The 57,671-nt window shown below is 69.9% G+C and carries 44 protein-coding genes (1 of these 44 running past the window's edge); 20 read left to right on the forward strand and 24 right to left on the reverse strand.

The genetic code is table 11. The features are described from left to right. Nucleotides 1-341: 341 nt before the first annotated feature. On the reverse strand, nucleotides 342-2,888 hold the full coding sequence (locus ON34_RS13660; RefSeq protein WP_040779395.1) for a helix-turn-helix transcriptional regulator: 2,547 nt from the start codon (nucleotides 2,886-2,888) through the stop codon (nucleotides 342-344). Between the two features lie 118 nt (nucleotides 2,889-3,006). On the opposite strand from ON34_RS13660, the gene ON34_RS13665 reads away from it, so the two are divergent. Then, nucleotides 3,007-4,209: a styrene monooxygenase/indole monooxygenase family protein gene (locus tag ON34_RS13665; protein ID WP_157172296.1), complete on the forward strand. Its 1,203-nt coding sequence runs from the start codon at nucleotides 3,007-3,009 to the stop codon at nucleotides 4,207-4,209. An 18-nt stretch (nucleotides 4,210-4,227) separates the two neighbouring features. Here the strand turns inward: ON34_RS13665 and ON34_RS13670 are convergent, their stop codons facing one another. Continuing rightward, nucleotides 4,228-5,346 carry a cytochrome P450 family protein gene (locus ON34_RS13670; protein WP_373291918.1) on the reverse strand — a complete coding sequence of 373 codons (1,119 nt, stop codon included), beginning with the start codon at nucleotides 5,344-5,346 and terminating at the stop codon, nucleotides 4,228-4,230. A gap of 677 nt (nucleotides 5,347-6,023) precedes the next feature. On the opposite strand from ON34_RS13670, the gene ON34_RS13675 reads away from it, so the two are divergent. From ON34_RS13675 to ON34_RS33545, 3 genes are all read left to right on the forward strand, one after another. Continuing rightward, entirely contained in the window at nucleotides 6,024-6,419 is a 396-nt protein-coding gene (locus ON34_RS13675) for a hypothetical protein (protein WP_040779400.1), read from the forward strand. 183 nt (nucleotides 6,420-6,602) lie between these two features. Beyond that, entirely contained in the window at nucleotides 6,603-7,409 is an 807-nt protein-coding gene (locus ON34_RS13680; RefSeq protein WP_040779402.1) for a DUF72 domain-containing protein, read from the forward strand. Between the two features lie 30 nt (nucleotides 7,410-7,439). After that, the gene (locus ON34_RS33545) at nucleotides 7,440-7,943 is read left to right on the forward strand and encodes an SLOG cluster 4 domain-containing protein (protein ID WP_051022553.1); all 504 of its coding nucleotides are present in this window, start codon (nucleotides 7,440-7,442) and stop codon (nucleotides 7,941-7,943) included. A gap of 65 nt (nucleotides 7,944-8,008) precedes the next feature. On the opposite strand, the gene ON34_RS13690 is transcribed toward ON34_RS33545, so the two are convergent. The 6 genes from ON34_RS13690 to ON34_RS13715 form a co-directional block, all read right to left on the reverse strand. Further along, nucleotides 8,009-8,332, reverse strand: a complete 324-nt coding sequence (locus ON34_RS13690; protein WP_051022516.1) for a ribbon-helix-helix domain-containing protein — start codon at nucleotides 8,330-8,332, stop codon at nucleotides 8,009-8,011. Then, nucleotides 8,325-8,603 (reverse strand): hypothetical protein, encoded by a 279-nt coding sequence (locus tag ON34_RS13695; protein ID WP_040779403.1) that lies wholly within the window; start codon nucleotides 8,601-8,603, stop codon nucleotides 8,325-8,327. Before ON34_RS13695 ends, ON34_RS13690 begins: the two co-directional genes overlap by 8 nt. Nucleotides 8,604-8,637: 34 nt before the next feature. Continuing rightward, nucleotides 8,638-10,272, reverse strand: coding sequence for a DUF4153 domain-containing protein (locus ON34_RS13700; protein ID WP_083889403.1), 1,635 nt, complete (start codon nucleotides 10,270-10,272; stop codon nucleotides 8,638-8,640). A 72-nt stretch (nucleotides 10,273-10,344) separates the two neighbouring features. Next, nucleotides 10,345-11,385, reverse strand: coding sequence for a HAMP domain-containing sensor histidine kinase (locus tag ON34_RS13705; RefSeq protein ID WP_051022519.1), 1,041 nt, complete (start codon nucleotides 11,383-11,385; stop codon nucleotides 10,345-10,347). Between the two features lie 59 nt (nucleotides 11,386-11,444). Continuing rightward, the gene (locus ON34_RS13710; RefSeq protein ID WP_083889405.1) at nucleotides 11,445-12,149 is read right to left on the reverse strand and encodes a response regulator; all 705 of its coding nucleotides are present in this window, start codon (nucleotides 12,147-12,149) and stop codon (nucleotides 11,445-11,447) included. 84 nt (nucleotides 12,150-12,233) lie between these two features. Beyond that, entirely contained in the window at nucleotides 12,234-12,683 is a 450-nt protein-coding gene (locus ON34_RS13715; protein WP_040779405.1) for a MarR family winged helix-turn-helix transcriptional regulator, read from the reverse strand. Nucleotides 12,684-12,836: 153 nt separating this feature from the next. Here ON34_RS13715 and ON34_RS13720 point away from each other — a divergent pair, with 153 nt between their 5' ends. Beyond that, on the forward strand, nucleotides 12,837-14,276 hold the full coding sequence (locus ON34_RS13720) for an MFS transporter (protein WP_040779407.1): 1,440 nt from the start codon (nucleotides 12,837-12,839) through the stop codon (nucleotides 14,274-14,276). Between the two features lie 30 nt (nucleotides 14,277-14,306). Here ON34_RS13720 and ON34_RS13725 read toward each other — a convergent pair whose 3' ends face one another. After that, nucleotides 14,307-15,443, reverse strand: a complete 1,137-nt coding sequence (locus tag ON34_RS13725) for a lipase family protein (protein WP_040779409.1) — start codon at nucleotides 15,441-15,443, stop codon at nucleotides 14,307-14,309. A gap of 114 nt (nucleotides 15,444-15,557) precedes the next feature. Here ON34_RS13725 and ON34_RS13730 point away from each other — a divergent pair, with 114 nt between their 5' ends. From ON34_RS13730 to ON34_RS13760, 6 genes are all read left to right on the forward strand, one after another. Then, nucleotides 15,558-16,187 carry a TetR/AcrR family transcriptional regulator gene (locus tag ON34_RS13730; protein ID WP_051022521.1) on the forward strand — a complete coding sequence of 210 codons (630 nt, stop codon included), beginning with the start codon at nucleotides 15,558-15,560 and terminating at the stop codon, nucleotides 16,185-16,187. A gap of 68 nt (nucleotides 16,188-16,255) precedes the next feature. Continuing rightward, a complete protein-coding gene (locus ON34_RS13735; RefSeq protein ID WP_040779411.1) occupies nucleotides 16,256-16,969 on the forward strand; it encodes an endonuclease/exonuclease/phosphatase family protein in 714 nt (237 codons plus the stop codon). A gap of 64 nt (nucleotides 16,970-17,033) precedes the next feature. Further along, nucleotides 17,034-17,753 carry a formylglycine-generating enzyme family protein gene (locus ON34_RS13740; RefSeq protein WP_051022524.1) on the forward strand — a complete coding sequence of 240 codons (720 nt, stop codon included), beginning with the start codon at nucleotides 17,034-17,036 and terminating at the stop codon, nucleotides 17,751-17,753. Between the two features lie 293 nt (nucleotides 17,754-18,046). Beyond that, the gene (locus ON34_RS13745) at nucleotides 18,047-18,568 is read left to right on the forward strand and encodes a hypothetical protein (RefSeq protein ID WP_040779413.1); all 522 of its coding nucleotides are present in this window, start codon (nucleotides 18,047-18,049) and stop codon (nucleotides 18,566-18,568) included. A 436-nt stretch (nucleotides 18,569-19,004) separates the two neighbouring features. Further along, nucleotides 19,005-19,589, forward strand: coding sequence for a copper chaperone PCu(A)C (locus tag ON34_RS13755; RefSeq protein ID WP_083889406.1), 585 nt, complete (start codon nucleotides 19,005-19,007; stop codon nucleotides 19,587-19,589). Beyond that, nucleotides 19,582-20,793 carry a Dyp-type peroxidase gene (locus ON34_RS13760; RefSeq protein WP_040779418.1) on the forward strand — a complete coding sequence of 404 codons (1,212 nt, stop codon included), beginning with the start codon at nucleotides 19,582-19,584 and terminating at the stop codon, nucleotides 20,791-20,793. The genes ON34_RS13755 and ON34_RS13760 overlap by 8 nt, the downstream gene beginning before the upstream one ends. A gap of 100 nt (nucleotides 20,794-20,893) precedes the next feature. Here the strand turns inward: ON34_RS13760 and ON34_RS13765 are convergent, their stop codons facing one another. Next, the gene (locus tag ON34_RS13765) at nucleotides 20,894-21,481 is read right to left on the reverse strand and encodes a TetR/AcrR family transcriptional regulator (RefSeq protein ID WP_040779420.1); all 588 of its coding nucleotides are present in this window, start codon (nucleotides 21,479-21,481) and stop codon (nucleotides 20,894-20,896) included. A gap of 124 nt (nucleotides 21,482-21,605) precedes the next feature. Between ON34_RS13765 and ON34_RS13770 the strand changes: the two genes are divergently transcribed. After that, the gene (locus ON34_RS13770) at nucleotides 21,606-22,925 is read left to right on the forward strand and encodes a lipase family protein (RefSeq protein WP_157172297.1); all 1,320 of its coding nucleotides are present in this window, start codon (nucleotides 21,606-21,608) and stop codon (nucleotides 22,923-22,925) included. Nucleotides 22,926-23,447: 522 nt separating this feature from the next. Further along, nucleotides 23,448-24,686 (forward strand): alkane 1-monooxygenase, encoded by a 1,239-nt coding sequence (locus ON34_RS13775; protein ID WP_051022529.1) that lies wholly within the window; start codon nucleotides 23,448-23,450, stop codon nucleotides 24,684-24,686. A gap of 9 nt (nucleotides 24,687-24,695) precedes the next feature. Here ON34_RS13775 and ON34_RS13780 read toward each other — a convergent pair whose 3' ends face one another. Both ON34_RS13780 and ON34_RS13785 read right to left on the reverse strand, forming a co-directional pair. Then, entirely contained in the window at nucleotides 24,696-25,001 is a 306-nt protein-coding gene (locus ON34_RS13780; protein WP_040779425.1) for a hypothetical protein, read from the reverse strand. A gap of 162 nt (nucleotides 25,002-25,163) precedes the next feature. Further along, entirely contained in the window at nucleotides 25,164-25,748 is a 585-nt protein-coding gene (locus tag ON34_RS13785) for an HdeD family acid-resistance protein (protein WP_040779426.1), read from the reverse strand. Nucleotides 25,749-25,960: 212 nt separating this feature from the next. Between ON34_RS13785 and ON34_RS13790 the strand changes: the two genes are divergently transcribed. Further along, a complete protein-coding gene (locus ON34_RS13790; protein ID WP_040779427.1) occupies nucleotides 25,961-26,947 on the forward strand; it encodes a glycosyltransferase family 9 protein in 987 nt (328 codons plus the stop codon). 41 nt (nucleotides 26,948-26,988) lie between these two features. Here the strand turns inward: ON34_RS13790 and ON34_RS13795 are convergent, their stop codons facing one another. Next, on the reverse strand, nucleotides 26,989-27,306 hold the full coding sequence (locus ON34_RS13795; protein WP_040779428.1) for an ArsR/SmtB family transcription factor: 318 nt from the start codon (nucleotides 27,304-27,306) through the stop codon (nucleotides 26,989-26,991). A 183-nt stretch (nucleotides 27,307-27,489) separates the two neighbouring features. Between ON34_RS13795 and ON34_RS13800 the strand changes: the two genes are divergently transcribed. Together ON34_RS13800 and ON34_RS13805 are read left to right on the forward strand one after the other, a co-directional pair. Continuing rightward, nucleotides 27,490-28,203: a M23 family metallopeptidase gene (locus tag ON34_RS13800; RefSeq protein WP_083889408.1), complete on the forward strand. Its 714-nt coding sequence runs from the start codon at nucleotides 27,490-27,492 to the stop codon at nucleotides 28,201-28,203. 233 nt (nucleotides 28,204-28,436) lie between these two features. Next, entirely contained in the window at nucleotides 28,437-29,492 is a 1,056-nt protein-coding gene (locus ON34_RS13805; RefSeq protein WP_051022531.1) for a hypothetical protein, read from the forward strand. Here the strand turns inward: ON34_RS13805 and ON34_RS13810 are convergent. Then, complete coding sequence (locus ON34_RS13810; protein WP_083889409.1) at nucleotides 29,464-29,790, reverse strand: hypothetical protein; 327 nt, start codon at nucleotides 29,788-29,790, stop codon at nucleotides 29,464-29,466. The two genes, ON34_RS13805 and ON34_RS13810, sit on opposite strands and share 29 nt — an antisense overlap. 241 nt (nucleotides 29,791-30,031) lie before the next feature. Between ON34_RS13810 and ON34_RS13815 the strand changes: the two genes are divergently transcribed. Beyond that, on the forward strand, nucleotides 30,032-30,367 hold the full coding sequence (locus tag ON34_RS13815; RefSeq protein WP_040779429.1) for an RNA polymerase-binding protein RbpA: 336 nt from the start codon (nucleotides 30,032-30,034) through the stop codon (nucleotides 30,365-30,367). Between the two features lie 75 nt (nucleotides 30,368-30,442). Here ON34_RS13815 and ON34_RS13820 read toward each other — a convergent pair whose 3' ends face one another. From ON34_RS13820 to ON34_RS13860, 9 genes are all read right to left on the reverse strand, one after another. Next, nucleotides 30,443-31,225 carry an ABC transporter permease gene (locus tag ON34_RS13820; RefSeq protein WP_040779512.1) on the reverse strand — a complete coding sequence of 261 codons (783 nt, stop codon included), beginning with the start codon at nucleotides 31,223-31,225 and terminating at the stop codon, nucleotides 30,443-30,445. Nucleotides 31,226-31,314: 89 nt separating this feature from the next. Beyond that, nucleotides 31,315-32,307, reverse strand: coding sequence for a daunorubicin resistance protein DrrA family ABC transporter ATP-binding protein (locus ON34_RS13825; RefSeq protein WP_040779430.1), 993 nt, complete (start codon nucleotides 32,305-32,307; stop codon nucleotides 31,315-31,317). Next, the gene (locus ON34_RS13830) at nucleotides 32,304-45,848 is read right to left on the reverse strand and encodes a non-ribosomal peptide synthetase (RefSeq protein ID WP_051022534.1); all 13,545 of its coding nucleotides are present in this window, start codon (nucleotides 45,846-45,848) and stop codon (nucleotides 32,304-32,306) included. The genes ON34_RS13825 and ON34_RS13830 overlap by 4 nt, the downstream gene beginning before the upstream one ends. Before the next feature lie 474 nt (nucleotides 45,849-46,322). Continuing rightward, nucleotides 46,323-48,005, reverse strand: coding sequence for an apolipoprotein N-acyltransferase (gene lnt, locus ON34_RS13835; RefSeq protein WP_051022556.1), 1,683 nt, complete (start codon nucleotides 48,003-48,005; stop codon nucleotides 46,323-46,325). 231 nt (nucleotides 48,006-48,236) lie between these two features. Then, complete coding sequence (locus ON34_RS13840; RefSeq protein ID WP_040779431.1) at nucleotides 48,237-49,835, reverse strand: amidohydrolase; 1,599 nt, start codon at nucleotides 49,833-49,835, stop codon at nucleotides 48,237-48,239. A gap of 40 nt (nucleotides 49,836-49,875) precedes the next feature. Continuing rightward, the gene (locus tag ON34_RS13845; protein WP_040779433.1) at nucleotides 49,876-50,130 is read right to left on the reverse strand and encodes a ribbon-helix-helix protein, CopG family; all 255 of its coding nucleotides are present in this window, start codon (nucleotides 50,128-50,130) and stop codon (nucleotides 49,876-49,878) included. A gap of 57 nt (nucleotides 50,131-50,187) precedes the next feature. Beyond that, nucleotides 50,188-50,670 (reverse strand): FxsA family protein, encoded by a 483-nt coding sequence (locus ON34_RS13850; RefSeq protein ID WP_040779435.1) that lies wholly within the window; start codon nucleotides 50,668-50,670, stop codon nucleotides 50,188-50,190. Between the two features lie 91 nt (nucleotides 50,671-50,761). Then, complete coding sequence (locus ON34_RS13855) at nucleotides 50,762-51,421, reverse strand: response regulator (RefSeq protein ID WP_040779436.1); 660 nt, start codon at nucleotides 51,419-51,421, stop codon at nucleotides 50,762-50,764. Nucleotides 51,422-51,567: 146 nt separating this feature from the next. Next, on the reverse strand, nucleotides 51,568-52,740 hold the full coding sequence (locus ON34_RS13860) for a sensor histidine kinase (protein ID WP_040779437.1): 1,173 nt from the start codon (nucleotides 52,738-52,740) through the stop codon (nucleotides 51,568-51,570). A 345-nt stretch (nucleotides 52,741-53,085) separates the two neighbouring features. Between ON34_RS13860 and ON34_RS13865 the strand changes: the two genes are divergently transcribed. Beyond that, the gene (locus tag ON34_RS13865; RefSeq protein ID WP_040779439.1) at nucleotides 53,086-53,853 is read left to right on the forward strand and encodes a TSUP family transporter; all 768 of its coding nucleotides are present in this window, start codon (nucleotides 53,086-53,088) and stop codon (nucleotides 53,851-53,853) included. Here ON34_RS13865 and ON34_RS13870 read toward each other — a convergent pair whose 3' ends face one another. Further along, nucleotides 53,854-54,501 (reverse strand): TetR/AcrR family transcriptional regulator, encoded by a 648-nt coding sequence (locus ON34_RS13870; RefSeq protein ID WP_245548022.1) that lies wholly within the window; start codon nucleotides 54,499-54,501, stop codon nucleotides 53,854-53,856. Nucleotides 54,502-54,916: 415 nt separating this feature from the next. On the opposite strand from ON34_RS13870, the gene ON34_RS13875 reads away from it, so the two are divergent. Next, nucleotides 54,917-56,446, forward strand: a complete 1,530-nt coding sequence (locus tag ON34_RS13875) for a TldD/PmbA family protein (RefSeq protein ID WP_040779440.1) — start codon at nucleotides 54,917-54,919, stop codon at nucleotides 56,444-56,446. Between the two features lie 68 nt (nucleotides 56,447-56,514). Beyond that, nucleotides 56,515-57,671, forward strand: the 5' portion of a protein-coding gene (locus ON34_RS13880) for a metallopeptidase TldD-related protein (protein ID WP_051022558.1). The gene runs 160 nt beyond the window's last position; only the first 1,157 of its 1,317 coding nucleotides appear in the window; it begins with the start codon at nucleotides 56,515-56,517; its stop codon lies beyond the right edge, outside the window.

Consider the following 57,671-nt stretch of genomic DNA (forward strand, 5'->3'; position numbering starts at 1 on the left):
GTGGTCCGCGTCTCGGACGGATGTACCGCACGGGAGACAGCGGAGTCCTCCTGGCCGGCCCGTTGGCCTCGACCCTGGCTCACCCCGATAAGCGAAGCGAACCTCCAATAACATAAGGTACACAATGCCGAGAAAACCGGCGGTTGGTTACGAAAACTCGCGATAACTTAGCGTCCGCGCGACAACTTTGTATCCAGGGTACCGGCCTCCGCGGCGATACGCCGTGAGTCAACCTCGACCGGCTCCACCAGTGATGACACGTGGGCGTAGCCCCTTGGCGCACATCGCATCACCCGGAGCTGCCCCAGCAAATGGCTTCTAGCCCAATCCGCTTCGCGGTCTCACGAGCGCCGGGTGCGCTGCGGTTTGCGCGCGGCTTCCTCGGCCACCTCGGCGCGCCGGTCGGCAGGCACCAGAGCGCGGATGTCCTCCCGCGATGCGATCATCAGTTTCTGCAGGACCGCGGCCATCTGGGCGTCCACCGTCTTGAACGAGCTGCCGCGCCGCGCGGCGATCGCGGTGTTGGTCCAGCCCGCCGCGGCCAGGACGGCGACCTCCTGTTCGGCCGTCGACAGCTCTTGCCAGCGCGAGGGCCGCTCGCGCCGGACCGGGTGGTCGACGGGCAGGCGGTCCAGCGCGAGGGTGCCCAGCGCCAGCTGTGCCACCTCGCCGAGTTCGGGCCGCAGCAGCGCGCCCTCTCGCTCGGCCGCCGCGAAGGCCGCCGCGCCGAGGACTTCGCCAGCAGTCGTTGCGGCGGCGTCGGTTTCGGCGGCGAACGGTCCCAGATTGGCGATGTCCACGCCGAGTTTGTGCCGCAGTGTCGCGGCGCCTCCGGCGAGACGGGCGATGTCACGCGCCCATTCCGTCACGACGTCCGAGCGCTCGCCGGCCGCGTCGGTGATCAGGCGCGCCAGTGACCACGCGCGGAGGTGGATGGCCCACACGGCGCCCCACTGATCGCGCATGGCCAGCTGGTTGGTCAGCGTCGTATGCCCCACGGCCAGCGCATCGTTCGGGTCGCCGTGTTTGGTCAGCGCGATCGCCCAGGCCAGCTCGGCCCACGACTTGGCCCAGCGCGCCCCGGACCGCTCCGCGTTGACCAGGTGCCGCCGGGCGATCTCCAGCGCCTGCGACGCCGTGCCGAGGAACGCGGCGGCCAACGCCTCGAACAACTCGCTCATCGCGGCGCCACCACGGTCGCCCCCCGCGGCGAATTTCGTTCGGGCGCGGGCGAGAACGGGAATCGCGCGCACGTCGCGGCGCACCAGCAGCAGTTCGCTGCCCCTGGTGAACTCGACCACGGCGGGCAGATCGAGATCACGTTCGGGGTGTTCGCGCCACCCGGAACGCGTGGCGGGGTCCGGCACGCAGGTGACCACGCACTCCTCCAGCATGCGCTCGGCGTCGCCGTGCACGCCCTGGCACATGCTGATCCACCCGATCAGTGCCAGCGCCGCGATCTGCAATTCCACCGGCTGCGGGTCGAGGCTGCGGCTGGCGGCGAGCGTGCGTTCGGCCCATCGGCGCGGTTCGCGCAACGAACCGGTGAAGAACGGGCTGCGCAAAGCGATCAGCCCGACCGCGATCTCCAAACCGGTCGCGGCCTCCCCCGGCGTATCGAGGCTCCCCTCGATGGCGCACAGCAGGTTGTCCCAGGCCGCGCGTGCCCAGTCCAGCAGATCCTGCTCGGCCGGGCCGAACCACTCGGCCTGCGCCGCGACGACCTTGTCGCGGTAGTAGCGACGGTGCCTGCGCGACAACCGCTCGAATTCGGCGCCGCGTTCGCGCAGGCGCTGCTGGGCGAACACCCGGACGCTCTCCAGCAGCGAGTAGCGCACCGTGGTCGCCGTCAGGTGGACCGAGACCAGGGACTGGTCCGCCAGCCGCTCGAGCAGCTCCTCGATCTCGACGCGGGCAAGGCCGCCGGGGTGGTCGTCGGCGCAGACGGCTTCGATCGCCTCCAGCTCGGCGCCGACGTCGAGTGCGGGCAGGTCCGGATCCTCGTGGTCGACGTCGTGACCGGCGGCGAAGACCGACAACCGCTCGAGCAGCAGGCGCTCCTTGTCCCGGCACAGGTCGTAGGACCAGCCGATGACATCGCGGATGCCCTGGTGCCGTGCGTCGGCGCCGACCCGGGGTCCGTGCGACCAGCGCAGCCGCCGATCGCTCGCCTCCCCGTTGAGATCCCGCAGGATCATCGCCAGCGGCTGACGCAGCAGGCGCGCGGCGGCCAGCCGGATATACAGCGGGTGATTGTGCACATGCCTGCAAATCGCCTCGGCCAGCTCGATATCGCCGTCGGCGATGGTGTGCCCGGTCAGTTCCGCGCGGCCGCGGAACAAGGTCAGCGCCTGTTGTCTGGACAGTGCGGGCACGGGCACCAGTTGCTCGTCGACCCAGCCGATCGCCTCGCGGCTGGTGGCCAGCACGGTGAGCCCGGGCGCCGCGTCGAGCAAGTCGGCGATCACCTGGCCCGCGCCGTCCAAGACGTGCTCGCAGTTGTCCATCACCAGGATCGTCTGCAAGGCGCGCCCGACCGCGTCGCGGCGCCGCAGCGTGTCCAGAACCGCCTCCCAGGCCGACCGTCCGGAGAAGTCGGCGTCGATCAGCGACCGCGCCACCTGTTCCTCCACCGCGGCCGCGTCGGCGCCGCGCGACAGCAGGGCCAGGCGCACCCAGTGCACCGGCACCCGCCGCGCCCGGTGGAACCGGTGCACGGCCTCCGCCGCCAGCCTGGTCTTGCCGATGCCGCCCGCGCCGATCAGGGTGACCAGGCGGGTCGCGCCGAGCAGCGACATCCCGATCTTCTCCAGCTCGCGTTCGCGGCCGACGAAATCGCTGGGGGCCGCGGGCGGGAGACCCGGACCCGACGCACGTCTTACCGACACAGCAGTGCAGCGTAGTCGGCCGGCGATCCGCCAGGACTCTACCGATGTGCCGCACCCACCTATTCTTCGACGATTTCGCTATCGCCGCCGTCGATCTAACGACCGAAGGGACACCATGATGGGACGGATACAGGTACTCGGAGCGGGTGAATGCGGGCTACCCCTGGCCCATTGCCTCCTGCGTGGCGGTAGCTCGGTCACGCTGGTGACCGACCGCGACGCCGAGGCGATCCTCGCGGGGACGGTGACCAGCACCCAGGTCAAGTTCCCTTCGACGCTCGACCTCGAATCGGATGCCGGACTGGGCTTCTGGCGGACGAGCGCGCCGAACATCGAGGGTATCCGGTTCACCATGGCGGTCGACCGGGCGGTCGTGGCCACCTGGGCCGGACGCTTGCCTCGGCCGGCGCAGAGCGTGGACCAGCGGACCGTCTTCGCACGCTGGCTGAGCGAATTCCTGGCCGCGGGCGGCGACCTGCGCGTCGCCGACCTGTCGGTGCCAGAAGTCGACCGCGCCGCCGCCGACTACGACCTGACCGTGGTGACCCGCGCCTCCCGCGACCTCGCCGCCTGTTTCGAGGACGATCCCGCGTGGACCGCGCCGGCCGCGCCGCAGCGGCGGCTGGCGGTGCTGTACCTCGACGGCGTCCAGCCCGATCCGCACCACCTCGGCACCTACACCGCGCTACCCGAGCACGGTGAGGTGATCTCCTACCCCGGACTGACCGGTCGGCCGGGCCAGGAACGCCGTTGCGAGATGATGCTTTTCGAGGCGCGGCCAGGCGGCGCTCTCGACGTCTTCGACCAGCACGGCACGCCGGCGCAACGATTGCGGCAGGCCAAGCAGCTCATCGATGAGCACCTGCCCGCCGAACTCGCCGAACGGTATCGCGACGCCGAGCTGACCGACGCCGGAGCGACGCTGGTCGGGGCCGTGACACCGGCCATGCGCAGACCGGTCGGCACCCTGCCCTCGGGCAGGCCGGTGCTCGGCGGCGGCGACGTCGTCTGCCGGATGGACCCGGGCGGTGCGCAGGGGGCCAACAATGCCGTGCACTGCGCCATCCGCTATGCCGAGGCGATCCGGCACACGTCCGACGGGCCGTACGACAGGGACTGGATGGAGTGGGCGGCGGCGCCGTGGCTCACCGCCGTCGCCCACCCCGCGGCGCGATGGACCGCGACCGTGCTCGACCCGCCTCCGGCGTTGCGGGAGATGATGCTGGCCGCGCAGCACGATTCGACGCTGGGCGACGCGTTCGCCGCCACCTTCGCGCGGCCGTCGAATCTGGCGCGGTTCGCGGCGGACGCCTCATCCTGATACGTCGCGGCGCGGGTGTCACAGTTGCCAGAGGGGGGTCGCGGGGAAGGCGACCGGAAGCGCGGCCAGGGCTCGATGGAAAGGCCCTGGCCGCCAGGCCAATTCGTGCACCGGGACGGCGGGCCTCAGTTCCGGCAGCGCGTCCAATAGCTGGTCGATCGCGTCCTGCGCGATCAGGTAGGCCGGGCTGCGGGCGGGACAGGCGTGTGGTCCGGCACCCCACGCCAGATGCGATCGGTTGCCGCTGTGGTTGTCGACGCTGATCGCCGGATCGTTGTTGCACGCCGCGAAGCTGATGACGACCGGTTGATGGGCCGGCAGCCAGACATCGTCGATCAGGATCGGCTGACGCGGGTAGGTGACGGAGAAGTTGGCCATCGGCGGGTCGGTGAACAGCACCTCGTCCAAGGCGTCGCGGGTCGACAGGCTGCCGCCCAGCACATTGCCGCCGAAACGGTCGTCGGTCAGGATCAGCACGAGGCTGTTGACGATCAGGTTCTGCAGCGGCTCGATGCCCGCACCGTAGAGCACGACGAGTTGGTGGATCACCTCCGCGTCGTCGAGGCGGGCCGGGTGCTCGAGCAGGCGGGTGGTGACGTCGTCGCCCGGTTCGGCGCGTTTGAGTTCGAGCAGCCGCAGCAGCGCGGCGCTGAGCAGGCGATTGCCCGCTTCGGCGTCGACGCCGTCGAACACCGCGGCGGTCGCGGCGGCGACCTCCTTCCCGATCTCCGGTGGGCACCCCAGCAGCGCGTTGATCGCTTCGAAGACGAGCGGTAACGCGTACTGGGAGACCAGATCGGCGCTGCCGGTCGTGCAGAAGGTGTTGATCAGCGGGACGGCGATGCGCTCCACCGTGGCGTGCAGGGCGTGCAGGTCCACGGCATTGATGGCCGCGGTGTTGGCCTCGCGGTAGCGGGCATGCTCGGCGCCCGCGCTGCGCATCGCGTTCGGCCGCCATTCCAGCACCGGCAGCACCGGGCAGTCGGTGGGCACGTTCGCCTGCCAGGTGCGCGGGTCGGCGGGAAAACGGTCGGGGTCGTGCAGGATTCGCACAGCGGTGCGATAACTGAGCACCAGCGTCGCGGGCACGCCGGGCGCCAACTCCACCGGCGCCAGCGAACCGTAGCCGGCCCGCATGTCCCGGTATGCTCGATGCGGATCGGCCGCGAACTCCCTGGAGTGCAGCGGTATCCGCTCGACGTCGGCACCGATCGGCGAACCATGATGTGCGCCAAAAGCGTTCCCGGCGGGGACGGAATCTCGGGGCGTGGTCAATGCGCGACTCCCACGGTAGAAGCGAATTCGTCGATCGGGCGAACTCGGTACGGAGCGTCCGACGCCGCTGTCGTCCGGTCCTGCGGTGCGTCAGGGCGACATGGGGCCCCGATCGCGGTGCCGATCGACACACAGAATGGCCACGTAGGTATGCCATCGACATCGGTAGCCCCGAACCACCTGCGGTTATGTACGTGTCAGGATGCGTCCCAGAGGGTTTCGCAGTTTCCCGCTTCCAGCGCCCACGCCGTGAGATGGACTGTGTGACGGTTCGCCATCACCTGTACTACAGCTGGCGCTCCCTACGGTCACCGATGCCAACGGAGCACTCCTCGCCCACAGCCCAATTCGTCGGCGATGCTGTCGATTCGCTGTCCGAAGCACCGTTGGACCCACCGGTCCGGTGCGCTCCGACGCCGCGCGTGAAGCGCGAGGGAACAGCTCGTATCGAAGGGAACACAAGCACTTCCACGCGTAGGGCCTGGTGTATAACTTCCATCGGCCCGGTCGACTCCACCGACAAGCGATAGCGAGACACGATGCATGGTTACCTGAACCAGGTCTCCCACGGCACCACCCCCTCCGGCTATCCGACGCGCGAACCCGAAGTCCGCGCGGTCGAGCCGCCGCGCAAGGCGGATCTGGTCGTCAGCGCGCTGCTGTGGTTCCTGCCCGCGACGCTGGCCACAATGTCGGTGGTGCTCGCGCCGTGGTTCCTGATGGCGGGCGGCATCTGCGCGTCCAAGCCCGAGTGCCGGGTCGACACGAGCGCGGGCGTGTGGATCATGGTGGGCGGCGGGGCTTTCGGCTTCGCCATCGGCGCGGCACTGTCCGTCATGGCGGCCAGGCACGGTCGTGCGCTGTTCCCTGGCGCGCTGGTCGGCGCCGTGCTGGTCCTGCTTGCGTGGGTCGCCGCCTCCTTCGTGATGGGCTGACCATCCCGGCTATCGCCTTCGCGCGTCGGCCGGTCACCACCCTGGAAGCTGCGCCGGACCGTGCGCCCGCCGATCATCCACGCCTCGGTCGCCCCAGCCCCGTGCGGTGTCTCATTCGCCGGAATCAACACGCTCGACCGCCAACCTGGGCTGTCGGCGCGGTTCGTTTGTCACCATAGAGGGGTGGGCCAGATCCGGATCGGCACGTCAGGATGGGTATATCCGCCCTGGCGGGGGACGTTCTATCCCGCGGGCGTCCGGCACAAGCGCGAGCTGGCCTATCTGGCGGAGCGACTCGACAGCGTCGAGATCAACGGCTCGTTCTATTCGCTGCAACGCCCGTCCAGCTATCGCGACTGGGCGGAGCAGACCCCCGATGAGTTCGTGTTCGCGGTGAAAGGCAGCCGCTTCATCACGCATATGAAAAGGCTGCGGGACGGAGACGAGCCGCTGGCGAACTTCCTCGCGTCCGGCCCCTTGGCGCTGGGACCCAAGCTGGGTCCGATGCTGTGGCAACTGCCACCCACCTTCCCCTTCGACGCGGACGTGCTCGACGCCTTCCTCTCCCGGCTGCCCCGCAGCACCGAGGAGGCCGCCGAGATCGCGCGACGGCACGATCACCGCGTCGATCCCGCACACACCAGCACCGACGCCGACCGGCCGATGCGGCACGCGCTGGAGATCCGGCACGCCAGCTTCCTGACCCCGGCGTTCCCGGACCTGCTCACCCGCCACGGCGTCGCGCTCGTCGTCGCCGACGCGGCGGGCAAGTATCCACTGCTCGAGGAGGTCACCGCGGATTTCGTCTATGTCCGGTTGCACGGGCACGACGAGCTCTACGTCAGCGGCTACACCGATGACGGCCTGGACATGTGGGCGGAGAAGATCCGCTCGTGGGCTCGATCCGGCGATGTGTACACGTATTTCGACAACGACGCGAAGGTGATGGCGCCCCGCGATGCCATCGCGTTGCGGGCGCGTCTGACGTAAACGGCGTGTCCGAGGAGAGGGGTGGCGCCGGTGCGGCAGGTTGCGGTGTGCGGGCCGAGAGAATGCTCGGCGCGGGAAGCGGAGTGGGCGCGTGCGGTGGGCGAGCTCTTGGCGCGGGCGGGTGTGACCGTCCTGTGCGGCGGCGGATCCGGAGTGATGGCCGCAGTGGCCGACGGGGCGGCGCGCGAGGGTGGCTTGGTGATCGGGGTGCGGGGAGACACCGATCGCGACGCGATCTGCCCCGGTTTGTCGGCGGTGCTGTTCACCAACATGGGCGAGGCGCGCAACGCGATCCTGGTCGAGTCGGCGGACGCGATGATCGTCGTCGGCGGATCGTGGGGCACGCTGTCGGAGGTCGCGTTGGCGCGGCGACGCGGCGGGATACCGGTTGTCTCCCTGGGTGGTTGGGAGATTCGCGACGCGAACGGGCAATCCGTGGCCGCGACCACGTTGGCGGTCGACCCGGCCGATGCGGTCCGTCAGGCACTCGGCGGGATCGGCAAGGACGCCGAGCGCCCGGAACCGAAGATCTGATCCGGCTGGCCGGGGTCGCGTGAGCGCCGAAGAGGCCCGCCTGGCAGGACCGGCACGCGCCGTGACTACGCCGACTGACGCAGCGGATGCAGGGCGGCGAGCGCGCGCAGGGCGTCGGCGCGTGAAATGGGCTGGTCGTTTTCCAGGGCGGCCAGTTCCAGCTCGATCCAGTCGCGGATGAGCGCGGACATGGTCACGTTGCGTTGCTCGGCCGCCTTCTTGACCCGCTGGTGCAGATCGAGCGGGATGCGCAGCGAGGTGGTGACGGTGACCGTGTCCTCGGCGCGCAACGGCGGCGGCAGCTCGGCCGGATCCACCGGCGCGTCGGTGTATTGGAGGCCGGATAGGAAGTCCTGGACGTCCTTCGGATTCGTCGGGTAGTCAGTCATCGGCGTGCTCCCAGCGCTCGAGTTCGGCCACCTGGGACTCGGTCATCTCGACTGCGCCCAGGATGTCCCACTGCCAGCCTTCGGTGCGGCGGACAGCGACGATGAGTGGCCGGCCCGCCTCGGTGCGGCCCCACACGGTGAGCACCGACAGCTCGTTCCGGCCACGCGCCTGCCGAGGCCATCGGCGGGCACCCATGAGCACCTGCAGCACTTCGCGAGGGTCGATCCCCACCAGTGACAACAGTGCCCACTCCGGCCAGTTATAACCCACGATCAGCGATAATACAAGTGTATTGCATGCGCGCTCACCGTGCTCGCGCGCGGGAGAGGTTCCAGCTCCGCCACGTGTCGGGATCGAGATCGGCGCGCAGCCGGGCGCGCAGGTCGGTCCGCAGCGGCTCGGGAAGCCGATCGGTGGCGGGCAGGATGTCGGGCGAAAGGGTGCCCAGATAGTCCGTGTCCAGCGACTTGCCGCGCTGCCAGCGGTCGATGTTCTGTTCGGCGATCAACCGTTCCGGGTCGAGCACGGCGAGCGCGAGCAGCGTCGCCATGGCCGTGCCCAGCACGGCGCGCGGCAGCCAGGCGCGCCGCAGCCGCACGACGGCGACCACCACCAGGACATAGACCAGGCCGAGCCACAGCTCACAGACCTCGACCAGTAGACGCAGCACCGTGAAGCCGTAGGCCCGCTGGTAGGTCCACATCCGGCCGAGCGCCGAGGCGACGATGATCAACGCGAGCCCGCTCACCACAGTGAGCAGAGCACGCAGCCACAGGCGGTCGGCGGCGGTGTCCTGCGCCGCCCAGTGCAGCACGATCATGAGCACCGCGAGGGTGAGGACGGTGACGGCGGACAGTTGCCAGAAGCCGGTGCGCGCGTACTCGGCGTAGGTCAGCCCCGCGGTGCGCTGAACGTAGCCGTCGCCGCCGAAGAGCACGACGAACTGGGTGCTGACGAACGCCGCAAACAGAATCGCGAGCGCGCCCACGGGCAGCGCCCACTCGGTCCGGCGCAGACCACGTCGCCGGGCGGTCGCGGTGGCGGGCAGCGGTGGACCGGCGAGCACGAACATCGCGCCGAGCGCGCCCGAGGCGGCCGAGACGAACAACACCATCCACCGCACCACCGCGGGCGCATCGAGGTCCGGCGTCACGCTGTGGATCAGGTTGGCGAAGATCGCGTCCGCGCTGCCGAGCAGCGGCACGAACACCGCGAGCAGCGCCACGGTGACCGCCGCCGACAGTACGAGCCGCCACCTGCGGGGCGCGTCGGCGCCGCGGACCCGCGCCGTTCCCGCATACACCCAGGGCAGGGCCGCCACTGCCTCGAGCGGTACGGCGAGGGTGTCGTAGAGGATGCCGTTCGCCGATCGGCGTCCGACGACAGCCAGCGAACCGGCGAGACCCGCCGCCACGACGCACAACGCGAACAGCCAACCCGCGGCGCGGAATGCCCCGACCGCGAGCAGGGCGAGAGTGAGGCTTGCCCACCACGACCGTGCCAGATTTTGCCTGCGGCGAAGGAGGCGCACTTTTTCCTCGTCCGGGACACCGGATGTCGCACTCCGCACGCCCCGGCGCGCCCTGCTGTCGACCAGAAAGACCGCCGCCGCGGCGATGACGGCAGCGACCACCCAGCCGATCCCGGGCCGGTCCCACCGGATCAGGATCGCGGCGGCCGATCCGGAGATCCCCGCGGCGGGCGCCACACCGGGTGGGCACACGACACGTCGCCACTTGGGAACGCGGGTATGTGGCGCCTGCTGGCCCTCGGCATCCGGCGCTGTTGGAGCGCTCGACCCTGACGCATGCCCACCTGGCGCGTCTCGCCCGAGTTCCACGGTGGAATCCGCGGACTCACCGGCCTCACCGGATTTTCCGGCCGTCGACGCCAGCGGCGGCGGTTCGGTCGACGACGTGGATTCGGTTCCTTCGGGCATGGCGGTTCCCTTCTGTAGGCGTGCGGAATCGACCCGGGTCCCGATGAGGTCCGGGGTGTCGGGCGTGGCAGATCAGCGCTCGGGCAGAACCACTCGGATGCGTGAGCCGGGATCGGCGACGGCGATGGTGCCGCCGTGCAGGTCGACGACCCAGCGCGAGATGGCTAGGCCGAGCCCGGTGCCGCCGCCGACGGTGCGGCCTCCCCTGGTGAACCGGTCGAAGACGCGGGCGCGTTCGGCGGGCGGGATACCCGGTCCGTCGTCCTCGACATCGATGACGACCTCACCCTGCGAAACCCGAGCGACGATGCGGACTTCACCACCGGCGGGTCCGTGCCGCGCGGCGTTGTCCAGCAGGTTGAGCAGCACCTGATGCAATCGGGCACGGTCGGCGCAGACGCGGGCGGTGCCGGGCAGGACGTCGGTGCGGAAGCGCACGCCGCGCCCGAGCGCGGCCGTCATGACTTCGGCCTCGGCGACGACGTCCGCCAGCAGCGGAGCGACGGGCAGCTCTTCGCGGTCGAGCGGAAAGGCGCCCGCTTCGATGCTGGAGAGATCGAGCAGTTCGGAGACCAGCAGCGTCAGCCGCTCGGTCTGGGCCAGTGCGGTGCGCAAGGTCGCCGGGTCGGGTTGCGAGACGCCATCGACCAGGTTCTCCAGCACCGCGTGCAAAGCGGTGATGGGCGTGCGCAATTCGTGCGAGACGTTCGCGATGAGGTCGCGGCGTTGCCGGTCGGCCGCGGCCAGGTCGGCGGCCATCTGGTTGAACGCCTCGGCCAGTTGCCCGACTTCGTCACGGGAGCTGGCCCGGACCCGGTGGGTGTAGTCACCGTGCGCCATCCGTTTGGCCGCCGCGGTCATCTCCCGTAGCGGCCTGGTGATGCCATGCGCGAGAACCTGTGAGGTCGCCAGCGCGATCACCACCGCGGTGAGCGTGGTGCGCGGCGGCAGCCAGCCGATATTGAACCGGAAGAACCCGAACGCGACCCCGCCGGAACACAGCATGAGGATGGCCAGTTTCAGCTTGATCGACTTGACCGGGTCCAGCGGCCGCGGCACCAACTCGGCGACACGGTCGCTCGTCCGGCGAACCCATCGTCGCGCGGCGGGCATCGCCGGGCCGGTCCGGTCCTCCCTTCGGGGAGCCGTCGGCTCCTGCCCGGCGGCTGCGCTCATCGGGCCTCCAGCGCGTACCCGACACCGCGCACGGTGCGGATGAGGTCGGCGCCGAGTTTGCGCCGCAACGCCTTGATGTGACTGTCGACCGCGCGGGTACCCGCCGCGTCGGCCCAGTCCCAGACGTCTTCGAGCAGGCGTTCGCGCGCCAGCACGGTGCGCGGGCGACGAGCGAGGCGGGCGAGCAGCTCGAATTCGAGCGGCGTCAGTCGCGCCTCGACGTCGGCGCGCCACACCCGGCGCTGGTCGACGTCTATGCGCAGGTCACCGACCAGGATCGGGGCGCCGTCACGGTCGGCGGCACGTTCCATCCGACGCAGCAGCGCGTGCACTCGCGCGGCGAGCACGCGCAGCGAGAACGGTTTGGTGAGGTAGTCGTCCGCACCGACCCCCAGACCAACCAGCTGGTCTGTTTCATCCGCGCGCGCGGTGAGCATGAGCACGGGAATCGCGCGGCGCGCCTGAATACGCCGGCACACTTCCAGGCCGTCGAACCCGGGCAGCATGACATCGAGCACCACCAGGTCGGGTTCGGCGGCCGCGACGGCGGCGACGGCGGAAGGGCCGTCGTGCGCCAGGTCGACGGTGAATCCTTCCGCCCGCAGTCGCGCCGCGACCGACTGCGCGATGGTGATTTCGTCGTCCACCACCAGAATCCGCCGCGCGGTCGGCTGCGGAGCGGTCGCCGTGCTCTGTTCCATGGACCGAACCCTAACCACCAGCCGTGGAGGAACCCGTCGGTAATTGTGGAGATTCGGTGTGGACTCCTCCGGCGGCGGACGCGCTCACGGCCGGGGCCACGGCCGTTTGTCGATGCGTTCGATGTCGGTGTTGAACCGTTTCAAGAACTCCGCGAACGCGGCGACGTCCGCCGCCGACCAGTCCTTCAGGACGGTCTCGAGTCCGCGGATCTTGTAGGCGCGCTCGGCCTCCAGCAGGCGCTCGCCCTCCGCGGTGAGGCGGAACTTGCGGGCCATCCCGCCGTCCGGGTCCGGAATGCGTTCGATCAGACCGGCTCCCCGCATGGCGGTCGTCTGGCGATGCAGCGTGGAGGTGTCCAAGCCGAAGGCATCGCTGAGCTCCCCCACCGACATCGGTCCCTGGACTCGCAGCCTGCTCAATATGGTGTAGGCGCTGCGGTCGAGGTGGCCGCTGCCCCGGCGAGCCACGGCACTGAGACCGTGCCGTCCCAGCAGCATGGTCTCGAACTCCACCGAAGAGACGGGCTTGTCCACACAACACTCCTGCCGCTACTCGCCAGCCATGGGCTCGTCACCCGCACCTATACCACACCAACGCCTCTGTGCAGCACATTTGCATTATGCACTTCTTGTGCATAATGCAATTGATATGTACCGTGCACATGAATCCGACAGAGGGAGATCCGCGTGGCAGCACCATCCGCAGTTCGATCCGAGGGCATCGTCGGCGTGCTCGCGGCGGCAGGCATCGTCGCCGCCCTGATGCAAACGCTGGTGGTGCCGCTGATCGGCGAACTCCCCCGGCTGCTGGATACCACCGCGTCCAACGCTTCCTGGGTGATCACCGCGACGCTGCTGGCCGGTGCGGTGGCCACCCCGATCACCGGCAGGCTCGGCGACCTGTACGGCAAGCGCCGGATGTTGCTGGCGTGCACGGTGCCGCTGATCGCCGGTTCGCTGGTGTGCGCGCTGGCGAGTTCGGTCGTGCCGATGATCGCCGGTCGCGGCCTGCAAGGGATCGGGATGGGCATCGTCCCGCTCGGCATCAGCGCATTGCGCGACGTGCTGCCCGCCGAACGGCTCGGCACGTCCATCGCGGTGATGAGCGCATCGATGGGAATCGGTGGCGCACTGGGGCTTCCGCTCGCCGCGGCGGTCGCCGAGAACACCAGTTGGCGGGTGCTGTTCTGGGGTTCGGCCGCGCTCAGCGCGGGCGTCGCCACGCTGATCTGGCTGCTGGTGCCCGCCACGCCGCCACGCGCGGGCGGCGGCTTCGACGTGCTCGGCGCGCTCGGACTCGGCACCGGGTTGGTGTGCCTGCTGCTCGCGGTGTCCAAGGGCGCCGACTGGGGCTGGGCCAGCGGCACCACGATCGCGCTGTTCGCGGGCGCGGTCCTCGTCCTGGCGATCTGGGGCTGGTGGGAGCTGCGCGCCGCCGACCCCTTGGTCGACCTGCGGGTGACCGTCCGGAAGCAGGTGTTGCTGACCAACGCCGCCTCGGTCGTGGTCGGGTTCGCCATGTACGCGCAGTCGTTGATCGTGCCGCAGTTGCTGCAGCTGCCGGTGTCCACCGGATACGGGCTCGGCCGATCCATGCTGGCGATGGGTCTGTGGATGGCGCCCGCCGGACTGGTCATGATGGCGGTCTCCCCGCTGGGCGCCCGGCTGTCGGCGGCGCGTGGGCCGAAGGTGACGCTGGTCGTGGGCAGCGCGGTGATCGCGCTCGGCTACGGCTCGTCGGTCCTGCTGCTCGGTTCGACCTGGGGCCTGCTGATCGTGACCTGTGTGTGCAGCGGCGGCGTCGGCCTCGCCTACGGCGCGATGCCCGCGCTCATCATGGGGGCGGTCCCGCTGTCGGAAACCGCGTCCGCCAACAGCTTCAACACGCTGATGCGCTCCATCGGGACCTCGGTCTCGGCCGCGGTCGTCGGCGTCGTCCTGGCGCAGATGAGCACCCGCCTCGGCAGCCACACCATTCCCACCGAGGCCGGATTCCGCACCGGTCTGCTGATCGGCTGCGGCGTCGCGGCACTAGCGGCGCTCGTCGCGCTGGCCATCCCGGTCCGCAAGTCCGCCACTCCGGTTCCGGACTCCGGCGCTCCTGAGCCGGCGATGGCGCACAGCTGAGCCGGGTTCGCGGGCACCGGGCCGACGGCGTCAGGCGAACAGGCGCGCGACGAACGGCGTGCTGTCGGGCAAGGACGTGGCCATCGTCGCGCTGTGGTCCTTGCCCGGATACACGTGCACCTCGGGCCGGACGCCGTGCAGTTCCAGATCGGCGACCAGTTTCGCGGTCAGCGGCGCGGGGACGTCGGTGTCGTTGGTTCCCTGACCGATGAACAGCGGCCGGTCGTACCCCGTGAGGGGGACATCCATGACCGGGCGGGCGGTGGCGACGAAGTCTCCGTCGGACAGCGGACGGGAGAACACCCGGGCGACCGAAACACCCTGTGCGCGCTCGGCCAGCGGCTGGAAGCACAGCGTCTCCGCGGCGGTCGTCAGCTGCTTGCCGAGCGGGCTGAGGTAGCCGTCGAGGTCGAAGTCCGGCCGAGCCGCCTTCAGTCCATTCATCACATACGCGATATAGGCTGTCAGGTGCGCGTTCTCCGGCGCGGGCGCGCCCGGGCCGAGCAGCGCGGCGGCGTCGACGACATTGGAGGCGGGACCGGTGGCGACCGCGCCGCGGTAGTCCAGTTCCGGCGCGTACGTCGTGGCCAGCGACGCGGTGAACACCGCTGCGCCACCGCCTTGCGACTGGCCGATGGCCACCCACTTCGACGACAGTGAATCCGCCACGGCGCGCGCGGCGCGGACCATATCGATCGCCGCGTGCGCCTCGGCGCGTCCGTCCAGGTACGCGTGCGGACCCGGACTGCCGAGACCGATGTAGTCGGTGGCGACCACGGCGTAACCCTGCCGCATCCAGTGCGCCAGGTAGTCCAGGTCGCGTTTGCTGCGTCCGGCGGCGGACGGCGCGCATTCATCGCCCAGGCCGACCGTCCCGTGCTCCCAGGACAACACCGGCCAGCCACCGCTGGGCGCGGTACCGGCGGGAATGAAGACGGCACCGGTGGACAGCGCGGGCCGATCGTCGGAGGCGCGGGTCCAGTACGTCACACGCCGGGCCGTGCCGGTACCGGCGATCCACAGCTGTTCCGGCAGCGCCACGTCGTGCACTACCGTGCCCGGCGCTTCGCTCCGCGCGACGGGATCGGCCGCGGCAAGCCCTGTCGAGGGTGCCAGGGCGAGCAGTACCGCCGCGGCCATGGTGATTCCTGTGCGTCGCATCGACATGAGCGCCCGCCTCTCGGTCTTGGTGTCTCAACGAGACACACTGTAGCGGCATCGTCCCGTAAAGTGTCACTTTGAGACATCGATAGCCGGTCACTTGCGGAGAAAGACTGCGGCATGACGAGCGTGAACGGTCCACGCGATCGCGAGAAAGCGCGAGTGCGGGGTGAATTGATCGACGCGGCACTGCGCCTGTTCGAGCGACAGGGATTCGAGCAGACCACCGTGCAGCAGATCGCGGACGCGGCACAGGTGTCCCGGCGCACCTTCCACCGGCACTTCCCGTCGAAAATGGCGGTGGTCTTCAGCCATGAGGAAGATCTGATGGCGCAGCTGCTCGCCGCCGTCGACCGTCGACCGGCCAGTGAGTCGGTGCTCACCGCCCTGCGAGGGGCCTTGCGCGAGTTCCTGTTCGACGAGCGGGACGCGCCGTCGCGACGACGCCAGGCCGACACCGCACGGCGGGCCAGGCACCTGCTGGTGGGCAATCCGGAGCTACGCAGGGAGAACTTCATCGGAGCACTCGGCCGTCAGCGCGCGATGGCACGAAATTTCGCCGCGCGCGCCGGACTGTCCGCCGACGACCTGGGACCGCAGCTCACAGCCGCCGCCTGTTTCGCCGCATTCGGCGTCGGGCTGGATCACTGGATGCTGGGCGACGACCATTCGATCGCGGCTTTGCACCGCGTTCTCGATCGCACGGTGGCATCGCTACAGCAGGGCATCGACCTCGCCGGCGGCGGCTGATCCCACCTGCCCTGCTCACACCGCCCACGCCGCAACCGGTTCCACCCCGGTCACCTACCATCGCCAAGGTGATCACGGTGGCCAGTTGGAACGTTCTGCATCGCGTCCATGCCGAGAACTGGTATGAGGACGTGACGACGCGATGGCCGGACGAGGGCGCGCGGATCGCCGCGATCACCGCGCGCGTCGCCGAACGCACCGAGCGGATCATCGCGCTGCAGGAAGTCAGCGGAGACCAGTTGGCCAGCCTGCGCATGGCCTTACCGGACAGAACGATGCACGCCATGCGGTACCAGCGTCTGCCGACGCCGCGGCGCGTGCCCAGTTCGCTGCTCGACGGTGGCGAGTACCTGGTGGTACTCACCGCGGAGCCGAGCAGGGAACTCGCCGCCGAATCGTTCGCGCAGGATCAGGGCAAGGGCGCGCTCGTCGTCGACGCGGGCGGACTGGTGGTGATCGCCACGCATGTGACCGGCGACCGGCGGCGCGCGCAGCAGCTGACCCGGCTGGCCGAACTCGCGACCGCGGCACCGGGACACGCCACCGTGCTGCTCGGCGATTTCAACACCGATCGTGCGACGGTCGCCGACGGGTTGGGCGACGGTTTCGTGGTCGCCGAGTGCGTCGCCGATGCGCTGCCGACTCGTCCGCGTGCGTCGGGGGCGAAGTCCCAGCACATCGATCACGTGGTCGTGCACGGCGCGACCGTCACGGCGGCGTCGGTCGACGACGTGGGTGGGGTGTCCGATCACAACCTCGTCCGCGCGGCCGTCATGATCTGAGCCGTTCGGGGCACAGGCACGTCACCGGCCGCGCCCCACCGGACATCGGTAGGCTGGCCGCGAGATGACTGTTCCCTCCCCGCGCGCCGACGCGATCCCTCTCCACATGATCAGCCTCCCCGCAGGGCACATCGAACTGCGCGACGAGAGCAAGAAGACCAGCAGGGCGGTCGAGGTGGCCGCTTTCGACCTGGCGCCGCACCCGGTCACCACCGGGCTCTTCGCCGCGCTGCTCGGCATCGCGCCGCCGGACGAGGCCACGGCGCGCCTGCCGGTCACCGAGATCTCCTGGACGAAGGCCGTCCGGTTCTGCAACCTGCTCTCCGAGGCCAGCGGGGTCACGCCCTGCTATGCGATCAGCGACGATCCCGACGCGCTCGACGTGACCTGTGATCCGGCGGCCGATGGCTACCGACTGCCCACCGAGGCCGAATGGGAATACGCCTGCCGCGCAGGCTCCGTCGCCGTGCGTTATGGCGATCTGGACGAGATCGCCTGGTATCGCGAGAATTCCGGCGGCGCTGTGCATCGGGTGGCGACCAAGGCGCCGAACGCGTGGGGCCTCTACGACATGATCGGCAATGTCTGGGAATGGTGCTGGGATGTCTACGATCCCGAGGTCTACGGCCCATACCGGGTGTTCCGCGGCGGCGGGGCCTTCGACCTGCCGCGCAGTTGCCGTGCGGCGTGCCGCCGCAAGAGTCACCCGACCTTCCACATCGACGACCTCGGGTTCCGCGTAGCTCGCAACCGCACCGGCGGACAGTCGGATTTGTCGGCGTGATGAGCGAAAAGCATTGCGTTCCACATGCAGCCTGGTCTTGTTACAGCGCGAGTCGCGGGCGGATCGCCCACTCGGACGCGTGAGCCCGGAACGGGCCAACCCTTCGATCGCGACAGCTCGACATATGCGACCGGATGCGCGATCGAGCGGCATCTGAATCCGTAATGGCCGACACTGCATCGCTATTCACGGCATCGATGATCTGAGCCAGCCGAAGCGTGCCACGACAGGCGCCGCGGGCGCGGCCTGGATCCGATGCGGACATTCGCTACGACAGGAAGTAGTATGGGCCGGTGCGAAATCCGGCGGATGTGGCGACGCGGCTGCGCGGCGCGTTCGTCGGATCCGCGGCCGGGGCGGTGAGCATCGCGGCGCATGCCCTCGGCGGTGGAGCGATGTCCCCCGGGGCTGCGCCGATCGCGGTGTTGATCCTCGCGTGCGCGGCGGTGGGCGTCCTGGTCGGCGCGCGACCGCACCGGCGCGGGCTCGGCGAGATCACGGCAATGCTGGCGATCGGGCAGACCGTCGCACATCTGGCGCTGACTCTGTCCGCCGCACATCAGCACGACGCTTCCTCGGTAATGCTCGGCGCGCATCTCGCGGCCATCCCGATCGGCGCGCTGCTCATCCACGCCGCCGAACGGGCGGTGTTGCAAGCGGCATCCGACATCCGGCACACGGTGCGCATCCTGGCCGTCGGTCCCACCGCACCTGCCGGATTCCGCTCGCCCGTGATCGACCGCGCTCTGCCCTGGCCGCGGCGCCTACTGCTCGGTTCGGGCTCCGGCCTGCGCGGCCCCCCACTCTTCCGCTGACTTCCTGCGCTGCCGGTGCACGTCAGGTCTTGCCGCCCAAGGCTTTTCGTGGTCGGCCGGACACGGCTGAGCTCGAGCCCCAGCACGTTTGCCGCCCGAGACATCGCTACCTCCGTTCGGCATCGCGCAACCCACCGATCGGACTGCGCGCGCTATGCCACAGCACGAAGAGCGGTGTGTCGCAAGGTCACCTGACCGGGCCGCGGTCGACGGTCAGCGTTCGTATTCACCGAACGGCGCTACGGCCAGCGAAATCGGACGCACGTGGACGTTCGGTGCCATATCGGCACGCGACTCACCGCGCGGACAGGCACTGACCGATCTTGTGAACCCGCCGCCATCGAGCGGTCCGGGCTGGGCCGAACACGGCACGAGACGACAGCGGACCTCGGTCATCGGCGCAACCACCACCACATCTCATATCTTCGGAGTTTCCATGCCCACCAACACTTTCGACCCACCGCACGTCGTATCGCGCACCGCTCGCCTCCTGCGCGGCGTGGCAGCCGCCGCGGCGGTGCCGTTCCTCCTGGTCGCCTGCTCGTCGAACGACAAGACGCAGGCCGCGTCCTCCACCGACGCCGTGACCATCGCCGATCAATGGGTCAAGGCGGCCGAGGGCGGGATGTCGGCCGCGTTCGGCGACCTGACCAACACCGGCGACACGCCGCGCACCGTGGTGTCGGCGACCAGCCCCGCCTCCAGCCGGATCGAGTTGCACGAAGTGGTCACCGACGCGAACGGAACGAAGACCATGCGACCCAAACAGGGCGGCTTCGTGATTCCGGCGCACGGCCAGAAACAGCTGCAGCCCGGCGGTGACCACATCATGTTCATGGATCTGCACGGACCGCTGCGCACCGGCTCGGCGACGTCGGTCACCCTGACCTTCGACGACGGCTCCACCACGACCTTCACCGCCCAGGTGCGCGACTTCTCCGGCAACCAGGAGAATTACGTGCCCGACCACGCGGACGGCGCACCGCATGCCGGCGCGCAGACCCCCTCGCACGGTGGCTGAGCGGAACGGATCGCGACCCAAAGGGATCAACCGGCGGCGTCTGCTGGGCGGCGGCGCCGCCGCGGCCGGCGCCGCCGGGATCGGACTCGGCGCGGCGGCGCTGACCGGGACGCGAGAATCCGGAATCGCACGCGAGGCCGCGACGGTACCGTTCTACGGACCGAACCAAGCGGGTATCGCCACTGCCCCCCAATCGCACGCGGCATTCGTCGCGTTCGATCTGAAGCCGGGCACGCGGCGCGACGACCTCGTCGGCCTGCTGAGAATCTGGACCGACGACGCCGCCCGGCTCACCCAGGGCCGTCCCGCGCTCGCCGACACCGAACCCGACCTCGCCCGGCGCCCCGCGCGGCTCACCGTCACGGTGGGTTTCGGGCCCGCCGTGTTCACGGCGGCAGGGCTCGAACAGCTGCGGCCGTCCTGGCTGCGGCCGTTGCCGCCGTTCGCCATCGACCGGCTCGAACCGGCCTGGACCGGCGGCGATCTGCTGCTGCAGATCTGCGCCGACGAGGTGACCACGGTGTCGCATGCGGTGCGCGTGCTGTGCCGGAGCGTGTCCTCCTTGGTGGCCGTGCGCTGGGTGCAGCGCGGATTCCGCGATGCCGCGCCGGGGACGACGCCGCGCAATCTGATGGGTCAGGTGGACGGCACCGCGAATCTCGCGCCGGACACGCCCGAGTTCACCCGCCTGGTGTGGGACGACGGCGCGACCCTGCCGTGGCTGGCCGGCGGTACCTCGTGCGTGCTGCGGCGGATCGCGATGGCGCTGGACACGTGGGATGAAATCGATCGGGAGGAAAGGGAACTCACCGTCGGACGCACCCTCGCCAACGGCGCACCGCTGACCGGGACCGACGAGTTCGACGAGCCGGATTTCACCGCCGTGGATTCGAACGGCATTCCGGTCATTCCGCCGTCGTCGCACATCGCTCGCGCCCATCACACGCACGACGGCGAACGATTCCTCCGGCGTGGTTACAACTACGACGACGCACCAGCGCCCGGTCGCATCTCGAACTCGGGCCTGCTCTTCGCCGCCTACCAACGCGACGTGGACTCCCAGTTCCTGCCGGTCCAGCGCCGTCTCGCGGAGTTCGACGCGCTCAACGTCTGGACCACGCCGATCGGATCCGCGGTGTTCGCGCTACCGCCCGGAGTGCCGTCGCGGGGTGGCTATCTCGGGCAGCAGCTTTTCGAGGCCTGACAGATTACAGCGGCCATGCCGAGTAAATGCGCGACGACCAAAATATCGTTTCGGCCACCTGGTGTTTCAGGCGATAGAACGCGGATATCCACCGACGGTGTCAGCTGTCCCGAGACAGTCCGGCGATCGCGCGCAGCGCGGAAATCATTCCGGTAACCGGAATGCCGGGATCGATCGACCGGAACAGGCCCAGCCCGACACCGAGCGCCAGCACAGCGACGGCGGCCTCGGCCGTCGGCACCTGGGTGTCGACGTCCTCGGTCGTGCGCAGGGCGGTGCCGATCATGCCGACGATGGCACCGAGCCGGGTCGCGAGCTCGGCGCGCAGCTGGCGATTGCGCCGCGCGTGCACACTGAACTCCAGTTCCAGCTGTGTCCAGTTCGGATCGCCGATGACCCGCTCGGCCCATTCCGCGAGCCGTCGCAGACGCTCCGCGGTCGTCGGCGCGGCGATGATGTCGGCGATCTCGGCCGCACGTTCGCCGTGAATTTCGTCGAGCACGGCCAAACACAGTTCGTCTTTGGTGCGGAAGTTCGAATACACCGCCCCTTTGGTGAAACCCGCGGCCTCGGCGACCTTATCGATGCTCGTGGCCTGATAACCCTCGTTCAGGAACAGTCGCTTGGCGGTGGCGATCAGCACCGCGCGCGTCTGTGCCTGACTCTGAGCTCGAGTCGGCCGATCCACCGGCCCATATTCCTGAAGCCGCCGACTCTCATCCTGATTCGCAGACAACCGATATCCCTTCAGATACTCTCAGTATCCGATTGTAGATGCCAGCGGTATCCCAAATCGCAGGAAGGATCGAATCGTGAGGAGCCGATTAGGCAAAGTCGCCGCAGCTTTGACGGGAACCCTCCTCGTGGTCGGAGGCGGCGCGATCTCTGCACCACACGCATGGACGCAGCCGGCCGCGGAAGCCGCCGCTGATTTCTACCTGCCGCCCGTGCCGCTGCCATCGTCGGTGCCCGGCACGATCATCCGCACCGAACCGTCGCATCTGGCGCTGTCGATCCCTGGCGGACCCGGAGCGATCCCGGCGACGGCGACGCGGGTCATGTACGTCAGCAGCGATACCCACGACGCACCGACCGCGGTGGTGGGAACGTATCTGGAGGCATCCCAGCCGTGGACCGGCCCGGGCGAGCGCCCGCTGGTCTCCTACGCAGTCGGCACGAAAGGACAGGGCGATCAGTGCGCGCCCTCGAAGTTGCTGGCGCAGTTCGTCCAGTATCAGCCTCCGCTGGACGTCATCGTCGAATATGACGTGCTGGCGATCTACACGCTTCTCGCCCGCGGCATGTCGGTCATGGTGACCGATTACCACGGCCTGGGCACGCCCGAGGTGCACGACTTCTTGAACCGCAAAGCGCAAGCTCACGCGCTGTTGGACGGCGCGCGTGCCGCGCTGCAACTGCCCGGGACCAGCCTCGGGGGCAACGCGCCGGTCATTCTCTACGGCTACTCGCAGGGCGGCATGGCCTCCGCGGGCGCGGCCGAACTGCAACCGAGCTACGCCCCCGAACTGAACGTACGTGGCGCCTACGTCGGCGGTCCGGTGGTGGACGACGAGTACTTCATCGGGCACAACGACGGCCGAGCCGCCATGGGGCCCGCCTTCGCCTGGATCCTCAACGGCATCGCCGCCAACTACCCGGAAACCCGCCCGGTGCTGGAAGCCGAACTCAACGACACGGGCAAGGCGATCTTGCGCGAAGCCCAGGACAAATGCGCCGTTCCGCTCGGACTTGCCCAGCTGCATCAATTCACGTCCCAGTGGACAACCAGCGGAGAACCTCTCACCGCGGTGATCGATCGGTCCCCGGCGCTGAGAGCGGCATTCGACGCACAGCGGGTCGGCACGCTCGCCCCGCGGGTGCCGGTACTCATCGCCTCCAGCCCGAACGACGAGGGAGCGCCGTATCCGCCCGTGCGCGACATGGCCGCGAGGTGGTGCGGTAGCGGGGCGCCCGTCCAGCTGGACTCGAACGCCGATATCCCCAGCGTCATCACGGGATTGCGGGTGACCCACGTGCTGGCCTTCTTCCCGTCCCTGGTGGCCTCGCAGGACTGGATGACCGCTCGACTCGCGGGCGAGCCCGCCCCGAGCAACTGCGCGGCGCTGCCCTAGTCCCGGGCTCTAGTTGCGCAGGCACGACCGACTCCGATACCGTCAGTATCCCAATCGGATGTACGGCCCGCGCATTGCTCGTGCCGAGCACGGCTCGTCGCAGCTGAGGTGGTGCCGTTGCCGGGTGCGGGTCGGCGTCAGATCCGACCCCGCACTCGGCAACCGAACCGGCCGAGCGCACCGAGGCGATCGCCCAGGCCCGCGGTGCGAAGCCAGCGAGATTCACCCCAATGTTCCGCCGGATGTTTCCGCGGCTGTCAGAGCCGACGGGTCGGTGCCGTGGTGCACCGTTCAGTGTTCGTTCGCTAGCTCGGAATTGTGAAGGGAGGGTCGAATGTCGGAGTTGGCTCACCGCCACCAAGCTTTCGGTGACCCTGCCGTCGAATCGACTTGGTGCGCATTCCCCACGCTGGCCGTCGCCGCGGGCCGAGGCCGCGGCGACGGGCGGACGACACAGATTCCGCATGCCGGCGCCGCCTGTCCGGCGGCGACGCATCGGACCGAAGCGCCGGAGCGAATCCGATGACGGTGCAGCGCAGTCTTTTTCGCGGAAATCGGGACAAGGCGGATCCGAAGCGCCCCCTGTGGGTGCTGAGTCTGCTGGCTCCGGGTTTCGGGCTGCTGCCGTCCCAGCTGGTGCTGCACACCGGAGCCGCGGTGTTCTGGTGGATCGAGCCGATCATCATTCTGATCGTGATCCCGGTGCTGGACTGGGCGATCGGTGAGGACGGCACCAATCCGCGCGAGGAAGACTACGAGGCGCTCTCCAACGACCGGTACTACCGGTGGTGCACGTATCTGTTCTTGCCCATCCAATTCATCGCTTTGCTGATCGCGGCCTACATGTGGGCCGGCGACGAGCTGAGCGGGGTCGACAAGCTGGGCTTGGCGGTCACCATGGGTTTCATGTCCGGAATCGGCATCAACGCCGCGCACGAACTCGGCCACCGGGTCGAACATCTCGAACGCTGGCTGGCGAAAATCGCGCTCGCGCAATCGGCTTACGGACACTTCTATGTCGAGCACAACCGGGGTCACCACGCCCGGGTCGCCACACCCGAGGACCCCGCCAGCGCGCGGCTCGGCGAGTCACTGTGGGCGTTCTTCCCTCGCACCGTCGTCGGCGGATTCCGCTCCGCGGTGCGCCTGGAACAAGAACGCTTGCAGCGCAAAGGGCTGCGCTGGTGGAGCAGTCGCAACAACCTCCTGCAAGCGTGGGCGATGACGCTGGCGCTCTTCGGTGCCCTGCTCGCCCTCTTCGGCTGGTCCATCCTGCCGTACCTGCTGGTCCAGGCGGTGATCGGCGCCGCGCTGCTGGAGACGGTGAACTACATCGAGCACTACGGGCTGCTGCGGCGGCGGCTGCCCAACGGCCGCTGGGCACGGTGCTCACCGGCCGACAGCTGGAACTCCGACCGCCTGCTCACCAACGTCGTCCTGTTCCACCTGCAGCGACACAGCGACCACCACGCCAATCCCGGGCGGCGCTACCAGACGCTGCGCAGTTCGCAGGAGGCACCGCAGCTTCCCGCCGGGTATGCCACCATGATCGTGCTCGCCGCCGTACCGCCCCTGTGGCGTCGCGTCATGGACCCCAAGGTGCTGGCCCACTACGACGGCGATGTCACCCGCGCCAACATCGCGCCCCGCAAACGCGGTCGGATCCTCGCCACGCACAAGCCGCCCACGGCGGCCCCGGCTTCGGGTCCGAACGGCAGCGTCCGCTCGGGCAGCTCGGACCCGTTCGCCAGGCGCTGGTGAAGCCGTCGGCTATCCGACGGAGATACTGCCACCCTTGGGCAGGTAACCGAGCTTCTCCACAGGCAGCTCACCGACCACCGTACCCGTGCAGTCCGGGCCGGAGTGCAGAGTGATGGGGCGATCCGTGAGGTTGCCGACGGTGACCTGGAGGGTGGAGAAGAAGGTGCCGTCGGTGTTCAGGCAGCCCACCGGGTCCACATGCGGCTCGCCGTTGATCGTCACCGTTCCGGTCGCGGCCTGCGCGGTCCCCGCCGACAGCACGGCAGCGGCCCCGGCCATGGCCAGCGCACCGACAAACCCAGCAGTACGAATCATTCGCGGCTCCAGTTCTTTCGATGCCGGCCAACCCCGAAGCCGACCTCTGGGAAAATGCGCCTGCGATTGTGTCACGAGTTGCACCAGGACCCAACCGCACTGGTCGCCGGGCATGCCTGGGCGGGCCGGGTGACCGTAGCTCCCGGCTCCGCCGGATCGGGGTCAGGCGGCCGCGGCGCGCAGGGTTCGGGCGTCGGTGCGAATCCCGAACGCCACGATGATCTCCATGATGCCGAGCACGATCAGCCACACTCCGGCCACGAGGGCCAGCGTGGCCACCGACCGCACCGGCCAGATGATCAGCACGACACCGGCGATCGCGGTCACGATGCCGAAGAACACCTGCCACCAGCGTCCCGGCAACCCGGGCTCGGAGATCGCGGCCATCAGCAACGCGATCCCGCGAAACAGCCAGCCGATGCCGATCCACAACCCGAGCAGCAGGATCGAGGCCAGCTCGTCGCGGAAACAGAACACGCCGATGACGATGGACAGCACGCCGACGATGAAGGACAGCACCCGGAAGCCGGTACTCGACGGCGCGCCGAACGCCGCCATCAACTGCAGGAAGCCGGTGACCACCAGGTACACGCCGAAGATGATGCCCGCGGCCAGCAGCGTGATATCCGGCCAGACCAGGATCAGGACGCCGAGGATCACCGCGAGGATGCCGGTGACCAAGACGGTTTGCCACGCACGGCGGGCAACAGACTGCAGAGGACCCTCTAGCACGCTGTTTGTCGTCATAACGTGATGCTATAGCTCGCCCGCTTCGGTTTACTGCACATTTGCTGACCGGAGTCGGCTGCGCCGAGGCAGGTGACGAGGCGGACGCGCCCGCCGTTCGCGTTTATCGCTCCGACCGGTCGGGTAGTCATCACTGAGTGACTCTTCGTGTACGCCCCTGGGGTGCAGCGGGTGGGTCGGGGTTCGGTGAGGCTCGGGGCTAGGAGAAGAGGGTGGCGGTTCTGCTCGTGCTGCGGGCACGTGGGCTGGGTGATCTACTCACCGCGGTCCCGGCTTTACGTGCGCTGCGCCGGGCCAAGCCGCACGACCGGATCGTCCTGGCCGCCCCGCAGCGGCTCAAGCCGATCGTCGACCTCATCACCTCGGTCGACGCCCTGGTGCCGACCGCGGAACCGGGCAGCCTGCGCTGGGACGGCCCGCCACCCGAACTGGCGGTCAACCTGCACGGCCCCAGCGCCGAAAGTCTCGTCACACTGGCCAAAACACAGCCCGGGCGCATCCTCACCTATCGCAACGCCGCCTTCCCCGAGTTGTCCGGCCCCGACTGGCAAACCGACATGCACGATGTCGACCGCTGGTGCCATCTGCTCGAATACGACGGCATCGGCGCGGATCGGCGCAACCTCGGCCTGCTTCCACCGGTCGCGACGACGAGCCACCGCGACTGCGTGGTGGTGCACGTGGGCGCGGGCGCACCGGCACGCCGCTGGCCCCCCGACCGGTTCGCCGCGGTCGTCCGGCACCTGCTGGTGCTCGGTCGCGAGGTGGTGATCACCGGCGACGAATACGAACGCGAACTCGCGCTGAGCATCGCCGCGCGGGCGGGACTGCCCGTCGGCCGGGTCCTCGCCGGGGAACAGAACCTCATCGAACTGTCGGCCACCATCGCCGAGGCCGCGCTGGTGATCTGCGGCGACACCGGCGTCGCACACCTGGCCACCGCGTTCGGCACCCGCACGGTCCTGCTCTTCGGCCCCACGCCACCCCGGTGGGGCGGTCCTCCCGCCCACCTGCTGGGCAGGCACGCGGTGCTGTGGGCAGGCCAAGTCGGCGACCCGGACGCCGACACTCCCGACCCCGGCTTGCTGCGCATCGGCGTCACCGAGGTGATCAATGCCGTCGACAACCAGCTGAGCAAACGGACTTTGCCCGGCACGGGCACCGAGCGCAGAGGCACTGCCTACCGCCGCGTCGGATGACCGCGGCGGACCGCCGTCTCCGCCGGGCCGGTTCGACCAGGTCAGGCGGTCTCCGTCGCAGCGGTGCGCAGTGCGGCGGAGTACGCCGCGATCGCGCTCGGCCAGAACTGTTCGAGGTAGTCGCGCGCATCGGCGAGGCCACGCGGGTCCAGTGAATACAGTCGGCGATTGCCTTCCGGCCGCACCATGACCAGCCGGGCCTCGCGCAGCACGCGCAGGTGCTGCGATACCGCCGAGCTGCTCACGCCGACCTCCCGCGCGAGTTGCCCGACCGAACGCGCCTGCGGCAACGCCTCGAAAATCGCGCGACGGGTCGGGTCCGCCAGCGCGGTCAGCGCGCGAACTCCATTAGTGGCCACTCACATAGTCTGAGTGCGCAGCGTTTCGCTGGTCAACTCGCCCGGCTGGACCATTTCCCCAGGTCGCTCCCGGAATAGCGGCGGACTGTTATCTCTCCGTAATACGCGAGCTGGGTGTTTATCCGCCCGTGACAGTTGCCACAGGATTGCGGGAGGTCCGCGGCACTCCCTTACGTTCGTTCTATGCCCGTGACCTTCCCGTTATCAATCCGTCGCGGCGCGACCCGGTTCCGCCGCCACCGCGCCGCCACCCGCCTGGCGGCCGTCTCCGCGATCGTCACCGCCTCGGTCGGCGTCCTCGCCGCCGCGCAACAGGACCAGGACACCGACGCTTCCGCCCGCCTCGTCGCGGGAAAGATCGCTTCGGGCGAAATCGCTCCGGCCCAGGGCCGAGCGCGATTCGCCTCCTTCCCCCTGCACGATGCCCCGGCGCCGCAGTCCGCTCCGGCTCCCGCGCCGTGGGACGCGAACCGCATCGCCCAGGAATTCGTCCGCCCGAAGACGGTCCGGCCCGTCGCCGGGGTACTCACCTCCACCTTCGGCACCCGCTGGGGCGAGATGCACGCGGGCTTGGACTTCGGCGACCCGCTCGGCGCTCCGATCTCCGCGGTCACCGACGGCGTCGTGATCGAGGCCGGTCCCGCCTCCGGCTTCGGCCTGTGGGTGCGAGTGCAACAGGACGACGGAACCGTGGGCGTCTACGGCCACGTCAACGAGATCCTCGCCGCCGTCGGTCAGCCGGTCCGCGCCGGGGACGTCATCGCGACCGTCGGCAACCGGGGCCAGTCCACCGGTCCGCACCTGCACTACGAGGTTCACCTGCCCAGCGGCGAAAAGATCGATCCCGCGCCCTGGCTGGCTGAACGCGGCATCGACGTCATGCGGCATCCGGGCTGACCGGACCCCCCTTCGCGAGACAATGAGGGGCTCGCGAACCGATTCGGTGACCCCTCCGTCACCCGCCGCCGGGCCGCGAACGCAACGCCGCGTTCGCGGCCCGGCGGCTTCTTCGATCCGCACGCGGCAGCTCTCCCGTAGCTGGAGCGGCGGCGCCTCGATACCGGGGTATGAGACACGAATACCGCTGCGGCGGGACGACCGCAGGGATCCCCGATTCCTACGTTCGGTCCATGCTCCCCACATATTCCGGCGTCGCGCCGAATCAACCGCGGCAGCACGGGTCCACGAACGCGCCGGTAGTCACGCGGCTGCACCGCCCACTGCTGGTGACGAGCGCCGCGATGGCCGCGCTCGTGCTGTTCTCGCTGGTCGCGATGCCTTTTGATGACCGCACGCTGCTCGGCGAATCGGTCTGGCTCAAGCCGATGAAGTTCGGCCTCGCGTTCTTTCTGTACGGTCTCACCCTTGCCTGGCTGCTGTCGTTGCCGCACAAGGGAAGTCGCGCTACCTGGTGGCTCGGCACGGTGTTCGCCGTGACGGGATCGGTCGACGTCGGATTCATCGTGGTGCAGGCGGCGCGTGGCACGTTCAGCCACTTCAACACCGAAGGCGATCCGGTGAACTCGATCGGCCAGCTGGTGTTCGCCTCCGGCGTGCCCGGTCTGTTCTTCGCCAATCTGGTCATCGTGGTGATCCTGTCCTGGCAGCGGCTCGTCGACCGGCCGACGGCACGGGCCGTCCATGCCGGGCTGGCGCTGGCGGTCGTGGGCATGGCGCTGGGGTATCTGATGGGTTTCACCGGGAAACAACTCGTCCGCGACAGCGAAGGCCGGGTCGTCGAACTGGCCGCGGGTCATACCGTGGCGCCCGACACCGGCGACCTCGCACCGCGCGACGCGATGGGCGGCATGCCGATCACGCACTGGAGCACCGTCGGCGGCGACCTGCGGGTACCCCACTTCGTCGGCCTGCACGGCATCCAGGTGCTGTTGCTCGTCTCGTTCGCCCTGGCCCGGCTCGCGCCGCGCTACCGCTGGCTGCGCTCCGAACGCGCCCGCGCGGCCGTCGTCGGCGTGCTGGCGGCCGGTTACTCCGGCCTGCTCGCCCTCGTCTTCTGGCAGGCGATGCGCGCTCAACCGCTGGTCCACCCGGACAGTGTCACGGCCGCCGCGGCCGCCGGGCTCGCCGCGACGGTCGCGGCGCTGCTCGCCGCGGTATATCGGCTCCACCGCGGCGGGCTACCGCCCGCGGAATCGATCAGCGCAGACGTTCCGCGTCGCGGGTGAGCTCGACCAAGGTCTTGCCGAGCGCCGCCAACTCCTCGGGCGTGGCCCCCTCGGCAATGGCCGTGGCGACATCCTCGGCGGCGCAGCGGGCGGCGAACCAACGGTCGGCCAGGTCGGCGGCCTCCTGGGCGCTGAGCACCACCGAATCGTCGGGAATCCCGGTTCCCTTCACGCTGTTGCGATGTTCGTAGGCGCGTTGGCGACAGGACTGACGGCAATACCGGCGGCGACGCCCGGCTTCCGACTCGACGATCTCCCGTCCGCACCACAAACAGGACAGCAAGCGGCTGCGCGACATGAGGCAGAACACTAATAGCTCGCGGCCCGCGATCCGCTCAGCGACCCCCACCGCAACCGGCGCGCGCCGGGCATGGCGAGCTCAGCGCGCCCGTGGCACTACAATGGAACGGTTCACCGCGGCCGCGTCGGGAACTATCGGCGCAGGCCCGATCGTTGCACAGTAGGTCCAGCGAGCGTGCCCGCTCGCGCGGACACGGTCGCAGCGCACGAAGACTCGAGCACACAGGGAGAGGCACACCATGGCAGATCGCGTACTCCGAGGCAGTCGGCTCGGAGCGGTGAGCTACGAGACCGATCGCGACCACGACCTGGCTCCGCGCCGGATCGCCCGGTACCGGACCGACAACGGCGAGGAGTTCGACGTACCGTTCGCCGACGACGCGGAGATCCCGCCGACCTGGCTGTGCCGCAACGGTCAGGAAGGCGTCCTGATCGAGGGCACCAGCCAGGAGACCAAGAAGGTCAAGCCGCCGCGCACCCATTGGGACATGCTGCTGGAGCGGCGCAGCAAGGAGGAGTTGGAGGAACTGCTCAAGGAGCGCCTCGAACTGCTCAAGACGCGCCGCCGCGCCTGAGAACTCCATCGGCACGACACGGCCGCCGCATCCGACGATGCGGCGGCCGTTCGCTGTCGGGTCATCGTGCCGCGGTCAGCGGCTGGCCACCTTGCGGTAACGCAGCAGCGCCAGCGGCACGGCCACCGCGAGGATCGCCACCGAGCAGGCCACCGCGTACTCGACGCAGTGATCGGCCGCCCAACCGGTGGGCGGGACGAAGGTGGGCGGAGAACCGTTGTCGAACAACGTGCGCCCGGACGCCGACACCGCAGTGATCGGATTCCATTCCGCGATCGTGCGCAGTGGGCCGGGCAGTGTCTCGGCCGAGATGAACGCCGAGGAGATGAACGTCAGCGGGAACAACCAGATCAGCCCGGCGCTCTGCGCCACCTCGACGGTCGGCGACAGCAGGCCCGTCAGCGCGCCGACCCAGGACATCGCGAACGCGAACAACAGGATCACCGCGAACGCCAGCACGGCGTCGGCGACGCCGCCGTGGATGCGCCAGCCGACCACGTATCCGCACCCGACCATCACGGCCAGACTGAGGATGTTGACCACCAGATCCGACAGCGTGCGACCCATCAGCACGGCCAGCCGCGACATCGGCAGCGCCCGCATCCGGTCGATGATGCCCTTCTGCAAGTCTCCGGCCAGGCCGACGGTGGTGAACGCGGCGTTGAACGCGACCGTCTGGGTGAAGATGCCGGCGAGCAGGAATTCCCGATACTGGCCGCCGCCGAGCGAGGCGCCGAAGATGTAGGCGAACAGGAACACGAACATCAGCGGCTGGATCGTGGCGGTCACCAGCAGCGTCGGCACGCGCAGGATGGTCAGCAGGTTGCGGTGCGCGACGATCGCGCTGTCCCGGAACAACCGCAGCCGCGGTCCCGGAACCCCTTGCAGTGCTGCGGGTTTCATCTCCGGCTCCGCTTTCGGGGTCGCCTCCCGGACCACTGCGGTACTCACGACATGATCTCCTCTTGTACGTCGTCGGATTCCGGGTTCGTGACAGCCGCGCCGCCCGGTTTGCCGGTGATGGAAAGGAAGACGTCGTCCAGGCTCGGCCGGTGCACGTTCGCGTCGACCACGCAGACGCCCGCGTCATCGAGTCGGCGCAGCGCTTCCACCATGGTGCGCGAGCCGTCGCCGACCACCACCGACACCTCGTCGGTCCCGGCCTCGTGACCGGGTTCGCCGACGCCGATCTGCGCCAGCACCGCCAGCGCGGGCTCGGCGGCCTGGCCCGCGGCCAGCGTCACGGTCAGCCGGTCGCCGCCGATGGAGGTCTTCAGCTCGTCGGCCGAGCCGCGCGCGATGACCCGCCCGTGGTCGATGACGGTGATGCGGTCGGCCAGCAGGTCGGCCTCTTCCAGGTACTGCGTCGTGAGCAGCACCGTGGTGCCGTCGTCGACGAGATCGCCGATGACACGCCACATGTCCAGCCTGCCGCGCGGGTCCAGACCGGTGGTCGGCTCGTCCAGCACCACCACGGCCGGTCGGGCGACCAGCGCGCCGGCCAGGTCGAGGCGACGGGCCATGCCGCCGGAGTAGGTGCCCGCCCTGCGATGCGCGGCGTACTCGAGCCCGAGCGCGCCGAGCAACTCCTCCGCCCGAGCGGACGCCTGCCGCGGCGACATCCCGTACAACCGCGCGACCATGCGCAAGTTCTCGTAGCCGGAGAGGTTGGCGTCGACGGCGGCGTACTGGCCGGACAGGCCGATCCGCTTGCGCGCCGCGGCGGGATCGCGCAGCACATCGACACCCGCGACGCGCACCGACCCGGCGCACGGTTTCAGCAGCGTGGTGACGATCCGCACGGTCGTCGTCTTGCCCGCGCCGTTCGGTCCGAGCAGGCCCATCACCGTGCCGGTGGGGATCTGCAGGTCGACCTCGTCCAGCACCCGGACCCGGCCGTAGTTCTTCACCAGGCCGGTCACCTCCACCGCGAAACTCACGACGTCACCTCGCCGGCACCGGGCTTCGTCGGGTCCAGCCACGTGCGCAGCACCGGCCCGATCACCGCCAAGGCTTCCGGGGTGGTCATCGCGGAGTGCTTGCAGCGCAGCTCGTGATCGTGGATGGCGCCGGTGACGTACGGCTGCCAGGAGCTGGCCCGCCGTTCCGGGTGGGACCGGTTGACCTCGTCGTCGCCCGCGGTGAAGAACACCAGGTCGCCGTCGAAGACGCCGGGCTGGAAGCCGTGCGCTTGCACCGCACCGTCGTGGTAGCCGGTGTAGAGCCGCTCCAGATGCTCGACGGTCAACGCCGCGAACGGTCCGGACCGGGCGCGCAGCAGGTCCGCCGCGTCGCGCAGGCTCATCTCCGGGTCGATCTCCGCGCCGAGCTCGTCGCTGCCGAGCTCGTCGACGATCTCGGCGACACTGGGAGTCGCGTGCTCGAGCAAGTCGTCCGAGAGCCGGTAGCTGTCCATCATCGACAGCAACGCGACCTCGTCACCGGCCTGCTGCAGCTGCACCGCCATCTCGTGCGCGATCAGGCCGCCGAGCGACCAGCCGAGCAGGTGGTAGGGCCCCTCGGGCTGGATCGTCTTGATCGCCTCCACGTAGTGGCTCGCCGCCTCGGCGATCGACCCGTAGCCGTCCTCCCCCGCGACGTGCGGAGCCTGCAACCCGTACACCGGGCGGTCCGGCGCCAGGTGCGCGAGCAGCCCCGAATAGCACCAGGCCAACCCGATCGCCGGGTGGACGCAGAACAGCGGTGCCTGGCCCGGCGCCGTGCTCGGCCGGATCGGCAGCACCGGTTCCAGCACCGAGGCGACCGCGGCGGAGGAGGTCTCGCCCGCGCGATCGAGGCGTGCGGCGATGGCCGCGGGGGTCGCGTCGCCGAACATCAACTGCACCGGCAGGTCGATGCCCGATTCCCTCAGGTGGGCGACCACTTTCGTGGCCAGCAGCGAGTTGCCGCCGAGTTCGAAGAACCCGTCGTCCGCGCCGACCGACGCCGCACCGAGTACCTCGGCGAACGCCGCGCACAGCGCCGCCTCCGTCGGGGTGGACGGTGCGCGGTAGCCCTTGCTGGCGGAGAAGACCGGCTCGGGCAGCTTCGCGCGATCCAGTTTGCCCACCGGGCTCAGCGGTACCTCGTCGAGCAGCATGATCGACTGCGGGACCATGTAGTTCGGCACCTGCCCGGCCAGATGCTCGGTCAGCTCCGTTGCGGTGAGCGTGACACCGTCACGCGGCTTCACATACGACACCAGCGCCGTCGCGCCCGCGGGGGTGCGGTGCCCGATCGTGGTGGAGAACGCCACCGCGCCGTGGCGCCCGAGCGCGGCGTCGATCTCCCCGAGCTCGATACGGAAGCCGCGGATCTTCACCTGGTGATCGGTGCGGCCGACGTACTCGATCTCCTGCGCGGAGTCCGCCGCAGGCTCGTTGTCCCTCGATCCGGTCCACCACCGCACCAGGTCACCGGTCCGGTACATCCGCTCCCCTGGCTTTCCGAACGGATTGGCGACGAACCGCTGCGCGGTCAGGCCAGGGCGGTTCAGGTAACCGCGCGCCAGCGCGTCTCCCGCCAGGTGCAATTCACCGGTGACCCCGACGGGTGCGGGATGCAGGCGCGCGTCCAGGATGGCCGCGTTGACGCCTCGGATGGGGCCGCCGATGGTGATCGGCCCGCCGGGCTCCATCGGCTGCGAGATCACCGTGACGATGGTGGTCTCGGTGGGCCCGTACACGTTGTACAGGTTGCGGCCGGGCGCCCACCTGGTCACCAGGTCCGGCGGCAACGCCTCGCCGCCGACCAGCACGTGCTGGAACTCGGTGACCCCGGTGGGGTCGACCGTGCCCAGGGCCGCGGTGGTGATGAACGCGTGGGTGATCCGCTCCTGGATGAGCATCCGCCGCAGATCTTCACCGCCGACCACGCCCGGGGGCGTGATCACCAGGGTCGCCGCACCGCCGAGGGCCAGCAGCAGATCGAGCATCGCGGCGTCGAAACTCGGTGTGGCGAAGTGCAGCACGCGGCAGCCCGGCTCGACATCGAACCGCTGCGCGGTCTCGGCGGCGAAGTTGGACAACCCGCCGTGGGTGACCACGACGCCCTTCGGCGTGCCGGTCGAGCCGGAGGTGTAGACCACGTATGCCGGGTTGTCGATCCGCAGCGGCGCGGGGCGTTCGGCGTCGGTGATCGGCGCGTCCGGCGCGTCGAGCACCAGCCCGCGGAACTGCGGGTCGTCCAGCACGATCCACTCCGTGCCCTCGGGCAGCTCGCCGCGGTAGCCCGACAGCGTGATACCCAGCGCCGCAACGGAATCCGACAGCATGTGCGCGATGCGCTGGTGCGGGTACAGCGGGTCGACCGGCACGAACGCCGCCCCGGCCTTGGCCACCGCCAGCATCGTGGCCACCGACTCGACCGACCGCGGAATGCCCAGGGCCACTAGTGTTTCCGGCCCCACGCCGCGCCGGATGAGCACCCGTGCGAGCCGGTTGGTCCAGCGGTCGAGCGCACCGTAGGTCACCTCGGTGCCGTCGGAGACCAGAGCGACCGCGGCGCGGTCGACGTCGGCCGCCTGCTCGAACACCTCGGGGAAGGTGACCGGCCGGTCCGGCTTCGCACCGCGCACCGGAGCCAGTCCGGACCATTCGGCGGGATCGAGCAGTTCCAGATCGCCCACCGCGGTGGTCGGATTGGCGGCGATTGCCGCGAGCAGCCGAGTCAGTCGCTTGCCGAGACGCCGCGCGGTCGACTCGTCGAACAGGTCCGTCGCGTAGTTCACCGCGACGCTGATACCGGCCGGGTCGCGGTGCGCGGTCTGCGCTTCGGTCAGCGTGAACTGGAGGTCGAACTTGGCGACTCCGGTGTCCGAGTCGGCCGCCTCGATCCGCAGCCGCGGCAGGTCGAGTCCGCCCACCGGCTCGTTGCGGACCGACAGCATCACCTGGAACATCGGGTGGTGCGCCTGGGATCTGGCCGGGTTGAGCACCTCGACCAGCCGCTCGAACGGCACGTCGGCGTTGGCGAAGGCGTCCAGGTCGGTTTCGCGCACGGTGTGCAGCAGATCGGTGAACCGGGCGTTCGGGTCGATCCGCGTGCGCAGCACCAGCGTGTTGACGAACATGCCGACCATCCGGTCCAGCGCGGGGTGACCGCGGCCCGCGATCGGCGAGCCGATCGTGATGTCGTCGGTGGCGGTCATACGGTGCAGCAGGACCGCGAGCGCGGCGTGCAGCACCATGAACAGGCTGACATTGTTGCTGCCCGCGATCGCCTGCAATTCGCGGTGGGTGACCGGGTCCACCGCGCACTCGACGGTGCCACCCCGATAGGACGGCGTGGGCGGGCGCGGGCGGTCGGCCGGGACGGTCAGCAACTCGGGGATGCCCTCCAAGGTGCGCCGCCAGTAGTCGAGCTGCCTGCTCACCAGCGAGTCCGGGTCGTCCTCGGTGCCGAGCAGGTCCTGCTGCCACAGGGTGTAATCGGCGTATTGGACCTCCGGCTCGGGCCAGTCGGGCGCGACGCCCGCGCACGCCGCGCGGTAGGCGACGGCGACGTCGGCGGCCATCGGTTCCAGCGACCAGCCGTCCATCGCGATGTGGTGCACGACCAGCACCAGGACGTGCTCCTCGGATACGCCGGCCACGCCGGTCGACAGCGAGAACAGCGCCGCGCGGATCGGGACGGCGGCGGCGAGGTCGAATCCCGGTGCGGCGAAGCGGCGTACGGCGTCCTCGACCTGGTCGGGCGCCACCGTCGCGCGCTGCAGCGAGATCGCCGCGTCCTCCTGGTCGAGGACGACCTGGACGGGTGCGCCGTCGACCTCAGGGAACACCGTGCGCAGCGTTTCGTGCCTGGCCTGCACCGCGTGCAGCGCGGAGACGAGCGCGTCGACGTTCAGGCGGCCGGTCATGCGCAAGACGAGCGGGATGTTGTACGCGCCCGCCGACCGATCCGCGACCGAGGCGCCGCCGGCGTTGAATCGGTTGAGGAACCACAGCCGCCGCTGTGCGGCCGACAGCGGGATCCGCTCCGGACGACTCCGGCGCACCAGCGCGGGACGTCCCTCGTCGGAGTGCGCGCCCGCGTCCAGCAGTTCGGCGAGATCGGCGACCGTCGGCGTGGCGAACACGGTGCGCACGGCGAGCCGCACGTTCGTCGCGGCGGCCAGCCGGGCGACGAGTTGGGTTGCCAGCAGCGAGTTTCCGCCGATGTCGAAGAAGCTGTCCTCGGCACCGACGCCCGACACGCCGACCAGCTCGCCCATCACCCGGGCGACCAGGCGCTCGGTGTCGGTGCGCGGCTCGCGGCTCGCGGTGTCGGCGACGAGCCGCGGTTCCGGCAGCGCCTTGGTGTCCAGCTTGCCGACGGGCGTCAGCGGGATGGTGTCCAGCACTGTGATGCTCGCTGGCACCATGTGCGCGGGCAGGCGCCGCGCGAGGGCGGCACGCACCGCCCCGACGTCGACGCCGGCTTTGCGATCGGCGGGCTGGATGTACGCGACGATCCGGTCGGCGTCCGCGATGCGGCGTACCTCGGTGTGCGCGAACCGCACCGCGGGATGGTCGAAGAGCGCGGCGGTGATCTCGCCGAGTTCGATGCGGAACCCGCGCATCTTCACCTGGTGATCGCTGCGGCCCAGGTAGACCAGCTCTCCGGCCGCGTTCCAGCGCACGATGTCACCGGTTCGGTACATCCTGGCGCCGGCGGGGCCGTACGGGTCGGCCACGAAACGCGCAGCGGTGAGCCCGAATCGGTCGAAGTATCCGCGTGCCATGCCAAGGCCGCCGAGGTACAGCTCGCCCGGCACGCCGACCGGCACCGGACGCAACCGCTCGTCGAGCACCAACGCCCTGGCACCCCGCACCAGGGTGCCGATGGTGATCGGCTCGCCGACGCGCATCGGGCTCGACGCACTCACGACGATCGTGGTCTCGGTGGGCCCGTAGCCGTTGCGCAGCATCCGGCCCGGCGCCCAGCGGGCCACCAGATCCGGGGCGCATGCCTCGCCGCCGATCATCAGCGAACGCAGATGCGGCAGCGACCAGTGCTCGTGGTCGATGGTGGCCAGGGCCGCGGTGGTCATGAAGGTGTGAGTGACCCGCTCGCGTTCCAACAGGGCGGCCAACTCGTCGCCGCCGTAGATGTCCGGCGGGCAGACCACCATGGCCGCACCGGCACCCACCGCCAGCACCAGGTCGAACACCGCCGCGTCGAAGCTCGGCGTGGAGAAGTGCAGCGTGCGAGAGTGCTCGTCGACACCCATGCGGTCGCGAACCTCGTCGGCGAAGTTGGACAGACCGGCGTGGGTGACCGCGACGCCCTTGGGGACGCCGGTCGATCCGGAGGTGTAGATCAGGTAGGCGAGGTCGGACACGTGGGTGGCGCGCACCCGGTCCATGTCGCCGATCGGCGCTGCCTCGTATCCGCCCAATTCGTCGGCGAATTCGGCGCTGTCCAGCAGCAGCCACTCGGTGTCCACGTCCGCCGGGGAGCTCGCACGCAGTCGCTCGGCGTGCTCGTCGGCCGTGATGCCGATCGAGCAGCCGGAGTCGCTGAGCATGTGCCGAACCCGATCGGCCGGGTACTTCGGGTCGACCGGCACGAACGCGGCGCCGGACTTGGCCACGGCGAGCATCGCGACGACCGAATCGATCGACCGGGTGAGGCCGAGCGCGACCCGGTCCTCCGCCCCGAGCCCGCGGGCGATCAACGCGCGCGCCAAACGGTTCGAGCGCTGATCGACCTCGGCGTAGGTCAGCGATGTGGCGTCAGAGCACAGGGCCGGGTGGTCTGGATACCTGCGCGCGGTGGCGGTGAAGAAGTCACCCAGCGTGCTCGGCGGGGAAACCGGGCCGCCCTTCGCGGGGGCGAGGGTGCGGCGCTCGCGTTCGGTGCGCGCGTCGATGTCGCGCACCAGCACCTGCGGATCGGCGGTGACGGCGGCGAGCACCCGCAGGAACCGGTCGGCCAGTGTCTCGATCGTCGCCTCGTCGAAAAGTTCGGCGGCATAGACGAATTCGAAGCTGCCCGGATCGCCGAGGTGTGCTCCGGCGTCGAAACCGATGTTCGCGACGCGCAACTCCAGGTCGAATTTCGCCAGCGCGATATCCAAGGGCTCCGCGCGCAGCGCGAGGCCGGGCAGCTCCAGCGTCGGCACGGGGCCGTCCTGCACGCTCAGCGCCACCTGGAACAGCGGGTGCCGGCCCGACGAGCGGGACTCGCGGCCGAGTTCCTCCACGATGCGCTCGAACGGGATGTCGGCGTGCGCCATCGCGGCCAGCTCGGTGTCGCGGTCGGCGCGCAGCAAGTCGGCGAAGCCACGGTCGGGGTCCACGTCCGAGCGCAGCACCAGCGTGTTCACGAACATGCCGACCAGCTCGTCGAGCTTGGTGTCGGTTCGGCCGGCCACCGGTGTGCCGATCACGATGTCGCGGCCGCCGGTGACGCAGCGCAGCAGCACCGCGAAGGCCGAACGCAGCACCATGAACTTGCTCACGCCCTGGTCGCGGGCGATCTCGGAAAGTCTGCGCTGCACCGGCTCCGGCACCGTGAAACGCACGGTTCCGGCCCGCTGGGTCGGCTCCGTGGGGCGCGGCCGGTCGTAGGGCATCGGCAGCTGGTCGGGAATGTCGGCCAGCGCTCTCCGCCAGTACTCCAACTGGGTGCTCGCCACACTGGCCGGGTCGTCCTCGGCGCCGAGGCAGGCGCGCTGCCAGAGCCCGAAGTCGGCGTACTGCACCGGAAGCGGAGCCCACGACGGCGCATCGCCCTCGTGCCGTGCCGCATACGCGGTCGCGAGGTCCTTGGTCAGCGGGCCGAGCGACCAACCGTCGGCGGCGATGTGGTGCACCACGATGCCGAGCAGATAGCGCTCGGGCGAGGTGCGCAGCAGCGACACACGCACCGGCGTCTGCCGGGTGAGGTCGAAACCGGTGTGCGCCAAGGCTTCCAGCGCGGCTTTGGCACCGGAATCGTCGATGTCGGTCGCCACCACGTCCGGCACCGCCCGCTCGACCGGCAACACCACCTGCTGGGCGCCTTCGGCGTCCTCCGGGAACACGGTGCGCAGCACTTCATGTCGCCGCACCAGGTCGGCGAGCGCGGCGCGCAAGGCAGGCACGTCCAGCTCACCGGCGATGCGGATCACGAAAGCGATGTTGTAGGCGCTCGATTCGGGCGCATATCTGTTGAGGAACCACAACCGCTGCTGCGGCAGCGACAATGGGATACGTCCCGGACGCGGCGTCTGCACCGCCAGCGCCGGCCGCCGCGTCCGGGGCGCCGCGGCCAGCTGCTCGGCGACCCCGGCGACGGTGGGCATCTCGAAGATCGACCGCACCGGCAGCTCCACGCCGAACTTCGCGTGGATCGCCGCCGCGAGCCTGGTGGCCAGCAGCGAGTTGCCGCCGAGATCGAAGAAGCTGTCCTCCGCGCCGGTGACCGGGCGGCCGAGGACATCGCCGAACACGCCCGCGACCTGCAACTCCAGCTCGGTGCTCGGCGCACGGGAGGTGCCCGAAGCCGCGAACACCGGCTCCGGCAACGCCTTGCGGTCCAGCTTGCCCGCCGGAGTGACCGGAACCTCGTCCAGCACGGCGATCGACGCGGGCACCATGTAGCCGGGCAGCTGCTGGCGCACGGTCTCCAGAACGGCCTTCGGCTCGACCGGCCGGTCGGCCGTCACGTAGGAGGCCAGCCGTACCTGGCCGCGCTCGTCGGTGTGCACCACGGTCAGCGCGAAGCGGACGCCGGGATGCATGCGCAGCGCGTGGTCGACCTCGCGCAGTTCGATGCGGAAACCGCGGATCTTGATCTGGTCGTCGGCGCGTCCGAGGAAGCGCAACTGTCCCGACCGCTCCAGGACCACCAGATCGCCGGTGCGGTACATGCGTTCGCCGCGCCTGCCGTGCGGGTTGGCCACGAATCGCTGCGCGGTCAGGCCGAAGCGGCCGAGGTACCCGCGGGCGATGCCGGGGCCGGAGACGTACAGTTCGCCCGGCGTGCCCGGCGGCACCGGGTGCAGGCGGTTGTCCAGCACGAACAGCCGCATGCCGCGCACCGGCATGCCGAGCGGCACCGGGCGACCCGGCGCCATCGGCCCGGACGCGGTCGCGGCGACGGTGGCCTCCGACGGGCCGTACATGTTGTGCATGCGATGTCCGGCGGTCCAGGTCTCGACCAGTTCCTCAGAGCATGCGTCACCGCCGACGATGACCGCCTGGAGGTCGTCGAGCCCCTCGTTCGGCACGGTGGCCAGCGCGGCGGGCGTCACGAACGCGTGCGTCACCCGCTCCTCGCGCAGCAGACCGGCCAGTTCGGCGCCGCCGTACATGCCCGCGGGGGCGATCACCATGGTGGCGCCCGCGGCGAAGCAGAGCAGCATCTCCAGTACCGACGCGTCGAAGCTGGGTGAGGAGAAGTGCAGCGTGCGCGCCGCGTCCGAGACGCCGAACAGGTAGGTCTGCTCGGCGGCGAGCGAGGCGATGCCCGCGTGCGTGACGACGACCGCCTTGGGCGTGCCGGTGGAGCCGGAGGTGTAGATCAGGTAGGCCGGTTGGCTCACCCGCATCGGCTGGTGTCGCTCGGCGTCGGTGATCGGATCCGCCGGATAACCGGCGAGTTCGGCGGCCAATTCGTCGGAGCCGAGCACCAGCCAGTCGACCTGCGATTTGCGGTGCCTGCCCTGCGCCTGCGGCCAGGCGGGCATGGCGGCCAGGCTCGCGGAGTCGGTCAGGCCGACCATGGCGCCGGAGTCGCCGATCATGTGCGCGATCCGCTCACCGGGGTAGCTCGGGTCGATCGGCACGTAGGCCGCACCGGTCTTGGCGACGGCCCACACGGCGGTGATCGCGTCCAGGCCGCGTGGCAGTGCGATCGCGACGACCATCTCGGGACCGGCGCCGTGTTCGATGAGGGCGCGGGCCAGGGTGTTCGAGCGCTCGTCGAGTTCCCGGTAGGTGGTGTCGGCGCCCAGGTAGCGCACCGCCACCGCGTCCGGCAGCCGCTCGGCGGTGCCGGTGAGCAACGTGGCCAGGGTGATCGGCGACTCGGCCGGTGCGCCGCCGAGGGGCACCAGGTTCTCGGTTTCCTTGCGGTCCAGGATGGGCAGGTCGCCCACCGGCAGCTCGGGCGCGGCCACACCCCCGCTCAGCATCGCGACGAACCGGCGCGCGAACGACCGCACCGTGCTCTGATCGAAAACATCGGTGGCATAACCGAATTCGGCCGACAGCGGCCCATCGCCGGTGTCGTCGTGCACAACCAGCTGCAAGTCGAATTTCGCGACGTCCGTGGCGATCGGCAGCACCCGAGCGCGCACGCCGGGCAGTTCGATGCGCAGATCCGGCGCGTGATCGTAGGACAGCATCACCTGGAACAGCGGATGGCGCGACGGCGAGCGCTCCGGGTTGACCACCTCGACCAGCCGCTCGAACGGCACGTCGGCGTTGGCGAAGGCGTTGAGGTCGGCCTCGCGGACCACGTCCAGCATCCGGTCGAAGCCGGCGGCCGGGTCGACCTCGGTGCGCAGCACCAGCGTGTTGACGAACATGCCGACCAGATCGTCCAGCGCCGGGTCCGAACGACCCGCGATGGGCGTGCCGATCGCGATGTCCCCGCTCGCGCACAGCCGCGACAGCAGTGTGGCCAGGGCCGCGTGCAGCACCATGAACATGCTCACGCCGCGGCTGGACGCCAATTCGACCGCGGCACGGCGGATCTCGGCCGGAATGGTGAAATCGACGCGGCCGCCCACGGTGGATCTGTGCAGCGGGCGCGGCCGGTCCAGCGGTAGGTCGAGTTGGTCGGGTAATCCGGCCAGCGCCGAGCGCCAATGCGTCAGCTGACGACTGAGCGCACTGGCCGGATCGGATTCCTCGCCGAGCAGTTCGCGCTGCCAGAGCGCGAAGTCGGCGTACTGCACCGGCAGATCGGTCCACTGCGGCGCGGCGCCGTCGGCGCGCGCGGACACCGCGGTCATCAGGTCCCGGGCCAGTGGCGCGATGGACCAGCCGTCGCCGCAGATGTGATGCAGCACGATGAGGAACACGTGCTGCTGCGGCCCGGTGCGATACAGCGCGACCCGGATCGGGGCCTGACTGCGCAGATCGAAACCGTAGCCGGCGTATTCGGTGGCCAGCGCGTCCACGTCGGCGCCGGTGGCCTCGATCGGGTCGAGCATCAGCGGAATCGCGTCGGCCGGGTGGATCAGCTGGTAGGGCCCCTCCGGCGACTCCGGGAAGGTGGTGCGCAGGCTCTCGTGCCGTTCGATGACGTCGACCAGGCCCGCGCGCAGCGCCGCCACGTCCAGCGGACCGTCGAGCTCGACGGCCAGCGGCATGTTGTAGGCGGCGGCGTGCTCGGAGAACCGGTTGAGGATCCACAAGCGCTGCTGTGCCTGGGACAGCGGGATCCGGTCCGGCCGCTCGGCGGGCGTCAGCCGCGGCGACGACGCGTCGGAGGTCTGCATGGCGAAACGCTGGGTGAGCGCCGCGATCGTCGAGGCCTCGAACAGATCGCGAATGGTCAGCGCGGTGCCGAGCGCGGCGTTGATCCTGGCCACCGCGCGCGCGGCGATGAGCGAGTTGCCGCCCATCTCGAAAAAGCTGTCCTCGACACCGATCTCGGTGTCCAAGACCTCCGCGAAGATGCTCGCGAGCACCCGCTCCACCTCGGTGCGCGGCTCGGCCACCGGCCGAATCGGACGGGTGCCGACCGCGGGCGCGGGCAACGCTTTGCGATCGATCTTGCCGTTGGCGTTCAGCGGCAGTTCGTCGAGCTGCATCAGCGCGGAGGGCACCATGTACCCCGGCAGTGTGCGCCGCAGGCCGGTCAGCAGCGCGGCGGTGTCCAGGCGGACATCGCCGTCCGCGTGCTTGGCCGCGACGACGTAGGCGACCAGCTCGTCGCCGGTGCGCCCGGTATGCGCCACGCAGACCGCGCGGGCCACCCCCGGGTCGTCGAGCAGCGCGGCCTCGATCTCCCCGAGTTCGATGCGCAAGCCGCGGATCTTGACCTGGAAGTCGCTGCGGCCCAGGTATTCCAGCACGCCCGGCTCGTCGCCGGAGCGGCCGACCTGCCACCGCGCCAGGTCACCGGTGCGATACATCCGGGCGCCGGGGGTGAACGGGTTGGCCACGAATCGGTCCGCGGTCAACCGCGGTTGTCGCAGGTAGCCGCGGGCCAATTGGACACCGGCGAGGTACAGTTCGCCGACCGCGCCGGGCGGGACCGGTTGCAGCCGCGAATCCAGTACGTAGGTCTGGGTGTTCCACACCGGCGAGCCGATCGGCACGCTGCCTGCGTCCGGTGCGCAAGGCCAGTAGGTGACGTCAACGGCGGCTTCGGTGGGGCCGTACAGGTTGTGCAGCTCGCAGGTGGGTAATGCGGCGTAGAACTCGCGGACGGCGGCGGCGGGTAAGGCCTCGCCGCTGCAGAACACCCGGCGCAGGCCGGTGCAGCCGCTCAGGTCGGCCTCGGTGACGAACACCGACAGCATCGACGGCACGAAATGCGCTGTGGTGATGCCTTTTTCCGCGATGACGCGGGCGAGGTAGGCCGGGTCGCGGTGGCCGTCGGGTGCGGCGACCACCAGGCGTGCGCCGATCTGCAAGGGCCAGAAGAATTCCCACACCGACACATCGAAGGTCGCTGGTGTCTTCTGCAGCACCGCGTCGGTGCGGTCGAGCGGGTACTCGTGCTGCATCCAGCGCAGGCGGTTGACGATCGCGGCGTGCGTGACGCCGACGCCCTTGGGCTTTCCGGTCGAGCCGGAGGTGAAGATCACGTACGCGAGGTGATCGGGGCGCAGTTCGCCGCGGCGGTCGGCGTCGGTGATCGGCGCGGCGTCGAAGCCGGATACCCGGGCGGTGTCGATGTCCAGCCTCGGCGCGACCTCGGGCAGGTCGAGTTCGTCGCGTGCCGCGGTGAGCACGCACAGCGGTTCGGCGTGACGCAGGATCTGCCCGATCCGCCCGGCGGGATGCTCCGGATCCAGCGGCAGGTACGCCGCGCCCGCCTGGACGATCGCGTACATGCCGACGACCAGATCGACGCTGCGGCGCAGGCACAGCGCGACCGTGGTATCCGGACCGGCGCCGCGGGCGATGAGCAGCCGGGCCAGGCGGTTGGCGCGCGCGTGCAGTTCGGCGTAGGTCAGCGCCTCGTCGCCGAACTCGAGCGCGATCGTGTCCGGATCGGCCGCGGCGCGCTCGGCGAACAGGCTCGCGAGCGTGCCGTCCTGCCGGGGCGTCTCGGTGGCGTTCCAGGCCCGCAGGACCTGGTCCCGCTCGAGGTCGGTGATCGCGACGAGCGATTCGGTGGGCGTCTGCGGATCGGCCTCCAGAAACCGGCCGAGGAAGTCCAGGTAGCGCGCGTGATGCACGCCGACCTCGGCGTCACTGTAGAGCCGGGGATTGGCTTCGAAGTCGACGCGGAGGCGGTCGCCGGCGCCGTTGTAGACGTTGATCGACAGATCCTCGACCGGCCCGGTGGCCAGCACGTGGATCGAGCCGACCAGATCGCCGAACCGCAGCTCGTTGTGGAACAGCATCAGGTTGACCATCGGCCCGAAGAATCCGCGCGCGTCGCGGGAGTAGCCGCTGTCGCGCCGGATGTCCTCGTGGCGGTAGCGCTGATGACGCAGCGCGCCGGTGATCTGCAGTTCGGCCGCTTTCACCAGGTCGGCGACCGTGGTGGAGTCGTCCATCCGCAACCGGATCGGCACGACGTTGGAGACGACGCCCGCCGAGCGGCGCAGCGACACCGTGGTGCGCGCCGAGACCGGCAGGCTCAAGACCACGTCGCGGTTGCCGGTCACCGACCGCACATACGCCGCCAGCGCCGCGACGAACATCGCGGCGTCGGTCGTGTCGCACGCGGCGGTCGCCGCTTCCAGCGCGGCGTGGCGCTCGTCGTCGAGCACGGCGGTGGCGAGTCTGCGACCAGCGTCGTGCGTGGCGGCGGTGAGCCGAGCGCCACCCAGCGTGACCGGCTCGCCGACCCCGGACAGCTGCTCGAGCCAGTATTCGCGGTCGTTGTGGAATCGGCTGGAGCTGTGGTAGCGCGCCTCGTCGGCGTAGATCTCGGCCAGCGGGTTCGCACGCGAGGCGATCGGCTCGGTCTGATTCTCCAACGCCGTGTAGATCTCCGCCGTGCGGGTGAGCGCGTTCATCGCGCCGTAGCCGTCGATGGCGATGTGGTGGGCGCAGGAATACCAGATGTAGTGGGACTCCCCGATCCGAAGCACCGCGTTGGAGGTCAGCGGGTCGCGCTCCAGATCGATCGGCGAGTTCGTGTGCTCGTGCATCCAGCGCAGCGCCGCCGCGTGTGGATCGGGCTCCGAGCGCAGGTCGATGCGGGCCCAGCCGGGCCGGTGCACCGGATCGACGAGCTGGTACGGACTGCCGTCGATCTCCACCACGCGAACCTGGCCGACCTGGGTCTCGGCACCGAACCGCTCGATCGAGTACAGCAGCCGTCCCTCATCCAGATCACCGTGGATCTCGACGTACTGCGAAATCGTCAGCGGCACGTCGGGGCGGATGCGCTGCGCGTACCAGAGAGCCGTCTGTGCGGGTGACAGAGCAAACGGTTGTGCCGAAAATTCGCCGGATGAACATTGGTCGACGCGATCCGTGGCCAATGAACTCATCAATCACTCCGTTCTGCCGCTATTGACGCAACTCCCCGAGCACCATCACAGCAAGCGCACGCGCGCCAGCCGGGACGTGATCCACGCCCTATGATTCGGAGCATCACATCAGCCGGATTGCCAGCGTTTTGGATTTGTTTCACATCCAACGCCCTTGGCAGAAGGCCATTTTGGTTGGTTACATTTCCGCAAACATTGCGACTCGATGCGGTCGAGCCAAAAGGAAACAGCACCTGACCAGACCGTCCGATGCTACTCCGACGCTCAGTGGAGTTATCGAGCTAACGCCGCGCAACGCAACACCGCCCCAGTACTTCAGGACAAGTTGGGGGCAAGAACAAACTGAATGTTCGGTTATTTCTGGTTCGGTTGGACTACCGGTCGAGCGTTCACGCCAGAGTGGTCGGTCGAGTCGTCCTCGCGCGTGGATCGCCGCCGGAGGATCGCGGCCAGTACGGCGGCAGCGGTCAGAATAGCGAAAACTCGCTCCGGTACCGGGCCAATTCGCGTGGCAAGCGTGTTGTCGTCGCGCAGCGGAAGCTCCGCGACCAAGGCGGCGGGCACGAACAGCGCCGTTTCCTGCCGCACGCTGCCATCGGCGGCGATGATCGCGCTCACACCCGAGGTGGCCGCGACAACCAGCGCCCTGCCGTGCTCGACGGCACGGATACGCGACATGGCCAGCTGCTGATAGGTCATCTCGCTGTCGCCGAAGGTAGCGTTGTTGGTGGGCACGGTGAGCAGCTCGGCGCCCGCGCGCATCGCGTCTTCGAACGACCGGTCGAAGGCCACCTCGTAACAGGTGGCGACGCCGATGTCGATACCCGCGGCCCGCACCACGCCGTCGCCGTGGCCCGGGACGAAATACCCTGCTCGATCGGCGTATTCGGAGAACAGCCGGAAGAAGCCGCGCATCGGCAGGTACTCGCCGAAGGGCTGGATGATCTTCTTGTCGTGCCGCTCCCCCGGGCCCGCCGCGCCGTTCCACACCATCACCGAGTTGGTGGTGGTCCGATCCGAGTTGACCAGCACCGCGCCGACCAGGATCGGTGCGCCGATCCGCTCGGAGGCCGCGGTGATCAAGGCGGCGGCGTCGCCATTGCGCAGCGGATCGATGTCCGAGGAGTTCTCCGGCCAGATCACCACGTCCGGTCGGGGTACGCGGCCCGCGGCGACGTCCGCGGCCAATTCCTCGGTGCGCCGCACGTGGTTGTCCAGCACGGCACGCCGTTGTTCGTTGAAATCCAGTCCCAGCCGCGGCACGCTCCCTTGGATCGCGGCGACCGTAACCGTTCGGTCGCCCGCGTCCGGGTCGGGCAAGGCCGAGCGGAGCAGCAGTCCGGCGACCGGCATGACAGCCACCGTGAGCACCGCCGCGGCATACGCCAGTCGGGCCGCCCGGGCCCCGATCGCGGAGGTTCCGGGCTGGGCCTCGTCTTCCCTTCCGGGTGCACGACGCGACCACAGCAGGGACAGCAGTGCCGCGGCGCCGGTTCCGGTGAGGGCCACCGCGAACCCGACCAGCGGTGCGCCACCGACCGCGGCCAGCGAGAGGAACCAGCCGTCGGCTTGACCGAATGCCAAACGACCCCAGGGAAATCCGCCGAAGGGGAAGCTGGAGCGGCCCCACTCGGCGGTCGTCCAGGCCAGCGCCACCCACAGAGGCCAGCCGGGCAGCGTGCCGACGAGCCGGGCCAGCAGGCCGAAGACGCCCACGTAGACCGCGCACGCGGTGGACAGCGCGAGCCACGGCACCGGCCCCACGTAGATGCCGGTCCACGGCAGCAACGGAACGAAGAACGCCAGACCGGCCAGGAATCCGTAACCGAACCCCCCGCGCAGGCGCCCAGCGCTTCGGACGACCAGCGCGAGCACCGCGATGCCCATTGGCGCGAGGAACCACCACGGTCGCGGCGGAAAGCTGCCGAACAGCAGCAGTCCGGCGAGGATCGCCGCCCCCGAGCGCGCTGGCACCGGACGCCCGCGCACCGCGGGCGACAGCGACCGCACCCATTCCGCTACCCGCTCGCGCACCATCACCCGGCTACCGTCCGCCATCCGTTCGCCATCCGCCACTCGGCGGACGCACGCCATATCGGAGATCGCCCAGCCGACGCTCGCCGTACGCCGAACGACTCCCAGGTGCGGGACGCCTGCCGTTTCCCGGTGGAACGGACCCGCGATCCTCGCGAGTCTTCCCCGTCATCGCGCACCGGAATGCCCAGCCGACGACCGGTGAGTTCGGGCGTCGGCTCGCCGCCGACCCGATCACGCCGCATAGACCGTCGCTCCCCGGTGCACAGTGCGCAGGCACCTCGGCAGCGGTGAATCAGGTTCCAGCGCAGGCAATCCCGGGACGCGCGATCGCGGGTCGGTGGACCAGCGCTGGACCGAGTCGGCGGCAGCGGCGACGACGAGTTCGTCGGCGTCCCAGATCGCATAGGACGCCGGAGCACCCGGTACCAGCGTGCCCGCCACACCGTCGCGGACCCCGCCGGCGCGCCAGGCGCCGCGCGTCGCCGCGGCGAATGCGGCGCGCGGCGACAGGCCGTATCCCGGGGTGCGATGGTTGGCCGCGGCCCGCACCGCCGCCCACGGATCGAGGGCGGTGACCGGGGCGTCGGAGCCGATCGCGAGGGCGACACCGGCCGCGGCCATGGCGGCGAACGGGTTCAGGGTCGCGGCGCGGTCGGCGCCCAGCCGCGCGGCGTACATGCCGTCCGCTCCGCCCCAGGTGGCGTCGAATCCCGGCTGCACACTGGCGATCACGCCCCAGCGCGCGAGTTTCGTGATGTGCTCGGCGTCGACCAGTTCGGCATGCTCGACGCGGTGCCCGAGCGCGGCGACGGCGGGCCCGCCGAGATCGTCGGCCACCCGCTCGATACCGGCGACGAGCGCGTCCATCGCGGCGTCGCCGATCGCGTGGAATCCGGCCTGGATCCCCGCCACCGTGCAGGCACGGACATGATCGGCGATCGCCTCCGCATCGAGATAGCTTCGGCCGCAACCGGGCTCGTCGGCGTAGGGCGTGCGCAACCAGGCGGTGCGCGACCCGAAGGAGCCGTCGACGAACAGGTCGCCGCCCAAGGCGTGCACGCCGAGTTCCTCGATCAGGGCCCGTGCCTGTTCGGCGCTGCGCACCGCCTCGCCCCAATACGCCCGGACCTGCACGCCGTGCTCGAATTCGAGCAGTTCGCGAAGGTCCTCGCGCCCAGCGATCTCCGGACCCGCGCATTCGTGCACCGCGACGATCCCGCGCGCGGCGGCGTGGTCCAGCGCCGCGGCGCGCGCCCGATCCCGTTGCGCCCGAGACAGACTCGCGAGCGCGGCGGTGCGCACGCGATGGTGGGCCGCGGCGCGCACCGGCTCGCCGCGGGTGAACCCATCGGTCGAGGTCAGCTCGGGCAGCGTGTCCAGCAGCGCGGAGGACGCCACGGCGGAGTGCGCGTCCACCCGGGAGAGGTACACGTGGCGACCCGCGCCCGCCGCCGCGTCGATCTCCTCGACGCTGGGCGGCCGGCCCTCCGGCCAGGCGGTCTCGTCCCAGCCGTCACCCAGGACGGCGCCGTCGGGGTGCGCCTGGGCGAACGCGCGCAGCAGGCGCAAGCAGTGTCCGAGCGACTCCGCGCCCGACAGGTCCAGCCCGGTCAGCTTCAGCCCGAGTGCCGTGACGTGCACGTGTGGATCGACGAACGCGGGCGCGACGAAGGCGCCGCCGACGTCGACGATCTCGGCGTCCGGGTGCAGCGCGCGTCCTGGCTGCTCGGCGCCCAGCCAGACCACGGTCCCGTCGGTCACGGCCATGGCCGTGGCATCCGGTGAACTCGCGCTGTAGAAACGACCGCCGATCAGCAACTGGGTACTCACGGGGCACCAGTCTGCCGTATGCCCGAACGGGCGGTTTCGGTCAGCCGTTCAGTGCGGGGCGGCGCGCCAGATCCTCCTGCTGCGCCAGCACCGTCATCACCTCCGCGTACTCCGGCGGCGCGCCGCCGGTTCCGCCCGCCGCCGTGGACCGGCAGCCGGCCTCCACGGCGATCAGCTCCAGCCGCAGCGCCGCGGCCGTGAATCCGGAAATCGACTGTCCCGCAGCGGCCGCCGCACGTCGCACCGCGGCAGCCAGCTCCTCGCTCACCGTCACGGTGAGTTGCTCGGTGGCCATCGCGCCACGATAGCCCTTCGGCGCGCCGCACGGAACCTGGCGTAGGCTATTTTCCGCTCAGGACGGGCTGATCGCGCGGCGGGCGTCGCCCTGTCCGTCGTCGTACCACTGCCGCACCACGAGGCCGTCGATCACCTCGTCACCGTCGATCACGACACCGCGATAGGGTGCGGCGGCGGCGATCCTGCCGAACCGTCGCGCCGCGAACGCCGTGACCAGCGGACGCACCATAAACCGTGTCGGGGGCAGCAGCAGAAGCAGGCCGAGCAGCGAGGTGACCAGGCCGGGCACGAACATCAGCACGCCACCCGCCGCGACCAGCGCGCCGTCGGCCACGGCGGTGCCCGGCGCGATTTCTCCGCGACCGGCCCGCCGGAACTGCTCGAACACCCGGCGGCCCTGCGAGCCGACCAGCAGCATGCCCGCGGCCGACCCGGCGATCAGCACCAGAATCGTCGGCATGACGCCGATCAGCTGGCCGACCGCGACCAGCGCGGCGATCTCGACGACGACGTACAGCACGAACAACAACGCGGCCATGGCGATCCCTTCGGACGATCTACCCGGTCAACGTCCGGAACCCGCGTTTTTCTCCCGCGCCCGCCTGAAAAGACGCTGAGATCCGCCCTGGTCAGCCGCCCGGGCGCACCAGGCCCGTCTCGTAGGCCAGGACGACCGCCTGAACCCGGTCGCGCAGACCGAGTTTCGTGAGCACCCTGCCGACGTGCGTCTTGACCGTGGCCTCGGAGAGGTACAGCTGCTCGGCGATCTCGGCGTTGGAGCGGCCCGCCGCGATCTGCTCGAGCACCTCGCGTTCGCGGGCGGTGAGCACGTCGAGCACGCCCGGGTCGCGGGTGCGTGCCGGGTTCTCCGCGATGAGACGGTCCAGCAGGCGCTTGGTCACCTTCGGCGAGACCACGGCGTCACCCGCGGCGACGCTGCGGATGGCCGAGATGAGGTCTTCCGGCGGGGTGTCCTTCAAGAGGAATCCGCTCGCTCCCGCGCGCAGCGCGCCGAGCGCGTGCTCGTCGAGGTCGAAGGTCGTCATGACGAGCACCCGGCTGCCGTGCCCGGCCTCCACGATGCGGGTGGTGGCGGCGACACCGTCGACGACGGGCATCCGCACATCCATCAGCACGACGTCGGGTCGCAGCTCCGCCGCCCTGGCGACCGCGGCGGCGCCGTTGGCCGCCTCGCCGATGACGTCGATGTCGGGGTGCGCGCCGAGCACCATCTTCAATCCCATACGCATGAGTTCCTGGTCATCGACAACGAGAACGGTGATCGGCACGCCCCCAATGTAACGTGGGCGCTTGCGCGTCTCGGGGGTCCTGCGGCGCGATCATCCCCGGCAACCGCTCCCCGACTTTGCCTCCATCATCGAATTCGCTTGAGGCGCAGCGGTTTACGCACCGCGCGACCGGCACGGAGCCAGGCTCACTCCGCAAGGCCCGGCCGCAGCGGGATGCTCGCGTGCACCCGCCAGGCTCCGTCCGCGTCGGGTCCCGCGTCCAGGCTGCCGCCCAGCACGGCGACGCGCTCGCGCATGCCGACCAATCCGAGCCCGCTGCCCTCGATGCGGGTGGCCGGTTCGCGCAGCGGCACACCGCCGCTGTCGGTGACGTCGATCAACACGTCGGAGTCGGTGCGACGCACCCGCACCCATGCTTTCGGATGCGGGCCCGCGTGCCGCAGCGTGTTGGTCAGCGACTCCTGCACGATGCGGTGCACGCCCAGACTGACCTCCGGCGCGATGTCGTCCAGTTCGCCGGTCAGCTCGAGTTCCACGTCGAGACCGGTGCCGCGCATCATCTCCACGACCTTGGCGAGACCGGCGGTGCCGTGCTGGGGCAGCTGGTCGGGCGCGTGCTCGGTACGCAGCAGGGCCACCGTTCTGCGCAGTTCGCGCAGCGCTTCGCGGCCGGTGCTGGCGATGGTGGTCAGCGCCTGCTCCGCCGCGTCGGGGTCGCGGCGCAGCGCGTATTTCGCGCCGTCGGCTTGCACGATGATCACGCTCACCGCGTGCGCCACCACGTCGTGCAGTTCCCTGGCGATGCGGGTGCGTTCGGCCGAGACGGCGTCGTGCGCGCGGCGTTCTTTGTCGTAGTCGGCGACCGCCAGACGGGCCGCGACCTCGGCGTCGTAGGCGTGCCGTGCGCCGATGAACTCCGCGAGCGTCCAGCTCAGCGCGTAGAACATGGCCGTGAAGACGATGTCGGGCCCGGTCGGCCGGTCGAGCGCCGCGATCGAGAGCACGACGTCCACGCCGAGGCCGAGCCCGAACCACAGTCCCTGGCGCCGCCCGACGTAGGCGACCAGCGTGTACAGGATGATGCCCTGGGACAGCAGGGCGATGTGGTCGGCGTCCTCCTCGGTGAGGAAGCCCACCAGCGACGCGGTCATCGACAGCGCCAGTGTGGCGACCGCCATCGTCCGCGGGTACACCCGGCGCAGCACCACCGGGAGCGGAAGCAGGACGCCGACGGCCAGATACGCGAGCTTGTTGTGCGCGTTGCCCACCCCGACGATCTCCAGCAGCAGCAGCGCCGCCGCCAGCGCCGAATCGGCCACGATGGGCTTGCCCCGAAGCCACAGACTGAACCGACGCACGGGTTCAGCCTAGGTGGGCCGGGCCCGCGCCCATCTCGGCGGCGGACCCTGGGTGCACAAGGCGCCCGTGCAAACCCCGGCAGCAAGCATCGCGCTCGACACGTCTCTGGACAACTCGCTGCGCGGGGCCACCGGAGTCCGGCCGCCGCGGGGCGCCGAGATCGCCGCGCCTCGAGTGGACGCAGTCTCCGACATTCGTGCGCACAGCAGACGAACCGGTCGGCCGGGGCATCACAACGCCGCTCTGCGCGGCCAGGCGCGAACTGGCCACGCTGCGATCCGGGTGCGGTAACTCACGCCAGCGCCGGATCGGCAACCGCGCCTGCTGTCTGGTTGTCTGACCGGGTGGAGATCGGTGACTGGGCGGTTCTGTTGACGGCGGCGACGGCCGCGGGATGGGTGGACGCGGTGGTGGGCGGCGGTGGGCTGATCATTCTGCCCACGCTGTTCGTGGTGGCCCCAGGCATCGCGCCGCAGACCGCGCTCGGCACCAACAAGCTCGCCTCGGTGGCCGGGACGAGCGCCGCGGTGGCGACCTTCGCACGGAAGGTGCCGATGCGCTGGCGGGTGCTGGTGCCCGCCGCCGTGATCGCGGCGGTGGCGGCCGCTGGCGGCGCCGCCGCGGTCTCCCTCATCGATCGCGAGCTGTTCATCCCGATCGTCATGGTGGTGCTGGTCGGTGTCGCGGTGTTCGTCACTATGCGTCCGTCGATCGGCGTCACGCTGGCCACCCATCCGCCCACGCGGCGCAAGGTCGTCCTCACCGTGGCACTGGCCGCGGGATTGATCGGGTTCTACGACGGCCTGCTCGGACCCGGCACCGGAACGTTCCTGATCATCACCTTCGCCACCCTGCTCGGCACCGAGTTCGTGCGGGCGGCGGCCATGGCCAAAGTGCTCAACTGCGGATCCAACATCGGCGCGCTGATCTTCTTCGGGGCGACCGGCCACATCCTCTGGGCGCTCGGTGCCGCGATGGCCGCGGGGAACGTGCTCGGCGCGGTGCTCGGCTCCCGGATGGCGGTGCGCAGGGGCGCGGAATTCGTGCGCGTCGTGCTGCTGGTGGTGGTGATCGCGATGGTCATACGGTTGGGCTGGCAGCAGTTCGGGTGATCAGCCCACCGGCTCGACGTGATGGGTGGCCAGCCAGGGCTGCAGGACACGCGAGGCCGTCTCGTGAATCTGGTGGTGCAGGCGCTCACCGTCCTCGATTCCGGTCACCGGCTGCTGGAACAACACGGTCAACGCACCCGACACCGCGCCGACGACCGCCCCGACCAGCGCGGCGGCGCCCACCTCGTCGAGTTCGGCGGGGAACGCGGCGTGCAGCTGCCTGGCGATCTCGCGCTGCGCGACCAGCTGGGCGTGCGCGGCGCGGCCGCTCACCGCGGGCACGGTACGCGACACCGTTGCGCGCAGCGCGGCTATCCGGGCGGAAAGGTCGTCGATGAGGTGTTCGCGGGGATTGTCGCCCGCGGCCCGCAACGCGCGCAGCATGACCTCCACCGGACGTTCGCCGGGGCGTCTGCTGGCGATCGCGGCCACCGCGGCGCGCACCCGCTCATCGGATTCCGGGAAGAGCAGCTCTTCTTTGCTGGCGAAGTAGTTGAAGAACGTGCGCGTGCCGACGTCCGCCGCGGCGGCAATGTCGGCCACCGTCGTGTCGTCGTAGCCTCTGGTCTCGAACAGCTCGGCGGCGGCTTCGAGGATGGCTCGGCGGGTACGTTCGCGCTTGCGGTCACGGAGAGCGGATGGCGGCACGCGGGCACAGTACGGCATCCGGCGAGCAATACGCGGCAATCGTCGGGTGTCGCGCGTGCCGTTCATCCTGCGCCATCACGCATTCCGCGCACATCGGCACTCGATGCAGCTTCGTACAGGGTGTAATCGGCAATCAATCCGCCGTGCGCGGCGGCACCGAGCAGGCGGCTGCCTCGTGGGTCCCAGCGACCTTCCGTGTGTGAGGCGGAAGCTCTGCCGCCTCACAGCGGAAAGTAACTTCCCTCGCCCCGGCGCTGGCTACAAGCGGACCTTGCCAGGCTGCCATTGTGCGGCGTCTCAGCGTTCGCCCGGCTCGGGGGTCATGTCGGGCTGCGCCCTCATGCATCGACCTTCGCGCTCGGTCCCGCGCGGGCTACGGGCGGACGTCGTCCGGTCGGCCCATTATGTTGGTCGGGTGAGCATCGCGACTTCCAGAGACGTGGACGCCGAGTTCCTCGGCCTGCCACTGGCCGCGCTCGCCGACGCCGCGCTCACCGCGGCGACGGCGGCCGGCGCCGAGCACGCCGACCTGCGGGTGCACCGGCTGGTCACCCAGTCGATCCGATTGCGCGACGGACGCGTGGAGGCCGTCACCGACAGCACCGAGCTCGGCTTCGCCGTGCGCGTGATCGTGGACGGCACTTGGGGTTTCGCGTCGCACGCCGCGCTCACGCCCGATATCGCCGCCGAGGTGGCCCGCACCGCGGTCACCGTCGCCACCACGCTGCGCGCGCTCAACCGGGAGCGCGTCGAACTCGCCGCCGAGCCACGCTACGCCGGAGCGCGCTGGGTCTCCGACTACGACATCGACCCGTTCACCGTGCCGACCGGCGAGAAGGTCACGCTGCTGCAGGACTATTCGGAGCGGCTGTCGCACGCCGACGGCGTCGATCACGTCACCGCCAGCCTGCTCCAGGTCAAGGAGCAGACCTTCTACGCCGACACCGCCGGGTCGTCGATCACCCAGCAGCGGGTCCGGCTGCATCCGAGTCTGGAAGCCATCACGGTGGACTCCGCGGCGGGGGTGTTCGAGACGATGCGCACGCTGGCCGCACCGGCGGGCCGCGGGTGGGAGTACGTCACCGGCGCCGACGGGATCTGGGACTGGGACGGCGAACTCGCGCGGATCCCGGAGTGGCTCGCCGAGAAGGTCAAGGCGCCCAGCGTGCAGGCCGGGCCGACCGACCTGGTCATCGATCCGACCAACCTGTGGCTGACCATCCACGAATCCATCGGCCACGCCACCGAGTACGACCGCGCCATCGGCTACGAGTCCGCCTACGCGGGCACATCGTTCGCCACGCCCGACAAATTGGGCACGCTGCGCTACGGGACACCGATCATGCACGTGACCGGCGACCGCACCGAAGCGCACGGCTTGGCCAGTGTCGGCTACGACGACGAGGGTGTCGCCGGGCAGCGGTGGGATCTGGTGCGCGACGGCATCCTGGTCGGGTACCAGCTGGACCGGGTGTTCGCCCCCCGGCTCGGCCTGGAACGATCCAACGGCTGCTCGTACGCGGACTCGGCGCATCACGTGCCGATCCAGCGGATGGCCAACGTCTCGCTGCAACCCGACCCCGACCGCGACACCAGCACCGAGGAACTGATCTCCCGGGTGGACGACGGCATCTACATCGTCGGCGACAAGTCGTGGTCGATCGACATGCAGCGCTACAACTTCCAGTTCACCGGTCAGCGGTTCTTCCGCATCCGCGGCGGCAAGCTGGACGGCCAGCTGCGCGACGTCGCCTACCAGGCCACCACCACCGACTTCTGGGGTGCGATGGAGGCGGTCGGCGGCCCGTCCACCTGGCAGCTGGGCGGTGCGTTCAACTGTGGCAAAGCGCAGCCAGGGCAGGTCGCGTCGGTCAGCCACGGCTGCCCCTCGATCCTGGTGCGCGGCATCAACGTTCTCAACACCCGGACGGAGGCCGGCCAGTGACCGACGACCTGTTCCCCGCGAGCGCGACCGTGGAGCGGGCGCTCGCGCTGTCGAGCGCCGACGAGACGATGGTGATCGTCCGTGACGAGCACGAGGCCTCGCTGCGCTGGGCCGGCAACTCGATGACCACCAACGGATCGTCGGTGTCGCGCAGCTGGGCGGTGATCTCGGTGTTCCGCGAGGGGCCCACCCTCGCTCGGGTCGGCACGATCGCGTCGACCAGCGTGGACCCCCATGACATCGCCGCGGTGGTGCGGGCCAGCGAGGAGGCCGCGCGCACCGCCGAACCGGCCAAGGACGCCATGCCCCTGCTCGAGCCAGGCGCCGTCGACGACGACTGGTCCGCCCCGGCTGTCGGCACCGGCATCGAGGTGTTCACCGATCTCGCCCACGACTTGGCCGCGGGTTTCGACAGCGCCGACCGCCTCTACGGCTTCGCCCATCACCAGATGCACACCACATGGCTGGGCACCTCCACCGGCATCCGCCGCCGCTTCGTGCAACCCACCGGTTCGGTGGAGATCAACGGCAAACGCGGCGCGGACGCGGATCTGGCCAGCGCGTGGGTCGGGGTGGGGACCACCGACTTCACCGACGTCGACGTGACCGGTCTACTCGCCGAGCTGTCCCGGCGCCTGGACTGGGCCAAGCGCAAGATCGAGTTGCCCGCGGGCCGCTACGAAACCCTGCTGCCGCCGTCCACCGTCGCCGACTTGATGATCTACCTGGCCTGGTCGATGGAAGGCCGCGGCGCGCAGGAGGGTCACACGGCGTTCGCGCGCGCGGGCGGCACCCGGATCGGCGAGCGCCTGACCGACATTCCGCTCACGCTCTACTCGGACCCGTACGCGCCCGGCTTGGAATATCGCCCGTTCGTCGCGACGACCGCGTCATCGGAGTCGATGTCGGTGTTCGACAACGGCATGCCCGCCGAACGCGTCGACTGGCTGCGCGACGGGGTGATCTCCGCGCTGATCTACCCCCGCGCCACGGCCGCCGAGTTCGACGCCCGCGCTACGGTTCCCGGGGAGAACCTGCTGCTGACCGGAGGATCCGACGCGAGCATCGACGAGATGATCGCCCGCACCGAGCGCGGTCTGCTGCTGACGACGCTGTGGTACATCCGCGAGGTCGATCCGGCGACGCTGCTGCTCACCGGACTGACCAGGGACGGGGTGTACCTCGTGGAGAACGGGGAGGTCACCGCCGCGGTGAACAATTTCCG

Origin of the sequence: Nocardia pneumoniae NBRC 100136, assembly GCF_000308755.1 — a bacterium.
In the GTDB taxonomy this organism is placed as follows: Bacteria; Actinomycetota; Actinomycetes; order Mycobacteriales; family Mycobacteriaceae; genus Nocardia; species Nocardia pneumoniae.

Bases quoted from the DNA above. Each gene is read 5' to 3' on its own strand.
- ON34_RS13810 (WP_083889409.1), bottom strand. From the start codon at position 29,790: ATGTCGCGCAGCCGCTTGCTGTCCTGTTTGTGGTGCGGACGGGAGATC.
- ON34_RS13665 (WP_157172296.1), top strand. From the start codon at position 3,007: ATGGGACGGATACAGGTACTCGGAGCGGGTGAATGCGGGCTACCCCTG.
- ON34_RS13690 (WP_051022516.1), bottom strand. From the start codon at position 8,332: ATGACTGACTACCCGACGAATCCGAAGGACGTCCAGGACTTCCTATCC.
- ON34_RS13705 (WP_051022519.1), bottom strand. From the start codon at position 11,385: ATGCCCGCCGCGCGACGATGGGTTCGCCGGACGAGCGACCGTGTCGCC.
- ON34_RS13755 (WP_083889406.1), top strand. From the start codon at position 19,005: ATGCCCACCAACACTTTCGACCCACCGCACGTCGTATCGCGCACCGCT.
- ON34_RS13730 (WP_051022521.1), top strand. From the start codon at position 15,558: ATGACGAGCGTGAACGGTCCACGCGATCGCGAGAAAGCGCGAGTGCGG.
- ON34_RS13775 (WP_051022529.1), top strand. From the start codon at position 23,448: ATGACGGTGCAGCGCAGTCTTTTTCGCGGAAATCGGGACAAGGCGGAT.
- lnt (WP_051022556.1), bottom strand. From the start codon at position 48,005: ATGGTGCGCGAGCGGGTAGCGGAATGGGTGCGGTCGCTGTCGCCCGCG.
- ON34_RS13805 (WP_051022531.1), top strand. From the start codon at position 28,437: ATGCTCCCCACATATTCCGGCGTCGCGCCGAATCAACCGCGGCAGCAC.
- ON34_RS13845 (WP_040779433.1), bottom strand. From the start codon at position 50,130: ATGGCCACCGAGCAACTCACCGTGACGGTGAGCGAGGAGCTGGCTGCC.
- ON34_RS13850 (WP_040779435.1), bottom strand. From the start codon at position 50,670: ATGGCCGCGTTGTTGTTCGTGCTGTACGTCGTCGTCGAGATCGCCGCG.
- ON34_RS13740 (WP_051022524.1), top strand. From the start codon at position 17,034: ATGACTGTTCCCTCCCCGCGCGCCGACGCGATCCCTCTCCACATGATC.
- ON34_RS13670 (WP_373291918.1), bottom strand. From the start codon at position 5,346: ATGCGGGCCGGCTACGGTTCGCTGGCGCCGGTGGAGTTGGCGCCCGGC.
- ON34_RS13725 (WP_040779409.1), bottom strand. From the start codon at position 15,443: ATGTCGATGCGACGCACAGGAATCACCATGGCCGCGGCGGTACTGCTC.
- ON34_RS13710 (WP_083889405.1), bottom strand. From the start codon at position 12,149: ATGGAACAGAGCACGGCGACCGCTCCGCAGCCGACCGCGCGGCGGATT.
- ON34_RS13800 (WP_083889408.1), top strand. From the start codon at position 27,490: ATGCCCGTGACCTTCCCGTTATCAATCCGTCGCGGCGCGACCCGGTTC.
- ON34_RS13700 (WP_083889403.1), bottom strand. From the start codon at position 10,272: ATGCCCGAAGGAACCGAATCCACGTCGTCGACCGAACCGCCGCCGCTG.
- ON34_RS13675 (WP_040779400.1), top strand. From the start codon at position 6,024: ATGCATGGTTACCTGAACCAGGTCTCCCACGGCACCACCCCCTCCGGC.
- ON34_RS13780 (WP_040779425.1), bottom strand. From the start codon at position 25,001: ATGATTCGTACTGCTGGGTTTGTCGGTGCGCTGGCCATGGCCGGGGCC.
- ON34_RS13815 (WP_040779429.1), top strand. From the start codon at position 30,032: ATGGCAGATCGCGTACTCCGAGGCAGTCGGCTCGGAGCGGTGAGCTAC.
- ON34_RS13785 (WP_040779426.1), bottom strand. From the start codon at position 25,748: ATGACGACAAACAGCGTGCTAGAGGGTCCTCTGCAGTCTGTTGCCCGC.